We start from the raw sequence: 56,692 nt of genomic DNA on the forward strand, positions 1-56,692 counted from the left end.
TGTTAAGATGGATCAGGGTTTCATTTCAGGCTGCTAATCTCATTGGTTCTGCTTTGCTGGCATAGGCCTCATCGGGGGTCAATATGCCGTGCGTCGAATGCGGGCGGTCAGCATTGTAGTAGGTCAGCTGACCTGCCCCCCATTGGTCCCTCGTTTATAATGAGAGTCTGCGGGTTTGATTTTGATAATCATGGGTTTCGGTTTGGGCAAGCGCGCCGTGCGCGGAGCCCTCAAATTGTTCAAGCGCTCGGCGCGCTTGCAGTGGCGTCTTGGACCTGTCGCGGTTTGATGCCGCTCCTTTGATAGCATTTACTGCAACAAAGGAGACGAACTATGGGCACAGGAAGAACGGATGAATTCCGCAAAGACGCGGTGCGAATTGCGCTGACCAGCGGGCTGACACGGCGACAAGTTGCGGATGATCTGGGCGTTGGGCTTTCGACGCTGAACAAGTGGGTGAACGCGCACCGTGGCACGGATGTGGTATCTCCCGAGGATCGCGAGCTTGCGCTGGAGAACGAACGGCTTCGGCGCGAGAACCGCATCCTCAAGGAGGAGAGGGACATCCTAAAAAAAGCCACCCAGTTCTTCGCGAGCCAAAAGCCATGAGGTTCAGGTTCGTCGAAGAACAGCGCGGTGCCTTCCCGATCGACCGGCTTTGTCAGGTCATGAACGTCAGCCCACGCGGATTGCGGGCTTTCCGCAGCCGGCCTGCCAGCCGCAGGCAGCGCACGGATATGGTTGTGCTGGCGCATATCAAGGAACAGTCGCGCTTGAGCCTGGGCAGCTACGGCAGGCCCCGAATGACCGAAGAATTGAAGGAGGTCGGTGTCGATGTCGGGCACCGGCGCGTCGGTCGCCTGATGCGCGAAAACGGAATTACTGTTGAAAGAACGCGCAAGTTCAAGGCGACCACAGACAGTGATCATACATTCAACATCGCCCCGAACCTGCTGGATCGGGACTTCAGTGCAGCCGGGCCGAACCAGAAATGGGCGGGTGACATCAGCTACATCTGGACCCGCGAGGGTTGGCTGTATCTGGCAGTGATCCTCGATCTGCATTCCCGGCGTATCATTGGTTGGGCTGTCAGCAATCGCATGAAGCGTGACCTGGCGATCCGGGCTCTGAAAATGGCCATCGCTTTCCGAGCGCCACCAAAGGGCTGCATCTTCCACAGCGACAGGGGCAGCCAATACTGTTCGCATGACTACCAGAAGATCCTGCGCCAGCATGGCTTCAAAGTCTCCATGAGCGGCAAAGGTAATTGTTATGACAATGCGGCCGTCGAGACATTCTTCAAAACCATCAAGGCCGAGCTGATCTGGCGGCGGTCATGGGCAACCAGGCGGCAAACTGAGATGGCTATCTTCGAATACATCAATGGCTTCTATAATCCGCGCCGACGCCATTCAGCACTGGGCTGGAAAAGCCCCGTCGCTTTTGAGCGGAAGGTGGCTTAAACGAGCACTTGGGGCGGCACGAAACCGTGACAGGTCCACTCCAGTTGGGTTCCTTTGGTTAGAGTGTGACGCATGAAGGGTGCTGCGATAACCGTCAGTTCACAAAGGATCGCATGGTACGCACCAGCATTTGCCTCAGAGCCACCAACCTTGGTTTCCAATGACGCCGCCGCCAAAACCCATTCGGCTGTCAAGCTCAACGCTGCCCAAACAAATACGGTGTCTGCGGCTGTTCTTGGCTCTCAATAATCGCAATTTCCTAAACCAAATCAATTCTGTAGGGGCCTCGCACCTTATGACTGAATATCAGTTGGATGGGCGTATTCACACTTGGCTGCCAAATGATCTGGCCAGATACTTCCCGCTGAAGCAATTCGTTGTTGCGCAAAATCTTTTCCCCGGCTCGCAAGGTCCCAGCTTCCCGACAACATGGGGCCATCAACGCTGAAAAGGAGAAAACCAATGACCAAAACCACCTATATCGCCACCGCACCTGATGGATCGGAACTCACTCGCAAGACCGACCGAACCTACACCCACGCGGTCTTGTTAGAGGGCAAGGAGGGCTGGAAAGCTGAGGGGTTCTGCGGACGTCTCGACCTGGCCCACAAGAAGCAACTTGAGCATCCTGGCAGTATCGTCGTGGAAGTCAAAGCGCTCGGTGACGCACAGACCGACAAGCCTAAGGCCGAAGCTACCGAAGACGCTGAACCGACCAAAGATGAGACGGTTGGACGCCCCGAAGAAGAGCCGAGCGTCGATGAGAAAATCAGGAACGCAAAGGTTACAGGTCCCGAGCGCAAGGGCAAAATCGGAGACCTTGTGCACGAGTTGTTGATGGACGAGACGTTGGATTATGTGACGATCGTGGATCGGGTCATGGCAAAGTTTCCTGATGCCAAAACCACGGCACGTTCAGTCGCATCTGTGGCGGCTGTTCTCCGCAAGAAGGGTGCTGAAGTACCCAAACGCCGGAAATCCAAGGTATGACCTCATGCGGGCAACTTGCCGAAAGGGGGCGTTGTCACTGGTCTAGTGGCGACGTCCTCAATATATTTGGCGTTCCGTTGGTCATTCATACCCGATATGGTGTCTGCAAATATCCTCGCTGAGAACGTAGCGAGAACTAATTCGGATGGGAAAACATGAAGACGATCGATCTATTTTGCGGGGCTGGAGGATTAGGAGAAGGCTTTAGACAGGCAGGATTTTCAGCGCTGTACGCCAATGACCATGAGACCCCTGCGCTTGCAACATACAAGGAAAACCATCCAGACGCAGTATGCTCGACTGATTCCATCGAGACTGTAGACCCCAAGAAAATTCGCGAAGACCTTGGCGTCGCGCCTGGACAGGTTGACGTGGTTATGGGGGGGCCTCCCTGTCAAGGCTTCTCAACCTACGGGCAGCGACGCGACGACGATGCGAGGAACCAACTGTACGTCCCGTATTTCGGTTTCGTTGAAGAGTTCCGACCTAAGGCATTTCTGATCGAGAACGTGGTCGGGTTGCTCTCAATGTCTGGAGGCGCGGTACTTGCAGACATGGTCGCCCGCGCAGAGGCACTCGGTTATGCTGCTGACGTGGTAACCTTGGACGCGTGCGAGTATGGGGTGCCGCAGCATCGTCGCCGTGTCTTCATCTTTGGTGCCGCAGACGGCCAGCGTATTGATCCTCCCCAACCGTCTCACGTTAACGGTAAGCGTAGCGGTGTCGTGCTAAACGATCAGCCTTCGCTGTTCTTCGATGGTCCGTCGATCCAGCCAGCTCTGACTGTTCGCGATGCTATTTCGGACCTGCCTGATGAGGTGCTGGTGCCGCGTGACACTCAAAAACCGATGGAATATCCCGAGCCGCCTAAGACCGAGTATCAGCGGTTGATGCGAGGTAATTCCACGGAGCTAACCCATCACTCGGCAAAAAGAATGTTAGGTATCCGCCGTTTACGGTTGGCGATGCTTCATCCTGGTGACTACGGGACCAAGATCGAAGAACGGCTGGCTGACGGCGGCCTAAATGACGAGCTCATAGACTTGATGATGGGTGGAGCTGGAATGCGCGATGCCGCAGAGTGCCGTACTCAGGACCGAGAAAAAGAGGCTGCCCTTCGGGAGGTGTTGAAGGGAGGCCATACCACACCTGCGAAGGTGATGGAATTCCTGGATAGTCAAGGGTTCGCAAACAAGTACCGTCGGTTACGCTGGGATGCACCATCGCACACGGTCGTCGCGCACATGGCTCGGGATTGTTCAGACTTCGTGCACCCCGGCATTGATCGCTTCGTCTCGGTGCGAGAGGCTGCAAGGTTCCAGTCTTTTCCTGACACCTATCGATTTCCAGGCTCGCAGTTCCGCCAGTTCCGCCAAATTGGAAACGCAGTCCCACCGTTGCTAGGCAGGGCAATGGCTGAAACAATAAAGGTTGCGATCAGTTAGGCCAGTTGGGCGACTAAGTAGTCGGTGAACTCGTCGTCCTGACCAGAGAAGCCGCTCACGTATATGTGGCGTCCGCTGGGCGTTGTTGCGTTGGACGGCGAGGTCCGCAGGTTGTAGCTGAAACAGGCCGAGAAATCCCCGTGTCCCTCAATGTAATTCCTCTTGTCCGAGGGCCGGTCGGGCGTGCCAAGCTCGCCTCGGTTCACCAAATCGCCGTGGGGCGGAGGGAACGACTTGACGTCGAGGGTGGAGAGCACGCTGAGGAGACCCTCGCCCATCATGATCCTGCTGGCGGGTATGTCGTCCGAGACCCTCTCGGCTAGGCTCACCTTGGCGTGGATGCCACCCACGACGCCGAATCCCTCGGCGTCCGGAGAGCGTCCGCCTCCCTGCTTCTCGATCATCACGTCAACCTTGCGAGAGCCGACGCGGTCGGCCACACCCATACGCGTCAGTGCAAGGCCCTTCTGCCCCTTGAATAAGGCGGTCAACCTGATCCCATGTCGGGCCAGCACTGGATTATAACGCTCGACCAGCGCGACCTCAAAGGCCTCGCCCGACGTGCGAACCCAGCTCTGGCTTGGGTCGGTTCCGATCTTCTCGCGTATGTAGATGCGGTACAAGACGTGGTGCCAGAGGTCTGAGGGGTTGGCGTCCGGACAGACTTCCGTCGCCATTACGAAAGCCTGACCGATAGCGTCGCGGCTCTTAAGCTTCGGCTTGTTCACCAGCGGCACGAAGTAGTCGGAGATTTGCTGGTACTGCTCCTCGCTTACGTTATCCAGCATCACATGGGCGACCAGTCCACGCCCGAAGTCCAAGTCCAATCTCAAGTCAAATCCCCCGCCTTCATAATTACACCACATAGTGGGGCAAATCGGTGAGGAACTTCAAGAGGTTGTATGCGGTGTTGCGCCGATTGCCTTTGGCAGCCGGGAACAGTGCATGGCGAGAATACTGTACTTATTCTGTACTCGAAAAGAAAAAGGACTTAGCGGATGAGCGCTAAGTCCTTGAAATTTTTGGCTCCGGCGGTAGGGATCGAACCTACGACCAATTGATTAACAGTCAACTGCTCTACCGCTGAGCTACGCCGGAACATGTCGGGCTGTATAGCTAGGGGATTTTCCCGCGTCCAGAGGATTTTGTCACATTTTTGCGAAAAAATTCTCAGTCCGGCCCGATCCGTGTAAACCGTGCATCCGCAGCAAGTTCGCCCACCGGGGCAACGGCATTTTTCCCTACCAGGTCAATGAGATGGGCTAAAACGTTGCGCGTCGCCGCAGGCAGCAGCGCCGCCGGCGTATCGGTATAAATCCGCCGTGCCAGACCGTCGGCAGTGTTTGCGCCCTCGCTCAGCGCCGACAGGATTTGCGCCTCGCGTCCGCGGCGGTGTTCCAGCAGCCAGTCAAGCCGCGCCCGCGGGTCGGTGACCGCAGCGCCGTGGCCGGGGAACAACACCGCCGCGTCCTGCCGCGCCAACATTTCGCATGACGCCATGAAATCGGTCAGATCGCCGTCGGGGGGCGAAACCAGCGATGTGGCCCAGCCCATCACCAGATCGCCGGTCAACACCGCGTCGCCGAAGCGAAAACACAGATGGTTGCCGTAATGCCCCGGCGTCCACAACGCGGTCAGCTGCCAATCCGCGCCTTCGATCACGTCACCATCGGCGATCAGATGATCGGGCCGAAACGCCAGATCGGGGCTTTCACCGCCGCCAAGCATCCCGGTTGCGGCCAGTTTGCGCATCACCGCGCTGCGCCCGGCATGGGTATCACCATAGCCCCAGATCGGCGCCCCGGTGCGCGCGGCCAAGGCCCGGCTCAGCGGCGAATGGTCCAGATGGGTATGGGTGACAAGGATATGGCTGATCCGCGCACCCGGCCCCACCGCTGCCAAAATCGCCTCCAGATGGGCATCACTTTGCGGACCGGGATCGATCACCGCAATCTCATCGTTGCCGACCAGATAGGTATTGGTGCCGCGATAAGTCATCGGCGACGGGTTTGGTGCCACGATCCGGCGCAGCCCGGGGGCCAGGGTTTCGGCAACGCCAATGGGGGGATCGAAATCGTCGGGCGCTTGCATGGGGCTTCCTTCCTGCCGCCCGCGCCGCTAGGCTCCGGGCATGAATTTCCAGATGAATTTCCGTTGGCTCAAACGCTATGTCCCGCGCGGCCTGTATTCAAGGGCTGCGCTGATCTTGATCCTGCCGGTTGTCACGCTGCAACTGGTGGTCTCGGTGGTGTTCATCCAGCGCCATTTCGAAGGGGTAACTCGGCAGATGACCCGCGCCACCGCGCGTGAAGTGCAACTGTTGATCGATCGGCTGCCCGGCCCCGACGCCGTGCTGCCGCCAGACCTGATCGCGCTGGCCCAGGGGTTGGAAATCGATGTCAGCCGCGTCGCTGCCGCCGATATCCCGGCCAGCAGCCTGAAACGCTGGTACGATCTGACCGGGGCAATCGTCGACGCCTCGCTGCGCGAAAATCTGTCCGATACCCGCCGGGTCGCCCTGCCCGACGATTATAACGTCCATGTCTATGTCTCGACCGCCGCCGGGCTGATCGATTTCCATTTCGACCGCCGCCGGGTTTCGGCCTCCCAACCGCATCAACTGTTCGTCAATATGGTGTTTTTCGGCGTGCTGATGACGGTGATCGCATTTTTCTACCTGCGCAATCAGCTGCGTCCGATCAAGCGGTTGGCCGAAGCCGCCGAAGCCTTCGGCAAGGGCCGCAGCGTGCCCTACCGGCCTTCCGGTGCGCTCGAAGTGCGCGCCGCAGGCAGCGCCTTTCTCGACATGCGGGCGCGGATTGACCGGCAGATCGAACAGCGCACCCTGCTGTTATCCGGGGTCAGCCACGATCTGCGCACGCCGCTGACCCGGCTGAAGCTGGGATTGTCGCTGCTCGACAGCGACGACGCCACCGACATGCTGCACGATGTCGACGATATGCAGCGAATGCTGGACGGGTTCTTGTCCTTCACCCGCGGTGCCGGCGATGTCGCACCCGAAGACACCGATCCTTGCGATCTGGTGGAACGGATCATCCGCGACAGCCAACGCGCCGAAATCCCGGTCACGCTGGGCGATGCAACGGGCTGCGATCAGGGCCGGGTGATGCTGCGCCCGCTGGCGATCCGCCGGGCGGTGACCAACCTGATCGACAACGCGGTCCACTATGGCAACCGCGCCGAAGTGTCGATCCTGCTGACCGAAAAATCGCTGCGGATCAGGATCGAAGACGACGGCCCCGGCATCCCTGCGGACCGACGTGGCGATGCGGTCAAACCCTTCACCCGGCTGGACAGCGCCCGCAATCAGAACCGCGCCAGCGGCGTCGGGCTGGGGCTTGCCATTGCTGCCGATATTGCCCGTGCGCATGGCGGGTCACTGCGGTTGGGGGAAAGCGAAAAACTGGGCGGGTTGCAGGCCGACATCGTCATCAGGCGCTGACCCCGACATCCGGCAACAGAAGCGGGCTGGCCGGATTGGCTCGGACCTAGGACAACCGGGCGCGCATCACTGCCAACGTATCGGTGGTCAGCTTGAGCAACGGTCCCGACAGCGCCCGCCCCTTGGCGGCGTCCTGAGCATCGGCGGCATGTGTCATGTCTTGCAACACCGAATGCACTTCGGCCGCACCGATCACCGCAGCCCCCCCGGCACAGCGATGCGCCTCGGCGCGGGCAGTGGCGAAATCATTGGCATCAAGCGCCGCCAGATAGGCCGGCAAAACGGCTTCGGCGTCTCTTTCGAACTGATCCAGATAACTGCCCAGGGATTCAGCGTCGAGCATATCGAGCAAACCATTGAAAACGTCCTGATCAATCATCTTCGCTACATCCACCTGTGACTGCATGTCGTCGTGTTCCTCTTGTTCCGGGCCGTTGTCCGTTCTGGAAGGTATTGCCCCCAGATCTTGGAACAACTGATCCAAAGTGCTCATCCGCAACGGTTTGGTCAGCACCCGATCCATGCCAGAATCGAGAAACTCTTTCAAATGTTCGGGCTGCGAATGCGCCGTCACGGCGACGATCGGCACGTTCCGGCTTTTGCCCGCTTGGCGCAGCATCCGGGTCGCCCCGACACCGTCCAGTTTCGGCATACTGATATCCATCAAGATCAGATCATAGGCCGTGTCGCGCCCCATCGACACGCCTTCCAGACCGTCCACCGCTTCGGCAACACTGTGCCCCTTGGCCCGCAGCATATCGACCAGCATACGGCGGTTAATTTCATTATCTTCGACGACTAATATGTCCATCAGGGCTGATTTCTCTTGGTCTTTGACGTTTCGGCGCTTCAGTGTTGCAAGATTGTCGGCGGTACCCTCTACTTTAGGCCATTCGACTTCAAGCGCAAATTCACTGCCTTTGCCCGGTGTGCTGTCCACCGAAATCCTTGCGTTCATCAATTCGGCAGAATGCTGCACAATGCTCAATCCAAGCCCGGTCCCCGAATTGAATGTGGAATAAGATTCCCGGATGGTTTCGAAATTTCCGAAAATCCGCTCCAGATCCTCGGACGCGATACCGATCCCGGTATCGATCACGCTGGCGCGGATCGCCAGATTGCCATCCCCCACGTCTTCGGCGCTCAGCGTCACCTTGATTTTCCCGCCGCTGGTGAACTTGATCGCATTGGACAACAAGTTTTGCATGATCTGCCGAAACAGAACCTCTGCGCCCTCGACCAGCAACGTGTTCGGCACGTTAGATTCGAACTTTAGAACATTGCGACCCAACCGCGCTCGCGATTCGGCCCGCACGACCAGCTTGTTCAGCAACGCAGCAGGGGCAAACGGTGCCAATTCCACCGGCGTGTTGGCCATGGCGTCCAGCCGGGTCAGTTCCAGCACGTTTTGAACCTGCTCCAACGCATCGTCGCCGCAGCGTTCGATGATCCCGGCCAATTCCAACTGCCGGGCGTTCAACAGCGTCGTTTCGCGCATCAGGTCAAGACTGGCCAGAACCCCGTTCAGCGGCGTGCGCATTTCATGGCTCATTGACGACAGGAACCGCGATTTGGCACGTTCGGCCTGCAAAGCTTCATTGCGCGCCTGCATCAGCGTCTTTTCCCGTTCTGCCTGTGCGGTCAGGTCACGAATCGACGCGATCAGCATATCTTCGTTATCGGCCCCTTTCAGGATGCCGAATCCGACCTCGATCGGAAACGGTCCGCCATCGGGCTTCTTGCCTTCCATATCCAGCCGCCCGCCGTCCTTGAACCATTTCGGCGGCGCCTTCACCCAGTCGGAAAAGCGGTTCAAAGTTTCTTTTTCAGGCAATGCGCTGATCATGAAATCGGTGAATGGACGGCCTTTAGCCTTGTTTTGATCCACGCCGAACAACTTTTCAGCCGCCGAACTGAACGACACCACGACGCCCTCTGCGTTCAGCACCACCGACGCATCGCGCGACGTTTCGACAGCGGCACGCAGATTGTTGATGGCGCGGGTGATGACACCGTTCTTTTGCCGCAGCTTCAACAACAGCGTCCCATCCAAAACAATCACCACGACCAGGAAAACCATGATCGCCGCCGTACTGACAGCAAATTGCTTCAACGCCCCGAACAACGCGTGATTATTGTCTTCCATCAGGCTTTGAACAACGATCAGATAATCGGTAACCGCGACCCCTCTGGCCCGGCCCAACCGGTCGATCGCCACGATCATGGCCCCCAGTTGGTGCGCGATTTCTGCATCCGGCAATTCCATGACAGGCTGAAATTGTGCCAAAAAATCAACCTGCGCCTTGATCAGTCGTTCAAGAGGTGTCTCGCCCGGTTCTGTCCAGCCATTGCGTTTTTCCTGCGCGTCTTCGATCCGGCTGCGGACGTCGGCGAATTCCAGGCGCAGACGCTCAAAAGCGCCATCACCCGGCGCAGACATCAAGGCCAGTTCGGACAAGTCGTGAAGCCGGGTCAGATCTATTTCAATCTCGGAAACCACCGCGCTCTGATAGCGGGTCTGGTTGTGTCGCTGCTCCAGGATATCGGCAATGCGCCACAACGTATTCGTCAGGAAAACCACAGCAATCAGCAGGGAACAGGCCAACCCAACCCAGGCGGCCCATACCCACTTCTTGCCTTGTTGCTCAAGGGTACGGGAATCCCCGAACATTCAGTTCCTCTTTTCTACAGCGGCACCGGCAATGTGAACCGTATCGATCACATCAAGATCCAAAAAATTCGCCGCTCAGTTGCGAAACAAGTCGCCTCAGATTTGTTCCTGTCAACATTCTGCCGCTGCATTACCGGCATGGACCGATGACGCATCCCTGTCCCCATGCGCGAAAGCGCACACCAAATCCCGGCCTTCCGTTTTCGGAACTTAAACGGTCCGGTTTCGCGATCCCCCCAAAACACTGTTTACCACCATGACGAGACGCTGCCACAATTCAACACTGAATTCCGCCCGAAATGTGGACTTCAGCTGATACCGGCTTCATCTCCTGTCAGACCTCCAACGTCCCAAGGCCCGGACGCACGGGCGGTTTCACCGATCAAAACCACGACCGTGGCAAGCACAAGAACCATACGCAGAAACACGGGGTACAAAGGTTAATTTCCTATTAATATTTGTTAAATTGGTACCGCTATCAGATGGATAAGACAATCTAGACTTCAGACTACTCATACATACTAAAGTATGGTATTTCTGTTATTCTTGCTTGTTCTTCGCGCTCAGGATGATCTAATCGAAAAAAGAAAACGTAAAATAATCCTACCGGCTAGCCGTTTGTATACTCGAGTAACTAGTTCGTATGGCTAAAGGTAAAAGAGGTACTTATGAACGACACCAGCACTAAAATCCGTGTTCTGATCGCAGACGATCACGGTATGATCCTGGACGTATTGTCGATGTTCCTTTCGACCCAGCCGGACATGGACGTCACCACAACAACCGATCTTGACGGGGCTCTTTCCGCCATTACCGCCAATGGCGGCTATGATGTTGTTCTGTTGGATTACAACATGCCCGGCATGAACGGAACGCAGGGACTGACCCGCGCCATCAAGATGAACAAAAGCCGCCCGGTCGCCATCCTCACCGGCACGCCGACCCGCCGCATTCTCGATGAATCGCTGGCCAAGGGCGCGGCCGGTCTGGTGCCCAAAACCATGCCTGCCAAAAGTCTGGCCATCGCGATCCGCTTCATGCATGTCGGTGAAACCTATGTGCCGCTCGACCTGATGCGAGAAGACACATCGGATTCGGGTGACGGCGTCGGCAAACTCAGCGCGCGCGAAAAAACGGTTCTGGAATGTCTCGGTGAAGGCAAGCAGAACAAGGAAATCGCCAATTCGCTGCAATTGTCCGAAGCAACGATCAAGATGCATGTGAAATCGATCTGCAAAAAGCTGGGGGCAAACAACCGAACCCACGCTGTGATCACCGCACGCGACCAGGGTCTGCTTTGACCCCCGGTCGGTGCGATTTCCCCTGCCTTCTTTGACCGTTCACGTTCAGAATGATCCCTTCATCCGGTCGCGCAAGCGGCCGATTGCCGCTTTCTTGATCTGCGACACCCGTCCGGTGGTCACGCCCAGGATGGCGCCAACTTCGTAGATGTTCATTTCCTCCACGTAATACAGTTGCAGCACCAGCGCCTCGCGCTCGGGCAGTTCCGACACCGCTTTTTTCATGATGGCGCGGATCTGTTGGTGCTGGGTGGCGTCTTCGGGATTGACGCTATTGTCTTCAAACAGCGCCGAATGATCCGAATACACCTCGTCCAGCGATTGGGTCTTGTTGGCCTGAAACCGGGATTCCCAGTTCAGATATTCCTCGATCGGCAATTCCAGTTCGGCCGCCATTTCCTGTGGTGTCGGATCACGGCTCAGCTTCTGCGCCAGCGTCCGTTCGGCGATGCGGGCCTTCTGCTGCATTGAAATCGTCGACCGGCACAGGTTCGAATTGCGCCGCAGCAAATCGACAATCGCGCCGCGCACCCGGATCGCCGCATAGGCAGAAAAACTGACCCCTTCTTGCACCGTATAGCGCCGGCTGGCGTCGATCAGGCCAAGATACCCGGCCTGCAACAGGTCGTCGATTTCGGCAAACTGCCCCACGCGCCCCATGAAATGCCAGGCCAGTTTACGAACCAGCGGCATATGCTCTTTGACCAGAGTGTCCGGGTCGGTTGTTTGTTGGGTATAACCCTTTTGTGCAATCATTACCGTCCTCACTCAAACTTTCGCTGCGGCGCGGTCTGACGACTGTGAAACAGCGGGGCACCCTGCGGTGCGGCGGTTTCATTCGGCGCGGCAATCCAGCCGCGCATCCAGTCGATGACCGTTTCAGCGTTGACCTGGGTCAGATTGTCGAGAATTTCCTCGCCCTCACTGACCCACGCCGTCTGCCAATTGAATTGCAAAAGACATGCCACAAGCTCGGCCGGAACCGGTTCATGTTCCGGGCTGCACAACATCAGCTGCACATCCATCCCGGTCCAGCCTTGCAAAACCGTTTCCAGCGTCCGGCGGCCGTATACCGTCGGCAGAACCAACACGCCCTTGTCGCCGTCATGTTCGAATTTATGCGCGTATTCGCGCGCGTGTTCGGCGTTGTCGGGCAACAGGACAATCTGCGATCCGGGCACGTTATCGGGCAGGTTGCGACCGACGCTTTCATCGACCAACGATACCGTCAGCCCCAGCAATTCCGCCTTGGAAGCCAGAAAAGCCGCATCGGCGCGCGCTTCCGATCCCATCACGTAAAAGGCGGGTTTTTCTTCGCCGGCATCCAGCTTGCGGGTGGCCAGCCGGATCGCGGCCAATGCCTTTTGCCGCATATCGGGCCCGGCCAGCCAAAACCGCCCTGCCCCCAATGCTTCGGTCGGGCGTTCCGGCACTAGGCTCGACACGATCGCCTTGCTCAGCCCGATCAGTTGAAAACTGCGGTCGAAATAATCCAGGTCTTCGTTTACCGCCTCGATCACATGCGGCGCCAGCGCCGGGATCGGAATGTCAAAGGCCCCCAGCCCGATCACCCGCGATTCCGGTATTGGCATTTCCCGCTCTGATCTCGCATCGGGTCGTTTATCCGGCACCGGTTCGTGCTTCTGTTCTGGCTGCGGCTGCGGCATCGGTTCAGCCCCGGGGCGACGATCTTCGGGCGCAGGGCGCAGATCGGTTTCGGGCTCTGGCAGCGGTGGCAGTGGCGGTTCCGAAGGCGTCATGCCTTCCGCCGCTTGTCGCGCCGCCGTGACCAATGCGTCGACCTTGTCTTCTTCCAGCCGCCGTTTCAGCAGCGCCTCGAAAGTCGATGGCGCGGTTTCCAGCAAAGACTTGCTGTCAGAAGCAGACGCGATCACCGCGTCCGCCTCAAGCTGACCGGCCTGCTGTTTGTCGGCCTTTTCGGTTTCGTCTTCCAGCGTGGCTTCGATTTCGACCATGCCATTGCGTCGGGTGGTCGACAGGATCAGGGCATCCGGTCCCAATTGCCGGACCACTTCATCCATGGCCATGCTGCTATCCGCAGCGCGAATGATGATGGTTTTGCTCATTCGATCCTCTCCTATTGATCCATGTTCGGCACGGCGTCATGACCGCCGATGGTGGACACGACTTCGATCCGGCGACCTTCGGGCAATTCGTCCAGCCCCAGCACAACGCAATCCAGCGCATGCATCCGGGTAAAGGCGGCCAGCGGACGGCGTAGGGCGCTGGCCACGATGACGATCGGGTGACGGCCTTCAGCGGCCAGTTGTTCGCTGATCTGCGACAGCCCGCCGACGATTTTCTCGGCCAGCGCATTATCGACCATCAGGGTGGCCCCACCCTGCGGGATCGACCGCAGCAACAGTTGTTCCAATTCCGGGCTCAGCGTGATCAGCGGCAAAGGCTGGTTGACCGGCACGATCTGTTGCAGCATCTGCGGCACCAAAGACGGGCGCAGCCGTTCGGCCATTTCCATCGGGGCCATGCCCATCCCGGAAATATCAGCCAACCCTTCCAGAATGCGGCGCAGATCGCCCACCGGAATACGTTCGGTCAACAAGTGGCGCAAAACCGATGTCAGCGTGTGCAGCGGCACCAGTTTAGGCACCACGGTTTCGATCAATGTCGGCGCCACGCGTTGCAGAATGTCCAGCAAGGTCTGCACATCATCCGGCCCGATCAATTTATCCGCATGGGCGTAAATCATCTGGCTCAGATGGGTTGCAACCACGGATTCGGGCTCCACCACCACGTGATCGTCGGCTTCCGCTTCGGCCTGCTGATGCGGCATGATCCACACCGCATCCATGCCAAAGCTGGGGTCGGTGCATTCGATGCCCTTCAGCTTGCGCTTGGACATGCCGCCGGGCAGCGCCAGCTTGCGATCGGGGTAAACGCTGTCTTCGCCCACGATGGCCTGACCGATTCTCAGACGGTACTGGTTCGATTGCAGATTGAGATCGTCGCGGATGCGCACCCCCGGCACCACGAAGCCCATCGCCTTGGACGCGTCGCGCCGCACCCCGGTGACCGAGGCCACCAGCGGGCTGGTGTCGCCGCCATCGATCAGCGGGATCAGACCATAACCGATCTGGATCGAAATCGGCGCGTAATCGGTGACATCCTTGGCGGTGATCGTAGCCGACGGTTTGTCCGCCTCGACCTGGTCCTTGCGTTCGGCAACCGCTTGTTCCTGTTCGGCGTCCGCGGCCTGCTGCGCGTCGCGCTTCTTGGCGAACCAGGCTGCAGCACCGGCTGCTGCCGCCGCCGTCAGGAACATCATGTTGGGCATGCCCGGCACCATGCCCAGAATGCCCAGAACCGCCGCCACCGGAACCCAGGCGCGCGAAATATTCATCTGTGATCCGATATGGCTGGCCATATCGGCGGTGGACGACACCCGCGTGACGATGATCGCGGTGGCAATCGACAGCAGCAGCGACGGGATCTGCGCCACCAAGCCATCCCCGATCGACAGCAGAACATAATTCTGTGCCGCGTCCGCGATCCCCATCCCGTGCTGGGCGGTGCCGATGATGATGCCACCGATGATATTGGCGGCCAGAATGATAATCCCGGCAACCGCATCGCCCTTGACGAATTTCGACGCCCCGTCCATCGCGCCGTAAAAATCGGCCTCGGTGGCGACATCGGCGCGGCGCACCCGGGCTTCTTCCGACGTCAGGATACCGGCATTCAAATCGGCGTCGATTGCCATCTGCTTGCCCGGCATCGCGTCCAGCGTGAACCGCGCCGACACTTCCGATACCCGGCCCGCGCCCTTGGTGATCACCATCAGGTTGATCACCATAAGAATGACGAAAACCACCAACCCCACGGCAAAGTTGCCGCCGATCACGAAGGCGCCGAAGGCTTCGATCACCTTGCCCGCCGCACCCGACCCGCTGTGACCATCGGTCAAAACGATCCGGGTCGAGGCCACGTTTAGTGCCAGCCGCAACACCGTCGCGATCAGCAACACGCTGGGAAAGCTGGAAAAATCCATCGGCCGGTAGGAATGCAACGACACCATCAGCACCAACAGCGCCAACAGGATATTAAAGACGAAAAACACATCCAGCAGCAACACCGGCAATGGCAGCACCATCATCGCCACCACCGCCAGGATTCCAAACGGCAATGTCATGCCACCGGCCCGGTTCAGCATCTGACGCGATGCGCTTGGTCCCATATTGGCGCTGAACTCAGCCATATATCTGTATGCCTTCACTAGAATGCGGGGCGAACGACCGCGGTTACTGAAAGGAAATGCAAATCCCGTGCCAGACCGGACAAACGAATTTTCTTTTCTTCAAAGCGTCGGAACCGACCTTGGCACGTTGCTTGCAAACCTCAGGCCAAAGCCCTGTTCGCATTCGAGGAGTAAACCCGATGTTCCATAAGAACCCTGCCCTGCCGGTGATCGGTACTGCGCTGACCGTTGCCATGACGCTCGCGGGCTGCGCCGGACCGCGCAGCGCGGTGCAATCGCTGCCCTCGTCAGCGGCGCAATCGACCGAAGCGCTGGCGGTGACAAAGGACAATCTCGACGCGCTGTCGGGCAAACAGGTCGCACCGATGAATGCCATCGGTGACATGTTCAAACCGGCCCCCGCGCCGGTACAGATCACCGGGGTCGGCTATTCCCAGATCAGCGCCCAACCCGGCAAGACACTGAACGAACGCCGCTTGATGGCGATGCGGGCGGCGCGGTTGGACGCGATGCGCGACCTGACCGAACAGATCCACGGGATGCAGCTCAGCTCGAACACCACCATCCGCGATTCCGTCATCCGCAGCGACACCATGCGCGGCGTCGTCGATGGTGAAATCCGCGGCGCCAAGACCCTGCGCATCATTCCCAAGGATTCCGACAGCTTTCAGGTCATTCTGGCGCTCGAACCCGATACCGTCGCCTATATCCTGCGGGCGGCCCGCGGTCGGGTGTAAATCATGAAACGCTGGCCGCTCACCCTGCTTCTGGCGCTGATCTATCTGATCGGCCTACCGCTTGCGGCCTCCGCTCAGGCGGTCTGGGTCGAAGTGATCGGCCACGCCGTCGCGGCCAACGCCAAGGACAAGCCCGCCGCGCGTCGCCGTGCGCTGGCCGATGCACTGATCGCGGCCGGCATGGCCGGCGGCGTCAGCATGAAAGGCCATACCGTGGTTGATCGGGGCCGCGTGGTGCGCGACCTGACCATGATGCGCGCCGCCGGGCGGGTGCTGCGCTATGACAATCTAGGCGAAGCCTGGGGCGGCAATACCATTCAGATCCGCCTGCGCGCGCTGGTCGCGCCGCTCGAAGGGCCCGCTTGCGGGGCCCGCCGTCATCTGGTGCTGGTGGCGCTGCCGCCCGATATCCGGGTATCGCCCAACGCCCCCGCCTGGGCGGCGCAACTGGGGGCCGAACTGTACAACGACGCGCTGGCGCGGCTTGATCGCAAACGCTCGGTCACGCTCGACAAGGTGCTGGCGCGGGGGCAGAAACCGATTTCCAGCACCAAGAACACCTCGATGTCCTATGCCTCCCTGACCCGCGGCGATGTCCGGCTGCAAGGCGGTGATACCCAATTGGCGACCTGGTTCGACATCAATACCGAATATGGCGATGGCAAAGGCCGTCAACTGGTGATACGGGTGCAGATTCAACTGATCGAAGGCACCGGCCAGATCACCGAACGCACCCTGTCCAACGCGGTGAAAATCCCCGGCTCCGGCCCGATCTCCTCGGCTCTGGGTGCAAAGCGCCCCAAGTTGAAATCCCAACTGGCCAAGGGCTATAGCGAAATACTCGAAGGGCTGATCGATCTGGCCACCTGTACCCCGGTCGCGGCCCATGTGGTCCGTTCGGGCGGCAAGCTCAGCGTGCCGGTCGGCAGCCGTCAGGGGCTGACCCGCGGCGCATTGGCCTTCACCGAAAACCCCGCTTCGGATTTCGAGGCGCTAGAAATCATCAAACTGGGCCGCGACAGCGCGGTGCTGCGCCCGCTCGACCCGGCGATGAACACCTCCGTCTTCGATGGCCGCATGGTGCGTTTCGTGGATGCGGGCAAATGAACATTGCACGCGCCCTGACGCTGGCGCTGACGCTGGCCGCCACAACCGCCACGGCCACGCCCGATGGCGGCACGGGTCCGGCCTATCCCGACGGTATCGGCGGCGCTGACCTTACGCATCTGCTCGGCACCGCGCTGCAAAAGCGTGGCCTGTCGGCCGGGGGCAACATGTCGGCCGCCCGCAGCTTCCCGCCGTGTGATCACACCCCCGAAATCAGTCCGTCAAACGGATCCTGGGCGCTGATCCGGCTCAGCTGTAGCGCGCCGCGCCCCTGGATTCGCCACCTGCGCACCGATGCCCGTCCGGGCCCCACCCTGCGCGGCCCCCGCCCCGCCGCACCGGCCAAGACCGGCACGATGATCGCCACCCTCAGCCGCAGCCTGAAACGCGGTTCGGTGATCACCCAAGACGACATCGCCATGGTCCCCGCGGGCTCCGGCGCGGCGCTTGGCACCTTCACCGACCCTGCCGACCTGATTGGCCGCCGTTTGGTGACAAATGTTGCAGGGGGGCGCAAAATTCAGGCGCGGCAACTGGAACAAAATTGGCTGATCACCCGCGACACGCCGGTCGCAATCAGATTCAGCAACAGCGCAATATCGATTAATATGCCGGGAATTGCCTTGGAAAACGGGCAGTTAGGCGAACTAATCAAAATCAGAAACAGCTCCAGTGGTCGCGTTCTCCGCGCCATCGTCGCCGGACCGCAGAAAGTGCAGATAATTGCTAAAACCAACTGAATCCCCGCCGTTAGTATATGCGAGAAATGACACTCATCGGACAGGAGAGAGAGCTATGGTCGATCCGATCAAAATATCGTCCAACGCTTCAGCCACACGGCCTGTAACATCTGGTGCATCAGGGGCGAAAGCTTCGCCTGCTGCGCCTCAGAAAGCTGCGTCGGTTGCGGGGGCAAATACCGACGAAGTTAAACTGAGCGCAACCGCCAGTTCAGTGCCAAGCGAGCTGAAGGCTGGACCGCCGTTTGACACAGAAATGGTCAATCGCATCAAGGGCCAGTTGTCGGAGGGAAATTATCCCGTCGACGTGGAAAAGATCACAGACAGTTTGTTTCAGGGCTATCTGGAACTCGCAGGCTAACTGACTAAGGACGAATTCATGACCACCGTTCAAATGATCCATCTCGGGGCCAGCGTCCTTCTTCTTGCAGCGGCTTTCGTGGTTCTGGGCTATCGCTTCAAGCTGCGCAAAGCCTATGCAACGCGTAACCGTTCAACGGTCGATCTGCTCGACGCGCTCGAAGACCGGCTTGACAGCCAGTTCCGGGCGCAGACCGCACTGATCGGCGATCAGAACAAAAAGATGGCCAAGATCGCCAACCAAGTCACCACCCTTGCGGATGAACGGCTGGTGGAACAGGCGATTTCGATCGCCCGTATGGGCGGCGACCCTGAACATATCAGCACCTCGGTCGGGTTAAGCCTGGACGAAGCGCGTACGCTGCACCGCTACCGGCAGAACTGATTAACCTACAAATCACTGCTGCATGAAGGGCCGGTTTTCCGGCCCTTTTTCGCGTCTGCCCCTGCGGGACGGCACGACCTGAGCCACAGGGACCGGCAGAGGGGCCGCGGGTCAGTGCAATCTTCGCTGCACCGTTTCGGTCAGATCGGTCAACGAAAACGGCTTCGGCAAATAGGTCGAATTGGGGATTTCCCCTTGATCGCTGTCCAGCGCATCCTCGGCATAGCCTGAAATGAACACCACCCGCACTTCGGGCCGGGTTTTCAGCGCCTCGCGCACCCAGGTCGGGCCATCCTTGCCCGGCATGATCACATCGGTCACGAACAGATCGACGCGCAGATTGGGGTCTGCCAGCATCTCCAGCGCTTCTTCACCATTGCCCGCCTCGATCACGCAATAGCCGCGCAACCTGAGCGCACGCGACGCGAAAGCGCGCACCGGCGCTTCGTCTTCGACCAGCAGGACAACCGCGTCGCCATGGATCAACGCCGGGGGCTCGGCGGGGATGGTTTCCGGCTTTGTCTCGGGCTCGGTTTCGTCGCGGAAATAGACCGGGAACATCAACGTAAACGTGGTGCCGCGCCCGACTTCGCTGTCGATAAACACATAGCCGCCGCTTTGCTTGACGATGCCGTAAACCGTCGACAGGCCCAATCCGGTGCCTTCGCCCGGCCGTTTGGTGGTGAAAAACGGTTCGAACACTTTCTTGCGCTTGTCCGCCGCGATACCGCACCCGTCATCGGACACCTCTATCGTCAGATACTCCCCCGCCGGGATCACAGCCCGGTCGCGTTCCATCGGTTCTTCCAACGCCTTATTGCAGGCTTCAATGCGGATTTCCCCCCCCCTCGGCATCGCATCGCGCGCGTTGACCACCAGGTTCATCAACACCTGTTCCAACTGCCGCCGATCCGCCCGGATGGTCCAAGGGGCCGGGTCATGGCGCAGCACCAGGTTGATCTTTTCCCCCACCAAACGGTTCAGCAGATGAGTCAGATCGGCCAGCGCGTTGCGAATGTCGATTTCGACCGGGCGCAGCGTCTGCTTGCGCGAAAACGCCAGCAATTGACCGACCAGCGCCGCCGCGCGGTTGGAATTCTGACTGATCTGAACCAGATCGGCATAATCGGGATCACTGTTTTCATGACGCAACAGTAACAGATCGCAATGGCCCGAAATCGCGGTCAGCAAGTTGTTGAAATCATGCGCGATACCACCCGCCAATTCGCCAATGGCCTGCATCTTCTGGCTTTGCACGAATTGCGCTTCAAGGCTCTTTAGTTCGGTCGCATCATGCAAAACTGCAATCAACGCATTGCCCTTGGGGTCCAGGATCCGGTTCAGCGATATTTGTACGAACACGTCATGATCGGCCCGTTTCACCCGCAGGAATTCGGTGTTGTTCAATCCGTCCCCCGCCGCTGCTGCCGCCAACCAATCCACGATCGGGCGGCCCAACCCCGTGACCAGTTGCGGCAATTTCAGATCGTCGTCATCGTCCATGCATAACAGATCCCGCGCCAACCGGTTCGACCGCAGGATGGTGCCATCGCTGCCCAACCGCAGCACCGCCACCGGCAAGCCGTCAAAGGCGGCCTTGCCCGCATCAATGACCTGTTCTTCGTGGATCATCGGCAGGAAATAAACTTCCCGCTGGGCCCCGTGATGTTCCACTTCGTGGATCAGGCAATTGCGCGGCCCATCGGCCGATAGCGCCATGTTAAACCCGCCATCGCGCAGCGGCATATTGGGGAAAACGCTGCTCAGCGCCCGGGCCCGTTCGCCAACGAAATTTCGCGCGGCGTCGTTCATGAACAGGATCGTGTTGCCGCGCCCCACCGTCAGCATCGGCAATCCCGATCCGCTATGCGCCCGCGCCGGACCTATTCCGATATCTTCGATCCGCCACAGATAGCCGCCCGCCTCCATCCGGTGCACATTCAGCCGGATATGCCCTTTGCGGGTCACGATATCGTCGCTGGCGGTCTTCGCGACCTTGGCCTTTTGCTGCAACTGCGACAGGATCGCCGCCGGATGGGCAAAGACATCCTGCAACAGCGCTTCAATCGTGTCCGCCTTCGGCACGTCATACTGACGCCGCGCCGCCGGATTCAGATACAGCAGACGGCCCAGTTCGTCGGCAACGAAACTGGCTGCGATATCATGTTCGACGAAATCGGTAATATGGGTCAACATCCGGCGCCGGGACCGGGCCCGGATCCACTGCGCCAGCCCGATCATCAGCAGCGCCCACAGGATCGATGCCCCCGCAGCCGCCAGCACCGCGCCATAGATCGACCCGTTCATCGCCACCGCCACCGCAAGACACCCCAGCGCCAGCCCCAGCAACGCAATGCCGGTGCCCCGGTATCGAGCGATCCCGCGGACCGAACCGCCGGTCATGGATAGCGATTGCAACACGTCAGCTCTCGTTCTGATTCTTCTCCCGCATTAGGCGCTGAGAGAAATTAATCGACGATTAACCCGAAATATTGCTACCTTTGATTGCATCAAAGCCCGGACCAGTCAAGCAAGACAAGAAAAACCCGTCGCCTTCCGCCCCCGGCAGCCATTGGCGGCGCAGGGTCTCGGTCCAGCCGGGATGCCGTTTCAAAAAATCCGTGACCTGATCGCCGTTTTCGCATTCAAGCAGCGAACAGGTGGCATAGGCCAATACCCCGTTTGCCGCCACCAGCCCCGCCGCCTGATCAAGAATATCGCGCTGCATCTCGGTCAGTTGCTGCAACTGCGCGGCGCTCAGCCGCCATTTGCCATCCGGGGCCCGGCGCCAACTGCCGCTGCCCGAACAGGGCGCATCGCACAGCACCAGATCGAAATCACCCTGCACATCTCCGGCAGGCAGCAGCGCAACTTCGACCCCGGCCCGCACCGCCCGATCGGGCAAATCGCGCAACCGGCCCTCATTGATGTCATGGGCGCTGAACCGCGCGTCAACCCGACCCGCCATCGCCAATGTCTTGCCGCCACCCCCGGCGCAATAATCCAGCACCCGCAGACCATCGGTCAGCGGCAAAGCATCGACCACCGCTTGGCTGGCCCCATCCTGCAATTCCACCAAACCGGTCTGAAACGCCTGCGACAGCGCCACTTTGCGCGCACCGGTTTCCACCAACAGCGCGGTATCGGACATCTCGACCGGGTGGGTTTCGATCCCTTCAGCGCTCAGCGCCGCGCGGGCTTGCGCGATGTCGCTTTTGCGCAGGTTCACCCGCAACATCACCGGCGCGCGCGTCTGCTGCGCCAGCGCTGCCGCCTCGGCCTGCGCGCCCAGACTGTCGCGCCAGATCGGTTCCAACCAGTCAGGTAAATCCAGCGCCGCCGCACCTTGCGCCGCATCACCGGAAACCAACTCAGCCTCGCTCAGCGGGTCGGGCGCATGGCCCTGACCGGAAAACAGATCCGCGATTTCAAGCTGCTGCGCCCGTGCCATGCCGATCATCAAGCCGCGCCCGGTCAATGCCCCGCCCAGCGCGGCATAGGACCGTTTGCACCGGATCGCATCGAACACGTGATCGCGGATCGCGGCGCGGTCCTTGGACCCGGCAAACCGCGACCGCCGCGCCCAGCCGGTCAAAGCCTTTTCCGCTGCCTCGCCATCAAGCCAGAGTTCAAGGATTTCCGCAGCGGCCTGTATCCGCGCCCCCGGTGTCATGGCGCGCTCGTTTCAAAACCCGGCCGCAAACGGTGCAACCGGACGCCCCGAAAGGGTTTCATCCCATGCGCCGCCATATGGTCATGCTTTGCCATCATCCGATCCGGTAATTCGGGCTTTCGCGGGTGATACGCACGTCATGCACGTGACTTTCCTTCAACCCCGACCCGGTGATGCGGACAAATTCGCAATTTTTGCGCATCTCCGCCACGGTGGCACAGCCGGTGTATCCCATCGCCGCGCGCAAACCGCCGACCAATTGGTGAACCACTGCCCCGGCCGATCCCTTATAGGGCACCTGACCTTCGATCCCTTCCGGCACCAGCTTGTCGCTGGCCGCGTCTTTCTGGAAATACCGATCAGCCGAGCCGCGCGCCATCGCGCCGAGGCTGCCCATGCCGCGATAGGATTTGAACGACCGGCCCTGATACAGGATCACTTCGCCCGGGCTTTCGTCGGTGCCCGCGATCATGCTGCCAACCATGGCACAGGACGCGCCCGCTGCAATCGCCTTGGCGAAATCGCCGGAAAACTTGATCCCGCCATCGGCGATGACCGGCACGTCACCCGCCGCACGGGAGCAATCCATGATTGCGGTCAATTGCGGCACGCCAACACCGGCGACCATGCGGGTGGTACAGATCGACCCCGGCCCGATCCCGACCTTGATCGCATCGGCCCCGGCATCGATCAGCGCCCGGGTGGCATCGCCGGTGGCAACGTTGCCAGCGATCACCTGCACCGCATTCGATTGCGACTTGATCCGCCTGACCGCCTCAAGAACACCTGCCGAATGACCATGGGCGGTATCGACCACCACCACATCAACCCCGGCATCGATCAACGCTTCGGAGCGGGCAAATCCCGCATCCCCCACCGAAGACGCCGCCGCGACCCGCAACCGGCCCAGATGGTCCTTGCAGGCGGTGGGGTTCAACACCGCCTGTTCGGTATCGCGCAGCGTCAGCAGCCCGGTCAAACGCCCCTGCCCGTCATGCACCAGCAGCTTTTCGATCCGCCGTTCCTTCATCAGGTTCTTGGCCTGTTCCAGATCCGCCGGTTCCGCCAGCATCGCAAGGTTGTCCGCCGTCATCATCGCCTGAACCGGCGTATCGTCAGAAGACGCAAAGCGCATGTCGCGGTTGGTCAGGATACCCAACACCTTGCCCGCCTTGTCCACCACCGGGAAACCGGTGAAATTATACCGCTCGATCATCGCCTTGGCATCGGCCAGCGTCTGATCTGCGCGCAGTGTGACCGGATTATAGACGATACCGGATTCGAACCGTTTGACCCGGCGCACTTCCTTGGATTGCTCATCCACCGTCAGGTTCTTGTGGATCACCCCCATGCCACCGGCCTGCGCCATGGCAATCGCCATCCGCGCTTCGGTCACAGTATCCATCGCCGAACTCAGCAGCGGGATATTAAGGTCAATCGTATTGGTCACCCGGGTCCGTGTATCGGCCGTAGACGGCAGAACGCTGGACGCAGCGGGAACAAGCAGGACATCATCGAAGGTCAGGGCCTCACGAATCTCCATTTGGCATCTCCATGGACAGATCGTTTGGCGCTCCCCTATTGCATGGATAAGACCCAAGGGAAAGCCCTATTCAACCTTGCCGCCGCGTCCCATCGCCCCCAATCTGTCGGAAACCGCAAAAGGAAAACCAGATGACCAAACACGGCTATGAAAGCGGGCGGCTCGACCTGCCCTTCGTCGGCATCGCCACTTTCGGCAAACGCCCCTATCAGCCCGATTGGGACGCGCTCGATACCGATGTCGCCATCATCGGGGCCCCGTTCGACGCGGGCACCCAATGGCGTTCGGGTGCGCGGTTCGGTCCGCGTGCGGTGCGCGAAGCCTCGACGCTCTTTAGCTTCGGTCATGCTGGCGCCTATGATCACGAAGACGATGCCACCTACCTGCCCGGTTCGGTACGGATCACCGATATGGGCGACGCCGATATCGTCCATACCGACACCACCGGCAGCCATGCCAATATCGAAACCGCCGTCCGCGCGGCGCTGAAGGCCGACGCCCTGCCGGTGGTGATCGGGGGCGATCATTCGATCAACATTCCCTGCATCAATGCCTTTGACGATCAGGACGATTTCCACATCCTGCAAATCGACGCCCATCTCGATTTCGTCGATGAACGCCACGGCGTCCGGTTCGGACACGGCAACCCGATGCGCCGCGCGGCGGAAAAACCCTATGTGACCGGGCTGACCCAGGTCGGCATCCGCAACGTGTCGTCGACCGCGAAAGAAGGCTATGACGCCGCCCGCGCGATGGGATCGGACATCCTGTCAGTGCGCCAGGCCCGCAAACTGGGGTCACAAGCCGTGGCCACCCGCATCCCCAAAGGCGCACGGGTCTATATCACCATCGATATCGACGGCTTCTGCCCTTCGATCGCACCGGGCACCGGCACGCCCAGCCATGGCGGCTTTCTTTATTACGAAGTGCTGGAAATCCTGCAACAGGTGGCGCGTGATCACGACGTGATCGGCCTCGATCTGGTTGAAGTGGCCCCCGATTACGACCCCACCGGATCAACCGCGATCCTTGCCGCGCAATTGCTGCTCAACACGCTGGGATTCATTTTCCACGAACGCGGTTTTCGTTGAACCAACACAGCATAGCATAGCGCCCGCCCGTTGGGGCGGGTGTCCTGCTCGCCGCAGAAGCCACCCCGAAAATGACGCGCCCCGACCCTGAATTGCCGTTCCGCGCCTCCCGCCCGGCATGGCACGCCCTATGCTGGTCCCACGCGAACCAGGCATGACCTCGATATGAACAGCAATCCCGCCGATCCCCTCGTCATCTTCACCCCCTCGGGCAAGCGTGGCCGCTTTGCCAAAGGCACCCCGGTGCTGACCGCGGCGCGCCAACTCGGGGTTGATCTCGATTCCGTCTGTGGTGGTCGTGGCATCTGTTCCAGATGCCAGATCACCCCGGCCTTCGGCGATTTCCCAAAGCACGGGGTCACGGTCAAACCTGACGCGCTGTCGGACTGGAACGCGGTCGAACAGCGCTACAAGGACAAGCGCGGACTGATCCAGGGCCGTCGTCTGGGCTGTCAGGCCACCATTCAGGGCGATGTGGTCATTGATGTCCCCCCCGAAAGCCAAGTCCACAAACAAGTGGTGCGCAAAGAAGCCACCGTCCGCGCCATCGTGATGGACCCAGCCACCCGGCAGTATCTCGTCGACGTGGCCGAACCCGACATGCACGATCCCACCGGCGATCTGGAACGGCTGAAACGGGCGCTCTGCGACCAATGGCAGATCGACGACCTGTGCGCCGATCTGGCGGTGCTGGCCAAATTGCAACCGGCCCTGCGCAAGGGAAACTGGCAAGTCACCGTCACGCTGTTTCAGGACCATCGCGGCGGCCCGGCGCAATTGCTCGACATCTGGCCGGGGTTTCACGACGCCGGATTATACGGCCTCGCCATCGATCTCGGCTCGACCACCATCGCGGCGCATCTGTGCGATCTGACCGACGGTCAGGTGCTGGCCTCGTCGGGGGTGATGAACCCGCAGATCCGCTTTGGCGAAGACCTGATGAGCCGGGTATCCTACGCGATGATGAATCCCGGCGGCGCGGCCGACATGACCACCGCCGTGCGGATGGCCCTGAACGGTCTGGTGCAGGGGCTGACCACCGAAACCGGCATCGATCCGGCGCTGATCTACGAAGCGGTCCTTGTCTGCAACCCGGTGATGCATCACTTGGCTCTGGGTCTCGACCCGGTCGAACTGGGCCAGGCCCCTTTCGCGCTGGCCACGTCCGATTCCATCGCCCTGCCCGCAACCCAGCTTGATCTGACCACGCTCAACGACAGCGCGCGGGTCTATATCCTGCCCTGCATCGCTGGTCATGTCGGGGCCGATGCCGCCGCCGTGGCGCTGGCCGAAGAACCGCAAAAATCCGAAGACCTCGTTCTGATCGTCGATGTCGGCACCAATGCCGAATTGCTGCTGGGCAACAAAACCCGCGTTCTGGCCTGTTCCTCGCCCACCGGCCCCGCCTTCGAAGGCGCTCAGATCAGTTCCGGCCAACGCGCCGCCCCCGGTGCGATCGAACGGGTGGAAATCGACCCGGTGACGAAAACCCCGCGATTCCGCATCATCGGGATCGACATCTGGTCAGACGATCCCGGCTTCGCCGAAGCCGCCGCCGCGACCGGCATCACCGGCATCTGCGGTTCGGGCATCATCGAAGCGGTCGCCGAAATGCGCATGGCCGGCATTCTCGATGGCTCCGGCCTGATCGGATCGGCGGACCAGACCGGCACGCCGCGCTGCATCGCCCAAGGCCGCACCCACGCCTATACGCTTTGGGATGGCAGCCCGGATGGCGGCCCGCTGATCACCGTGACCCAAGGCGACATCCGCGCCATCCAGCTGGCCAAATCGGCGCTTTATGCCGGGGCGCGGCTGTTGATGGATGAAATGGGCGTCGACAAGGTGGACCGCGTGGTGCTGGCCGGGGCCTTTGGGGCCCATATTTCGCCCAAACACGCGATGGTGCTGGGGATGATCCCCGATGTGCCGCTGGACAAGGTGCAAAGCGCGGGCAACGCCGCCGGCACCGGCGCGCGCATCGCCTTGTGCAACACCGCGGCGCGGGCTGAAATCGAACGGGTGGTGCATCAGATCACCAAGGTCGAAACCGCGATCGAACCGCGCTTTCAGGACCATTTCGTCGCGGCCAGCGCGATCCCCCACGCCATTGATCCATTCCCCGAACTGGCGCAGGTCGTCACCCTGCCCGATATCAGCTTCAACACCGGCAGCGACGGCGCGGGTGGCGGTCGACGCCGCAGACGCCGGGGCTGACGCCCCCCCCGACCAAGCCTCAAGCGCGCGCCCTTTTTCGCGTTTGCCATCTTGACGCCACGCGGCCCATTGGCTACCTCATCCGGCACAGGCGGGTGTAGCTCAATGGTAGAGCAGTAGCTTCCCAAGCTGATGACGAGGGTTCGATTCCCTTCACCCGCTCCAAAATGCCGCGCGAAGATATCGTTTATACAAAACAAACGAAAATTCAGGCCCCCCTCCCGATCTGCCCCCGTTTTTTGCGTCGCTGAACCGATACAGCCATACGCCCATTGGCGCATGGCCCGGCGTCAGGCTTTTGACCATTGTAGCTCTGCAAGATACGCGGCCCTACAACATCATAAGAAACGATTGAACGACCTATCAGTGACCGCTTAAAAAATAATTGCCTTCGCCTAATGTCGCATCTATAAATATTATTGTCCGACATTAATGGGAAGAGCATCCATGACACATGCCTTTGAAATCTCATCCCGCCCAAACCTGCCAGGGCTGGATTGGGACCGCTTGGACACCTACCTGAATAACCAAGGTCGTTCTCTGGATGCCAACGTCGCGCCTCACAGGTTTTCAGCCGGTTACGGAAACATGAATTTCCTCCTTCGCATTGACGGCGAAAATGTTGTGCTGAGGCGTCCTCCATTAGGTCCAGTGCCTCCGGGCGCAAACGATATGGCGCGCGAATTTCGGATACTCTCGCATTTGCACAGCGCATTGCCGCTGGTTCCGAATGCCAAGCTGTTTTGCGCGGATCCCGCCATCATCGGCGCACCGTTTTTCGTGATGGAATACCGGCCCGGCCTCGTCATCAGCGATGAAATTACGTCCGACACTATTGAAAAATGGGCTGATCCCGGCCCGATCGGGCGGCATCTGGGGGACAGGATCGTCGGTGTTCTGGCGGACCTGCACGCAGTGGATGTGGATGCTTGCGGACTTGGCGATCTTGGTCGGCCTGACGGCTTCATCGCGCGCACTCTGCGCGGCTGGGCCAAACGCGCGCACCTGAGTTGGGTCGACACGACCCCGCCGGACCTCATTGCTTTGCTGGACTGGCTGGACAAACATCAAACGACGCAAACGAACCGGTCAACCTTGATCCACAACGATTTCAAGCTCGATAATATCATTCTAGATCCCGACACGCTGGCCCCCCGCACCCTGATCGACTGGGATATGGGAACGCTGGGCGATCCGCTCTACGATCTCGCCGTGCTGCTCAGCTATTGGACCGAACCAACAGACCCCGAAGCCATGCACCAGTTGCGGCAGATGCCCACGGCGGGCCACGGTTTTCCCACACGCGAACAGGTGGCGGATCAATATGCCAAGATCAGCGGCCGGGATTTGCAGGGTTTCACCTTCTACCGCGTATTGGCCGCTCTGCGGCTCGCCGTAGTCTTTCAACAGCTTTACCGCCGGTACGAAACCGGCGGGACCGATGACCCTAAATACGCCAATTTTGACACCCTCGCCCTTGGCCTTCTGCGCTTTGGCATGGATGTCGCCAATGGCCACCACTTCTGACAAGGACTGCTCATGATTGCCTTTGACCCAACCCCCGAACAGGACGCGCTGCGCGCCCGCATCGAAACCTTTGTCATGGACAAGATCGCGCCGTATGAAAAAGACCCGCGCAATACAGCCCACGGCCCGACCGAGGAATTGCGCATCGAACTCAACGGCTTGGCGCGCGACGCCGGACTGTTTACACCGCATGTGCCCGAACGCTGGGGCGGTATGGGACTTGATCATGTCAGCATGGCGATTGCGTTTGAAGCCTGCGGCCTGTCGCCCCTTGGCCCCATCGCGATGCACTGCGCCGCCCCGGATGAGGGCAACATGAACCTGCTCGACAAAGTGGCGACCGAAGCACAGAAAGAACGCTGGCTGAAGCCCTTTGCCGCCGGTGACTTCCGCTCCTGTTTCTCGATGACCGAACCTTGGGGGGCCGGTGCCGATCCGTCGGCGATGAAAACCAAGGCACGCTATGACGGCGACGACTTCGTGGTAAACGGCATCAAATGGCTGATCACCGGCGCCAAGGGCGCGGGATTTACCATCATCTTCTGCGATGTCGAAGCTGACGGCGACAAACCCGGCGGGCCGACGATGCTGATCTCGGACATGGATGCGCCGGGGATCGAACTGTCGCGCGAATTGGACACGCTCGACAGTTCTTTCACCAATGGCCACTGGGAAGTGACATTCAACGATCTGCGCATCCCGGCTCAAAACGTGCTGGGCGAGGTCGGCGAAGGTTTTCGCTATGTCCAGGTGCGGCTGGCCCCGGCCCGGCTGACCCATTGCATGCGCTGGCTGGGCGGCACGGTCCGGGCGCAGCGGATTGCGCTCGATTATGCCCGCAAGCGCGAGGCCTTTGGCAAACCGATCGGACGGCACGGCGAAATCGGCGCGATGCTGGCCGAAAACGAAATGGAATTGCAGCAATGCCGGTTGATGGTCTGGTGGGCCTGCGCGCTGCTCGACAAGGGTGAACACGGTCGGCACGAAAGCTCGATGGTCAAGACCTCGGTGTCCGAAGCGCTGTTCCGCGTCGCGGATCGCTGCGTGCAGGTGCTCGGCGGCATGGGGGTGACGGGCGATACGGTGGTCGAGCAAATCTTCCGCGAAACCCGTGCCTTCCGCATCTATGATGGCCCGTCCGAGGTCCATAAATGGGCAATCTCGCGTCGGATCATGAAGAACGGCTAAGCGGCTTTCTGGGGAGGAAAACAAGATGAAACGTGTCGAGATGACAAGCTATGAAACCACCAGCAAAAGCTTCGAATGGAAGCTGCCCGCTCAGTTCAACTATGGCGGCGACGTGGTGGATGCCTGGGCTATTGGAACGATCCGGAAAAGACGCAAGACACCTATCTGACGGTGGAGGACACCACATGGTTCTTGACCGGCGATATCACCAGCAAAGACGAGGACGGCTATCTGTTCTTTGGCGGGCGGGATGACGATGTGATCAATTCCTCGGGCTATCGCATCGGGCCGATGGAAGTGGAAAACGCGCTAATGGAACATCAGGCCGTGCAGGAATGCGCCGCCGTGGCCAGCCCGGACGGGACACGCGGCGAAGTGGTGAAAGCCTTCATCATCCTCAAGCCAGGCCATGCGCCGAGTGACGCGCTGGCCAAGGAATTGCAGACATTCACCAAGGCGCTGACGGCCCCCTACAAATATCCCCGCCGCATCGCCTTTGTCGATGGATTGCCCAAGACGGCGACCGGCAAGATCCAGCGCCGTCTGTTGAAGCAGCAGGAGTTCGAAGGGCAAGACGCCTGAACCGACCCGCGCCCGGGGCGATCACCTCGCACCGGGCGGTACGGGCTTTCCTGCCTGCTCCGGTGCCGCAGTTCTGGGTATCGCGGCCGCAAGGTCGCCAGAGCCCCTGCGTACCGTCTAAACCGGTTCAGTCGAAGGTTTCGCCATTGTGTTCCCCCACCCGAGTCGCTGGCCGCAGCGGGGCGTTGTCAAAGGCAGAAAACTTGATCGGTTGGCGTATAACGCGCTGCTGCGTGCCGTCCTGGCGGACGACTTCGGCGAAGATTTTGCGCGTCTGTAACTGCGGATCATCCGCCAATTCCCCGCGTTTCAAAGCCGGTCCCCACATCTGCCCCGACGCTTCGAACAGCGTCTGCCAATGCGCGAAAGGCTTGCGCCGAATCCGCTCGGCTATTTTGCCGACCAATTCCGCACGGCGCGCGACCCGATCGGGTCGGGTCAGGCCAATCCCGTCCTCGACCCCCACATCGCGGCAAAGCTGATCCCAATAGGCATCTTCATGCGCAACCGAGGTGGTAAGCCAGCGGCCATCGGCGGTCTGGTACAGATCGTACCCCGGATCGCGCTGCGGCAAAGCAGCATCTTCTGCTGCATCGGCAGCGATCATGGACGTCTGAAGCGCCAAGACAGCATCGTTCATCGCGAGATCGATATAGGTGCCCTGCCCCGTCCGATTGCGCGCTACCAGCGCCGACAGGATCCCGATCGTCGTATAAAGCGCTGACATCGTATCACCAAGCAGAGCTGCGGGCGGAAGACCCTCCACATCGCCGGATATGCGCTCGCCAACTGCGCCACCCAAACCTTGGAACGTCAGATCATGTGCGGGGCGCATTATATAAGGGCCGGTCTGACCGTATCCCGAAACAGAGGCGTAGATCAGCCGCGGGTTGATGTCCTTCAGATCAGCATATCCAAGCCCAAGCTTGGCAAGTTTGCCCGGCCGGAACCCCTCGATAAACACATCCGCCTTGGCAATCAGTTTAAGCAGTTCCGCCTTCTGATCCGACTCTCTCGCATCCAAAGCCACCGACCGCTTATTGCGATTCAGGGCTTCATAGAAGGACGGTAAAAACCGCGAAGGATCACCGCCTGGCCGTTCGACCTGGATCACATCCGCCCCCATGTCGGAAAGCGTCATAGTGCAGAATGGGCCGGGATATTGCTCGGCCATCGAAACGATGCGGATGCCGTCAAGAGCACCGGGTTTCAACGCCATCAGATTGCCCAGCTTTGTGCGTCGTCCACCGTCAGCGCTTCGCCGTTGACGAATTGACTACGCGGATCGACAAGGAACAAAAGGGCGCTTTCGAGGTCCTTTGGTTCTCCCACGCGGGGACGTGGCAACTTGGCGAGTTCGGCTTTGCCCTGCTCGGTTTCCCAGAACGCATCGTTGATCGAGGTGCGAATGTAACCGGGACAAAGCGCATTCACGCGGATGCCGTATTTGGCCCATTCCAGCGCATGACCAGCCGTCAGGTGCCGGATCGCCGCTTTCGACATGGTGTAAAGCGACACGCCCTTGGCGACGCGCGTCGAAAGCATCGAGGAAATATTGACAATGCAACCTCCTGTCCCCGCATCGATCCAACGCGCGGCACAAAGCTGCGACAGCCGCCAAGGTGCGCGGACATTGACGGCCATGGTCTGTTCGAAATCATCAAGCGTCGCCTTGTGGGCGCGCGCCGGCAGGCTGATCCCGGCATTGTTGATCAAGATGTCGGGCACGCCCATGCGCTCTGCAACCGCCGCAATCAACGCGTCGGGCGCGGCAGGGTCGGCAGCGTCAAAGGCGAAAGCCATGGCCTTGCCGCCCCGGCTTTCGATTTCGGCCACCAGCTTGGCCAGCTTGTCAGTACTGCGCGCGGCAACCGCCACCGCAGCCCCCTGCGCGGCCAGGGTCAGGGCAAATTGATACCCCAGACCGGAAGACGCCCCGGTGACCAGTGCGATCTTGTTTTCAAGCATATCCCAATCCTTTTATGCCGACATTAATCGTACGGAAAATCCTAACATCCCATTTACTGACGGACAATAATGAAATTCAGATTTCAGGCCGCCTTGGGTCCGTTGAGCCAGATCGTCGCCTCGGGAACAAGGCGACCACTAGCCCCCTCATCTTGCTGCGCCATCGGTAAGGAGAGGGAAGGTTGCAAAAAATGACATTTGGGGTCCAATCAGTGATCGAAAGCGCCATATTCTAAACATGATTGATCTCACCGCATCGGTCCCGTCCCCCTTTGCCTATCGCACTTTGCTGATCGTCCTGCTTGGGCCGATTTGCTAGCTGACACTCCGGCGCAGGACTGGCCTGATTTCAGTTATCTGGTGGCCCGGCTGAACATGTCGCCCAGCACCTTGCGTCGATAGCTCAAGGATCAAGGCACCCGTTTTCGCGACCTGAAAGCAGAACTGCGCCAGTCCAAAGCAAAACAACTGTTGACCCAAAGCGATATGTCCGTGGCGCAAGTGGCCGACCTGTTGGGCTACGCCGAACCAAGTGCCTTTTTTCGGGCCTTTCACGCCTGGACAGGCACATCCCCGGCGCTGTATCGGGAAAATTGGACGGCGCGATAGTTATGCCCGACACAAATACAAGGAAAGTGGATTATTTCTCGTAATGCGTCGGTCAATATGTATAATAAAGACTTAGGCTCCTGCAGTAGAGAACACCGATGAAATTGAACCTCGATTCCGAAGACGAACTTCCGGTTTTCCGTCAGTTGGCAAAGGCGCTACAGCAGAAAATCCTCTCTGGCGAATTGCAGCCCGGTGCGCGTATGCCCGCAGAAACTGTGCTTGCAAGCGAGAATGGAATTCACCGCTCGACCGTCCGCGAGGCGATCCGCGCACTTGAACAACAGGGCCTGTTGCATCGCGAAGAAGGCAAGCGCAAACTTTTTGTGTCGCGCCCCAATACCGAAGAAATGTCCCGCCGGTTGGTCACGCCGATGGTAATGAACGGCGTGACCTTCGAAGAAATCTGGGAAGCCATTCGAGCCCTGGATCCCGTTGCCGCCGAAGCGGCCGCGCACAGGCGCGATATAGATAACCTGAAGGCACTGGACGATAATATTGCCCGCACCAAGGCGGCAATGGATGACCCGGACGAACTGGTCAAACTCGACATCGAATTCCACGAACTTATTGCCGTGGCTGCCAACAACCGTGTCATCCAATCGCTGCGGCTGCCGATCAGTGATCTGTTCTACCCGTCATTCCAGACCGTCATGACCAGCCTGAATGCCAGCGAACGCTTGCTGACCGCGCATGAAAAGATCGTTCAGGCGATCAAGTGGGGTGATGCGGCCGAAGCCAAGGAATGGATGATCAAGCACCTGAACGATTTCCGCAAAGGGTACGAGTTGGCAAGCCTCGACATCACCGGTCCCGCCGAATTCCCCGCCAAAGCCGGTGAATGACCGCGATCAGGCGGCAAGATCAAGAATTTGCAGGACATCCTTGGCGCTTGTAATCCGACGCGGGTTCTTTGGCACCCAAGGCGTTTGCAGGGACGCCTCTGCAATCGTGGCAAAATCATCGCGCGAAATGCCCGCCGTCATCAACCCGCGCGGCAAACCCAGTTCGGTAATGAGCTGCGCCAGAAGATCTGCAGCGGGCGCCGCCCTGCGCTCGCTCCTTGCGTCCAAGGTTGTGGCGACAATGATCAGTTGAAAATTTGCTTGGTGATCTCTTCGTCCAACGGCTGGCCAAATCGGATCACTGGCACCGTGCAGGACAAAGCCCATTTCCCGGCGCTTGCCGTGAAAGGCGCACCGAAACAGCCATCCGCCACCCGTTGCACCAGACGCAAAGCGAATCCCGCTGCGGGCAGCAAATCAATTACAATACTCAATGTTGAAAGGGATTTAGGATCATACCCCTTACAGCGCCGCATCCTTCTGCGCCACCAGACAAAAGCTCATCGGAACCTGTGCCGCACGGCCTTCGTAGATGTCATATTCCGGTTCCCGGATAGTGTGCGGAAATTCTGTCAGCTCCACCACCCGCAGACCGGCCCGGATGCAGGCGGTGACAATATCGCCCAGCGGATGAATGAACCAATATCCGGTTTCCCCCGCGCCGTGATCCTGACCATCATAGGCGATCGCCTCGTTGACCTCTTGCGGCTGCGTTTCGAAATAGCTGAAGGCGGGCTCATGCGGCCGGGCGCTGGCCGGGTCGAACAGTTCAAGAAACGGGTGCGTTTCGTAGATGACCAATCTGCCGCCGCCCGAAAGCAGCCCCGCAACGACCCGAAAGAACGCCTCAAGATCCGGCATCCAGTTCAAAACCCCGATGGTGATCAGCGCCAGATCGAACGATCCCAATCCGGTGGGCAAATCATAGATATCCGCCTCGACCAGCCGCAATTGCACCCCGGCCGCATTTGCAAGCTGCCGCCCCTGCGCCAAGAAAGCGGATGACTGATCAATGCCCATTTCGGGACGGATCCCCAAAGCCGCCAGTGACAGCAACTCACGGGCATTGTTGCACCCGATCTGCACGGCGGTTTTCCCGCTCAGGTCAAGCTGGCGCAGGGTGGCGGTCAAATGCGCATCAAGCACCGAAAACCCCGATCGCGCCGCATCCGCAAGAAGCTGCTCCCAATGCGCCCCCGTACCGTGAAGCGGGGCCGAAGCGTCCCACGCCGCCCGGTTCGCCATCGTGAACGTGCGGATCCTGTCTTTGGTCATACCGTCACATGGTCCCCGGCCCATTCGCGCCCCCCCATCGGGTCGCCGTCAAGCGTTCAGCCCCCAAGCCATTGCACAAGCCAGAATGGCGACCCACCCGAAATCTGCAATCGCCGCCCGGGATATTCCGCAACTGATGCCGCCCAGCACCACCTGCCCCCGAACCCCGCATCGCCGTCGAAGCGCGGTGCCTTGCCCCCGCTGATTAGCTCTGTCATATAACTATCGCCACCCTAACCAATCCGACAGCATGACCCTAAAGCTCGCCTTGCAGACGCTGATCCTGACCGCCCTTTGCGGGGTTGGTGGCTTTGCGGCATCCTTTCTGCATCTGCCGCTGCCCTTCATGATGGGCCCGCTGATCATCTCGGGGCTGATCGCAACGGTCTTTGCCGACAAACTGCCCGACGATTATCGATTCCCGATGAAATTCCGCATCGTCTTCATGTCGCTGATCGGGGTGATGATCGGATCGCGGGTTCATGCCGACCTGCTGCCTGAAATCCCGTCGCTACTGGCTTCGCTCGCGGTGCTCAGCGGCTTCGTCTTTGCCGCCCACGGGTTGAATTACGTCATCTTCCGCCATTTGGGCGGCTATGACCGCCCCACCGCGTTCTATTCCGGCACCCCCGGCGGGCTGATGGAATCGCTGGCCATGGGCGAAGAAGCCGGGGCCAATCTTGCCGTGCTGACCATGCAGCAGTTTTTCCGCATCATCACCGTCATTTCCATCGTCCCGATCGGTCTGTCGCTCTGGCATGGTGCGCCGGTGGGCAGCGCCGGTGGCCTGTCCCTCGGCTCTGCCGAAACCAGCCTCAGCGCCTTGCCCGTCGCCCTTGCCGTCGGCCTGACCGGGCTGTTCATCGGCACCACGATCAAGCTGCCCGCCGCGCAACTGACCGGCCCGCTGATCGCCGCCGCCATTGTCACCGTTCTGGGGTTGGCCGATCTGGCGCTGCCGCAATGGGTGATCAACCTGAGCCAAGTGGTGATCGGCACCTCCTTGGGCATGCGTTTCACCGGGCTGAAGGGCCGCATGATGGTGGTCGCGGCGGGGTTGTCGCTGATCTCGGTCACGGTGATGCTGGCGCTCGGGGCGCTCTGCGCGGTGCTGCTGCACCGGTTCACCGGCGCGGCCTTCGATGTCTTGATGATCTCCTTCGCCCCCGGCGGCGTCACCGAAATGGGCCTGATCGCGCTGTCGCTGCAGGCCAATCCGGCGCTGGTCACGCTGCATCATGTTTACCGCATCATCCTGACGGTTATCGAAATGGCCGTCATCGCCCGCATCCGCCCCAAGGACCGGCTTTGACAGACCGCCTGCGAGGCATTACTGAACAACTGTTCATTTAGACGAGAGAGGACGTCCAAAATGCAAATGAAAGAAACCTGCGCCGTGATCACCGGAGGGGCTTCGGGCCTGGGGGAAGCCACCGCGCGCCTGTTCGCCGAAGCCGGTGCCAAAGTCACCCTGCTCGACCGCAACGCCGAACAAGGCGAAAAAGTTGCCGCAGAACTGGGCGGCACCTTCGTCGAAACGGACGTCACCAGCGAAGCCTCGGTGCAAAACGCCATGCAGGCGGCGGTTGCCGCGATGGGCAAGATCAACACCGCCGTGAACTGTGCCGGTATCGGCACGGCGGAAAAGACGCTGAATAAAAACGGCGCCCACAGCCTGGAACATTACCAGCGCATCATCAACATCAACCTGATCGGCACCTTCAACGTCGCCCGTCTGGCCGCCGTCGAAATGGCCAAGAACGATCCCACCGACGACAATCAGCGCGGCGTGATCATCAACACCGCCTCGGTCGCCGCCTTTGACGGCCAGAAGGGTCAGGCCGGCTATGCCGCCTCCAAGGGCGGTATCGTCGCCACCTCGCTGCCGATGGCGCGCGATCTGGCCCGCGAAGGCATCCGGGTGATGGCAATCGCACCGGGCATCTTCCTGACCCCGATGCTGATGGGCCTGCCGCAAGAAGTGCAGGATCAACTGGCCGCTGACGTCACCAATCCGCGGCGTCTGGGCGATCCGCGCGAATATGCCTCGCTGGCGCGGTTCATCTGCGAATGCGGCTATCTGAACGGCGAAGTCATCCGCATCGATGGTGCCCTGCGGATGCAGTGACGGGCGGCAGGAACAAACCGTAGGCCGGGCTTCAGCCCGGCCATTCCAACGCCCCATTCAAGAAAACGGTGCCGGGCGAAATCCCGGCCCACCGCCTTCAGATTCTCGGTATGAACGAAGAATTACCGGCGCAGTCCGGCCATTTGTAGCGTTTGGCGCTACAAATTCCGCAAATATCCTGAAACTTTTGTAAACTCAGTCGCCTGATTTTTCTTCCAGCAGCAGCCATTCTTCTTCCGCCGCCGCCAGCGCTTGCTGCCGCTCGACCAAAGCTTCCGTGGCTTTCTGAAATTTCACCGGTTGCTTGGAAAACAGCTCCGGATCCATCAGGAATTCTTCCAGCTTGGCGATCTCGGCTCCCAGCCGTTCGAGGATCGCAGGCAATGCCTCCAGTCGGTGTTTTTCGGTGAAACTCAACCCCTCGGCCTTCGCCTCTGGGTCCGCTTTCGTTTTCACTTTTGAGGCGGAAGATTTTGTTTTTTCTTCATTTTTATCCGGGGTCGCTTCGGCCTTCTGGGCCTGATAATCGCTCCAGCCACCGGCATAAACCGTGGCGCGCCCGTTGCCTTCCATCGCGATCGTCGTGGTCGCCACCCGGTCGAGAAAGTCGCGGTCGTGGCTGACCAGCATCACCGTGCCATCGTAATCATCCAGCAGTTCCTGCAACAGGTCCAGCGTTTCGATATCCAGATCGTTGGTCGGTTCGTCCAGCACCAGAAGGTTGCTTTCCTTGGCCATCAACTTGGCCAATAGCAATCGCGCTTTTTCCCCACCTGACAAGGACTTAACAGCCGCTCTTGCCTGCCGTTCGTCGAACAGGAATTCCTTCAGATAGCCGACCACATGCTTCGGTTGCCCGCGGACCAGAACCTGATCCGCCTTGCCCGACACCCGCATATCGGGGTCGCCGGTCAGGCTGTCCCATAGGCTCATTTCAGGATCCAACTGCGCCCGTGCCTGATCGAAAACCGCCGGCAACAGGTTGGTGCCCAAAGACACCGATCCCTGATCCGGTATTTCCTGCCCCAGCAACATTTTCAATACCGTGGTCTTGCCCACGCCATTCGGCCCGACAAACGCGACCCGGTCGCCGCGCTGGATCTTGATCGAAAAATCTTGAACGATGATCTTCTCGCCATAAGCCTTTGATATTTCTTTGGCTTCTACAACTTTGCGACCCGATTTCGGCCCCGCTGAAAGCTCCATCGCCGCGGCACCCTGGCGCTTGATCTGCGATGACCGTTCAGCCCGCAGCGCCTTCAACGCCCGCAACCGTCCCTGGTTGCGCGTCCGCCGCGCCGAAATGCCTTCGACCGCCCAGCGGGCTTCGGATTTGATCTTGCGGTTCAATTTGTGGCGTTGCTGGTCTTCGTCTTCCCAAACCTTGTCGCGCCAAGCTTCGAAATCTTCGAATCCCTTTTCTTGCCGTCGCACCATTCCCCTGTCAATCCAAAGAGTTGCGCGGGTAAGCGCACGTAAAAAGGCGCGGTCGTGGCTGATCAGAACATAGCCTTTTCGGGTCTCGCGCAGCTCGTTTTCCAGCCAGGCAATCGCCTCGATATCCAGATGGTTGGTCGGTTCGTCCAGCAGCATCAGCTCGGGGGCCTCGGCCATCAGCTTGGCCAACGCCGCCCGACGCCGCTCGCCGCCCGACGCGGTTTCCACCGGCCGGTTCGGATCAAATTTCAATCCTTCGCCCGCCATCTCGACCCGGTAGGTTTCGGCCGGGTCCAAACCGCTGGCGGCATAATCGCCCAACGTGGCAAATCCGGCCATATCGGGATCTTGTTCCATATAGCCGACGCTGACCCCCGGCGGCACCACTCGCCCCCCGTGATCGGGTTCAACAAGACCCGCCATCACCTTCATAAGAGTAGATTTTCCCGATCCGTTGCGGCCAACCAAGGCAACCCTGTCGCCGGGCTGTACCACCAGTGACAGATCGTGAAAAACCGGGTCCCCGCCGAATGTCAGCGAAATATCGTTCAATTGGAGTAAGGGTGCGCGTGCCATGCGTCGCAGCTAACGACGCCCCCGAACAACGTCAAGAACCCATGTTTTCATCTTGGCAAAATACTCCGGGGGGAGACGTTGAAAATCCTGGGATTTTCAACGTGGGGGCAGTGCCCCATCGATTACCCCGCCACCCCACGCAACAATCGCTTGCGGGCCGGAGGAATTGCATTGATTTCAAGGCCTGTAAACACGTGCAACGTGTTCATATGCGGGTCCACCACAGCATGATCCGACACCCAGCCCCCCATCAGCAGATAGGTGCGCAGCAAAGGCGGCATCCGCATCATCGCCTTCTTCGCATCCGGTTTGCGCCGCAATTTTTGGCCAAAGCGAAACACCTGCGGCGCCTTGACCCGCGGCAGCCAGCGTTTCGGTGCCAGATGGCGTTCTTTCAACATCGCGAATGCGTCCAGATATTCCTGTTCATCAGTGCCATGAAACGACGAACAGCCAAACAACATTTCGACATTGTTTTCATCCACATAGCGCGTCATAGCACCCCATGCGACACGCAGAATATCGGCATCCTTGACCGCTGGATGAATGCAGAACCGACCCATTTCAACCATCGGTCCCGCAAAATCCTGCAAGCCCGACAATTCGTAATATTGCGCCGAATAACTGCGCTCGATTTCTTTCCCGCCGGTCAACGGCAGAATTCGGAAACAACAGACCAGCCGCCCAGTCTTGACCTCTTCGACTAAGATATGGCTGCAGATCGGGTCGAACCGGTCTGAATCAATCCCGCCCGTCCCGTGAAAGCTCAGATGGCGCAACCGCTGGGCGGCGTCGACATCTTCAACAGTTTCCGCCAAGCGCGTGATATAGCGCCCTTTTTTCAATGACAGCATCAGACCACTCCGGCTGCTTTGCCCTTGGCAAAGCTCGTTTCGCCGAATCTAGCATACAAGATGTATCACGGATGTGACGAAAAAACGTCGCGACTCAGCCTGCGAAGTCCGACGCCCGCACCCGTCCAATATTGCCCAATAGCTGACGCAGGAAGCCCTTGTTGGTAACGTTCGAACTGGTCACCCGGCGGGTCAGCGGCACGACCCTGCCATCTTCGAGAGTGAACCGTTCCACATTACTGACCACCCCGCGCTTGTCGAAACTGATCGCGACGACCTCGCGGTCGGTCACTTCCGGGCGGCGATAAGCGAAATGGCGCATACGGCTTTGTACGTAGTAATACCCGCTATCATTCAACACCCCGGCAGCCCCCGGAGTGCCGATGGATTCGGCAACACTATCGCGGGTGTCGACACCAACGGTGATCGCCGACAGATCGTCTTCCGGCGGGACATACCCGTGATTACGATAGAGCGACGTACATCCCGTCACCGCCAGGATCACAATTCCGGCCGCAACGGTTTTCAAAGTCTTTCCTATGCGCGACATCGCTGTCCTCTTGCCTTGGCCGTTTCCGCCTTCTATCCCGCTTACAGAAGGAATGACTTCGGTTCAAGCAAAGGAACCATCCCAATCATGACCAAACTGCCCAGCGAAAAATTACGAGTCGCCGATCTGTCTACTACGCGTCCAACCCGGTTCAAACTGATTCCGAACGACGCGGAACTGCGTGCAATCGCGGATGAGCTCGGATTGCTCGACCTGCGCAAGCTGAGATTTGAGGGCGAAATCCGGGCCGAAGGTCGCCGTGACTGGCGATTCAAAGCGGATTTGGGCGCGACGGTTGTGCAGGCTTGTGTGGTCAGTCTTGCCCCGGTCAGCACCCGGATCGACGAAAAAGTGAACCGATTGTTTATTGCCGAACTGCCCGAAGACAGCGTTGAAGACGAAGAAATTGAAATGCCCGAGGACGATTCGATCGAGGCACTGGATAAAGTGATCGATCCGGCCACGGTGATGATCGAGGCACTTTCGCTGGCCTTACCGCTTTATCCCCGTGCCAAAGGCGCGGAACTGGACGAAACCCGGTTCACGGAACCTGGCAAGACCGCGATGACGGATGAGGAAACCAAACCCTTCGCCGGGCTTGCCGCATTGCGCGACAAGCTGGACAAAAAGGACTAGATTCGTTTGCCCTTTGCCTCCGAATTTCGGTTGATTGCGAATACACGACCTCATACCTGCCCGATCAGACCTAGCCCCACATCGACCCACGAACCGGCCCGTACATTCCCAGAAATCCGACACAATAGGCCAGAGACAGAAAAAACCACTTGCGCCTTTCGTAATTCGCAGTATTTTCCGGCGCTCATCCGATTTTTGGGTTGGACATGTCGGCACGGACCGAATATGAGCCACGAACCCACGTGAAACCGGGCCTTGTGCCCATAGAAATTGAGGTTGTGACATGGCTGTCCAGCAGAACAAAGTATCCAAGTCGCGCCGCAACAACCGCCGCGCACATGACGCGCTGGTCGCGGCAAACCCGAACGAATGCCCCAACTGTGGCGAGCTGAAGCGCCCGCACCATGTTTGCGCATCTTGCGGCCACTACGCCGATCGTGAAGTCGTCGCTCTGGTTGACGAAATCGATCTGGACGAAGACGCGGCATAACGCAACTTTCAGGGACCGGCGTCCGCAATGACCGCTTTGCAGGATCAATCCACGGCGGGTGCAGGACGCACCATCATCTCTGTTGACGCCATGGGTGGCGACCGAGGACCGGCGGCAGTAGTCGCCGGTATTTCTCGTTCTGCGAAAAAAAACCCAGATATCGGCTTCATTCTGCACGGCCCCAAGGCCGAGTTGGACAAGCTGGTCGCGCGCAAAAAGCCGTTGGCCGGACGGGTCGAGATTCGCGATGCTCAGGGTGTCGTCACGATGGAGGATAAACCGTCCCACGTGATGCGCCATGGCAAAGACACCTCGATGTGGTCAGCGCTGGATGCGGTGCGGTCAGGTGATGCGGATGTCTGCGTTTCGTGCGGCAACACCGGCGCCCTGATGGCGTTGAGCATGGTGCGGCTGCGCAAGCTGCCAGGTGTTAATCGTCCGGCAATCGCAGTACTGTGGCCGTCGCGCAATCCACAAGGCTTCAACGTCATGCTGGATGTTGGTGCCGATGTGCGTGCCGATGAACACGATCTGCTGCAATATGCGTTGATGGGGGCCTCTTACGCCCGCAACGGAATGGATTTACCGCGGCCGCGGATCGGCCTGCTGAATGTCGGCACTGAAGAACATAAAGGCCGGGCCGAACTGAAGCTGGCCCATGATCTGATCAAGTCTAATGCTGACCGGGCCGGGTTGGATTTCGTCGGCTTTGTCGAAGGTAGCGATATCCCGGGCGATGCCTGCGATGTGATCGTCACCGACGGGTTCACCGGCAATGTTGCACTGAAGACCGGCGAAGGAACGGCCAGCCTGATCGGCGATCTGCTGAAAGAAGCGTTCCAGTTTTCGCCGCTGTCGCGACTGGCCTCGCTGCTCGCTTTCACTTCGATGCAGCGATTGAAGAAACGGATTGACCCGCGCCGGGTCAATGGCGGCGTTTTCCTAGGGCTCAACGGCACCGTGGTCAAATCGCATGGATCGGCCGATGCCACAGGCATCGCCGCAGCGGTAAAGCTGGCACATCTGCTGTCGCAATCGGGATTTTCGCATAAACTGGCTGCGCGGGTTGCATCCGCCTCGGAGCAGGTTCAAGATACTGCAACCGAGCAGTCCGAAGACGGTGGAAAAGAATGACAATACGCGCTGTTGTAAAAGGCGTTGGCCACTATCTGCCGGAACGTGTTGTTCCCAATAGCGAATTTGAAAAAAGCTTGGATACCTCGGACGAATGGATTCGCACCCGGTCCGGTATCGAGCGGCGGCATTTCGCGGCAGAAGGCGAAACCACTTCCGATCTCGCCGTGAACGCAGCACGTGCGGCGTTGAAAAACGCTGGTCTGCAGCCTGACGATATCGACGCGATCATCGTGGCGACCTCTACCCCGGACCTGACTTTCCCCTCTGTCGCGACCATGGTGCAGGAAAAGCTGGGCATGACTCGTGGCTATGGCTTTGACGTACAAGCGGTATGCGCCGGTTTCATCTATGCATTGACCAATGCCAATGCGTTGATCGTGTCGGGACAGGCCAACCGCGTGCTGATCATTGGCGCAGAAACCTTCAGCCGGATCATGGATTGGACAGATCGCGCCACTTGCGTTCTGTTCGGCGATGGTGCCGGAGCCCTGGTGCTGGAGGCCGGAACCGGCGATGGAACCAGCGACGATCGTGGCATCCTGTCGTCGGACCTGAATTCCGACGGACGCTATCGCGAGATGCTTTACGTCGATGGCGGCGTTTCAAGCACCGGCACCGCAGGGAAATTGCGCATGCAGGGTAACGCTCTGTTCCGTCAAGCCGTGGAAAAGCTAAGTTCAACTGCGGACACCGCGCTGACAAAGGCCGGTCTGAGCCATGACGACATTGATTGGATCGTCCCGCATCAGGCTAATATCCGCATCATTCTGGGCACCGCGAAGAAGCTGGGCGTATCGATGGATAACGTCATCGTCACCGTTCAGGATCACGGAAATACCTCGGCGGCATCGATTCCATTGGCCATGTCGGTCGGGGTCGATGAAGGCAAAATCAAGCAAGGCGACCTGCTGGTGGCCGAAGCGATTGGCGGCGGGTTGGCTTGGGGGGCGGTCGTACTGCGCTGGTAGGCCAAAATCGGCCGTTTCAAGGCCTCCTTACAAGTCATTGATATTGACTCGGAAATTGCCTTCCCTCATGTTTGACCAAACAATGGGGGGTCTCAGTGATGAGCGAAAAAACTCTAACCCGGATGGACTTGAGCGAAGCAATCTTCCGCGAAGTCGGGCTGTCGCGCAATGACTCGGCCCAATTGGTCGAAAGCGTGCTGAACCATATGTCCGATGCGCTGGTGCAAGGTGAGCAGGTCAAGATTTCCTCGTTCGGCACCTTCTCGGTCCGCGACAAGGCCGCCCGCGTCGGTCGCAACCCGAAGACCGGGGAAGAAGTGCCGATCAATCCGCGCCGTGTCCTGACCTTCCGCCCATCGCATCTGATGAAAGAACGGGTCGCCGCCGGAAACTCCTCAACCAAGGGGTAAAGAGGCATGGCGAAATCGCCCGACGCTTTTCGGACCATCAGCGAAGTGGCCGACTGGCTGGATCGCCCGGCCCATGTGCTGCGATTCTGGGAAAGCAAGTTCAGCCAGGTCAAACCGGTAAAACGCGCCGGAGGCCGGCGGTATTACCGGCCGCAGGACATGTTGCTGCTGGGCGGTATCAAGAAGCTGCTGCATGACGATGGCATGACCATCAAGGGCGTGCAGAAAACGCTGCGCGAACAAGGCGTGCATCACGTCGCCGAATTGTCGCAGCCATTGGATGGTGGAACGGACACGATTGTGGAAGCCGTGGCAGATCCGGCCGAGACATTGCCCGACGCCACGTTGCTGGATGCCCCGACCGTGGCAGATACGGTAACAGCCATCCCCCAGCCCATTGCGGACTCTCAGCCCATTCCCGAACCAGCCTCCGCCCCTGTCGCGGCTGAAATGCTACCCAATCCGCAGCAAGCAACGCTATTTGATGTCGAACCAGAGCCTGAGGCGGAGCCCGTAGAAGCATCTATAACGCCACAACAGGTCGGTTTGCAGACCACTCCGTCTGTACCGGCCCCACTGGCTGCCTTGCTGGCACGGCGGGATCGATGGACCGGTGTCGAGGCTGAAAAGGCCCGCGCTTTGTTGCTGCGGGCAAGGTCCCATGTCGCGGCCATGAAAGGCGCTTCGAAACAGGGATGACAACGGGGTAAAGAAAATGGCGATTGCCCCTTGCCCCCGCCCCGAAAATCGCTATGAAAGCCAAACCGTCGGGCTATAGCGCAGCCTGGTAGCGCGTCCGTCTGGGGGACGGAAGGTCGCAGGTTCGAGTCCTGCTAGCCCGACCAATTTTCCCCTATCTTCCCTATCCGAAATCGCCTGCCAGATCCTGCCGCCTCCGGCCGCGCAGGGCGTTTGGCGAAGGAGACGCTACGTTTTGCAACAAATCCGTCCGCACGGTCGATTTTTCTGCTCCAAGCGCTTGACTTGACCGCCACGGCGCGGATGGTCTGAACTCAGAATAGCCGGGCCAACAGCCCAGACCGGAGGAGAAAAACATGAAAAAGACCATCGAAGATTTTGCCTTGGAGAATCTGGCGCTCAGCATGGATGACGACGGGATCGCCACGCTCACGTTGAACCGTCCGGCCAAGCGCAATGCATTGAACGCAGACACCGTCGAGGAACTGATCGAAGTTTTCTCTGCCCTGCCCCGCATGGGCACCCGGGCTGTCGTGTTGCGTGCCGAAGGAACGCATTTCTGTGCTGGGCTGGACCTTGTCGAACATCACGAAGAAGATCGCAGACCTGAAGATTTCATGCATCTCTGCCTGCGCTGGCACGAAGCCTTCAACAAGATGGAATATGGCGGCGTACCGATCATCGCCGCGCTGAAAGGGGCGGTTGTCGGTGGTGGTCTAGAATTGGCGTCTTCCGCCCATATCCGGGTCGCGGATGCGTCAACCTACTTCGCCCTGCCCGAAGGCCAGCGCGGGTTGTTCACTGGCGGCGGCGCGACGATCCGGGTGGCCGACTTGGTCGGCAAGGCACGGATGATCGACATGATGCTGACCGGGCGCATTTATGCGCAGGACGAAGCGATCCAGGTCGGACTGGCGCAATATCTGGTAGAAGACAGCGAAGCCAAAGCCTATGAAATCGCCCGCGCGGCGGCAGAAAATCCGCCATTGTCGAACTTCGCAATCTGTAGCGCAATCAGCCATATGCAGAACATGTCGGCGCTGGACGCGGCCTATGCCGAATCCGTGGTGGCGGGCATCGTGAATACGCAACCCGCTTCGCGCGGGCGGCTCGAAGCCTTCGCCAACAAGACTGCGGCGCGGGTGAAGCCGGGGCAAAGCTGATGGCAACGGGCGAAATCTTTACCGGATTTCGCCCTACTTTTCAGTTTGAAACTCAGATCAACCAAGATGGTTCAGCCCGGGCCGCAAGGTATTCATAGCATTTTCAACCCTGAAAACGCCGATCACGCAAGAAAATCTGCTTTCCCTATTCCGTCCCCGCCCCGGCCTTTGCTAAGACAGGTCAATTGCAAAGGGGATAACTATGACCGGTGTGTTAGCCAGCCAGGAACTGCAACGGTTGATCGCGGCGGGCCAGATTTCGGCGCAACCCGAAATCACCCCCGAACAGATCCAACCCGCCAGTCTCGATTTGCGGCTCGGCACCCGGGCTTGGCGCGTGCGTGCGTCATTCCTTGCGGGTCACGGCCGCACGGTTCAGGATCGGCTGGAAGAATTCGAAATGCACCAGATCGACCTTACCCAAGGAGCGGTGCTGGAAAAGGGCTGTGTCTATGTGGTTCCGTTGATGGAACATCTGGATTTGCCCGAACATATTCAGGCGGTGGCCAATGCCAAAAGTTCCACTGGACGGCTGGACCTGCTGACCCGTACCATCACCGATGGCGGTGAAGAATTTGACCGGATTCAGCCCGGGTACAAAGGCCCCCTCTATGCCGAGATTTGTCCGCGATCATTCTCGGTTTTGGTCCGCCCAGGCATGCGCCTCAATCAGATCCGGTTCCGTACCGGACAGGCGGTGCTGAGCGATGACGCGCTGCGGGCACTGCATGCGCAAAGCCCCCTGGTCGATGGCGAAGCAGTGATCAGCGAAGGCTTGGGGTTCTCGGTCGATCTGAAACCGGCATCGGGCACCTTGGTCGGCTATCGCGCCAAACCGCATACCGGCGTGATCGATTTGGACCGGATCGGCGAATACGATTCGGCGGAATATTGGGAAGAAGTGCGTACGAATAACGGTCAGATCATCCTTGATCCCGGTGCTTTCTACATTCTGGTCAGCCGCGAAGCGGTGCATATTCCACCCGAATATGCCGCCGAGATGGCCCCTTATCTGGCGATGGTGGGGGAATTCCGGGTGCATTATGCCGGTTTCTTCGATCCCGGTTTCGGACATGCAGCAGCAGGCGGTGCGGGATCGCGCGGGGTGCTCGAAGTGCGCTGTCACGAAGCGCCTTTCGTGTTGGAACACGGTCAGGTCGTGGGCCGTCTGGTTTACGAAAAGATGGCTGAAGTCCCCAACCAGATTTACGGCTCAGACATTTCATCGAATTATCAGGGTCAGGGTTTGAAATTGTCGAAACATTTCCGCACCCCCTGACCGGAACCGGAGCAGCCATGCAGAAACCCGCGCTGACACTCCTTTGCATTTGCGGTCTGATCGTGACCGGCTGTTCCGCACCTGATGGCACATCGGCCCCCTACAGCCCTGCCACCCAACACATCACGGTAGAAATGCCCGTCAACGCCCCGGCCATCGGGCAACAGTTCCGGGTGGTCCCCGATACTGCAGACCGGGGCGGACTGGGCGGCGATCATCTGGGACTTGATGTGCTGTCACCACGAGATGCCCCGGTTCTGGCCGCCGCCGATGGCGTGGTCGTCGCTTCGTTTTATGAACCAGCCTATGGCAACCGGGTGGAAATCGCCCATGGGCCGGACGACGAAGGCCGTATTGTCACCACAAGGTCGGTACATCTGAACACTCGGTTGGTGACAATGGGCGAACACGTCTTGCGTGGTCAAAAGATTGGCACAGTCGGATCGACCGGGGCGCTGGCCGGGACACTCAACCATCTGCATTTCGAAACCCGTCTGAATGGGACGGGCGTAGTCGATCCACACCTGCTATGGGCCGATGGTGTGGGCAAGGTCACCTGCTTCGACCTTGATCGCCCGCTGCCCGAAAGCCCGGTCCGGTTGACCTATCCGGTCCAATGTCGCTGAGCATGCCGCAGCGTCATAAGGCCCCGGCCAGATTTGGGCTTTTTCAAAACCGGGCGAAGGCGGTATCGCGAGTGTAAGATGCTGACCAAACCTGTTCCCCTTCTGACTGCCACGATAGGCGTTGTCGGTGCCAATTCCTTGGTGCTGCCACCAATTGCGACCATCGTGGCACAAGATCTGAACGTATTGCCCGGCGACATCATACAGGCGATGGGCGCTTATGGCGCGGGCACCGCGGTGTCGGCTTTGGTTCTGGCACCGCGCGCCGATAAAATCGGCGCGGACCGGGCTTTGCGCCAGGCTTGCGCGATGCTGATCCTGGCGTTGGGGATTTCGGCACTGGCGCCAAGCCTGCTGATATTGCTGATCGGTCATGCGATTGCTGGGCTTGGGGCCGGAATGGCGCTACCGGCAATTTATTCACTGGCGGCACAGGTGGGTCCCAAGGGGCGTGAAAAACAAACGATCGGCACGGTGCTGACCGGCTGGACGCTAAGCCTGGTGGGCGGTGTGGTTCTCGCTTCGGCGCTGGCCGACGTCGCGGGCTGGCGCAGCGTGTACGGGCTGATGATGGGGCTGACCGTCGCAATCTGGTTCTTGCTGGGCCGCTGCGATATGCAGGTCCAGGTGATTGCCACCGCCCCCACATCGCCACTGACCGGATTACAGGTGCCCGGTATCAGCCGCGGGTTGCTGTCCAACGCTTTGCTGATGCTGGGGTTCTTCGGTGCCTATAGCTTCATGGGGCCGCATGTGGTCGGGGAATTGGGGCTGACGGTATCGGCTGCCGGTCTGGTCACGTTTGCCTATGGCAGCGGGTTCGGGCTGGCGGTGTTTCTGGATCGGTTCGTCGATCGGTTACCCCCTCGGCGCGCCTCTGCTCTGGCTTTTGCCGGCTTGCTGATTGGATATGGTTTGATGGCCCTATCGGCGCAGGTTTTCACCCTGCTGCTAGCGGCGGCTTTTGTCTGGGGCGTGTTCCAGCATTTCGCATTGAATGCGGTGGTGGCACGTCTAACCGCGCTTGACCCGGGTCAACGCGGTGCGATCATGGGGTTGAATTCAGCCAGCACCTATCTGTGTGTGCTGGGTGGCGCGATGCTGTTCCGGCTGCCGTTCGAAGCGGCAGGATGGCCGACTTGCCTGATGATTTCGGCGTTTTGCGCAGCTTGCGCCTGTGCCGAGGCGCTGTGGCCGCGTCGCGCTACTTGCTCAGCCGACGGCTGATCTTGGCGGCCTGACGGACGCTCTTGGCGGTCTGGCGGTTCTGTTTCGCCTGGCCATCGTTTTTGGACAGCGTGTTGATCCCGGCATTCACCCCCTTGTTGACGAATGTGCGGATCACTTGCCGGACAATCATGTTAATCAGTTGGTTCGCGTTCATTCTGCTCTCCTACGCTTGTTACATCGGCATATAGGCCGGAATTGCGCCATTTTGAGGGCATGATCCGAAGTTGAAGCTATTCCTCGAACATCTCACCTTGATCGTCTTCATCGAGAACGTCGTCTTCGTCCCCCTCGACAAGGGTCGGCATGGCGCCCGGCGGTGGTCGGTTGTCCAGCAACCCGGCCGAACGCAATTCCTTCAACCCGGGCAGGTCACGGGCGTTTTCCAGCCCGAAATGATCCAGAAATTCCTGCGTCACCACAAAGGTGACCGGTCGTCCCGGTGTCATCCGGCGCCGACCGAAGCGAATCCATTCCATTTCCAACAGCTGATCCACCGTGCCGCGGCTGACGCTGACACCACGAATTTCTTCAATTTCGGCACGGGTGACGGGTTGGTGATAGGCAATGATCGCCAAGGTTTCGACGGCTGCGCGGCTGAGCTTGCGCATCTCGACCGTTTCTTTTTGCATCAGAAACCCCAGATCGGGTGCTGTGCGAATGGCCCAGGAATCGCCCACCCGCACCACCTGAACACCGCGCCCTTCATAGCGTTTGCGCAGGTGCACCAAGGCTTCGGCAGCGTCGCAGCCATGCGGCATACGGGCTTCCAGATCGCGTCCCGATAACGGTTCGGCCGAAGCGAACAGCATCGCTTCGATCATGCGTTCCTGTTCCCCTATTGGCGGCGCTTCAAACAGGCTTTCTTCCTGCGGCCCGGCCTGCGCAGTTGGATCTTGCGCCATTTCTTCAGCCATCGCGACCTTCCCTTCTGCGCAGTTCAATCGGTTCGAACAAGCCACCCTGACGCAGTTCTACCTTGCCTTCCTTGGCCAGTTCCAGCGAAGCAGCAAAGGTCGCGGCCGTGGCCGAACGGCGCTTGACCGGATCGGTTTCCCAACCGGCGGGGAAATAGCTGTTGATATCGGTCCAACTGCCGGCAAAGCCGATCATGCCGCGCATCCGTTCCAGAGCCTGTTCCATCGTATAGACCGAATCCCGGTCCATCACGAAGGGGCGAAATTCATCCTTGGTCCTGAGTCGGGCATAGCCCTGCATCAGATCGAGAAGCGTCGCCGAATAGGTCACCCGCTTGATCCGTTCAACCCCTTCGGGCAGACCCCGGACAAAAAAATCCCGACCCTTCTGGTCACGCGCCATAAGCTTGGCAGCCGCATCGCGCATCGCTTGCAGACGTTCCAGCTGAAACGCCAAATGCGCGGCCAGTTCTTCGCCCGAGGGGCCTTCTTCACTGGGATCGGGCGGCAATAGCAGCCGTGATTTGAGGAAGGCCAGCCAAGCCGCCATCACCAGATAATCGGCAGCAAGTTCAATCCGCAGCGCCTTGGCCTGTTCGACAAAGGCCAGATATTGTTCGGCCAATTGCAGGATCGAGATTTTGCGCAGATCGACTTTCTGGGTGCGCGACAGCATCAACAGCAGATCAAGCGGGCCTTCGAACCCGTCGACATCGACAATCAGCGATTCCGCCGCCAGTCGTTCGGCGACGCTTTGACCTTCTGTCCTGTCTTCTTCGAAATCGTCCTCAGCCATGCCCGCGCCCGTTCAACAGCGCGTCCAGCTTGGCCCTGAGGGCAGAAATGTCAACCTCGTCGGGGTCGTGCCGGGCATCAATCGCCCGCTGCGCCCGCACCTGCCCGGCGTCTGAAAGCCGCCCGGCAGCCTCAACCACCGTGCGTTTTTCATCCAACGTTCCATTGCAATGCAGGATCACGTCGCAGCCCGCCGCGATGGCGGCACGGCTGAGGTCGGACAAATCCCCCTTGAGCGCCTGCATTGAAATGTCGTCGGTCATGATCAGCCCATCAAAGCCGATTTCGTCCCGGATCAGTCGCATCATCACCGGAGACAAGGTCGCAGGACGCGGGTCGATCTGATCATAGACCAGATGCGCGGTCATTCCCAACGGCAGATCGTTAAGCGCCCGGAACGGCGCGAAATCGGTCCGGTCCAATGTTGCGCGATCAGCGGACACCGATGGCAAGTCAAGATGGCTGTCCACCACCGCGCGGCCATGGCCGGGAATGTGTTTCAGCACCGGAAGCACACCACCGTCCAACAAGCCATCTGCCACCGCACGGCCCAGATTCGCCACAGTTTCGGCGTCGAACCCGTAGCAGCGGTTTTGCAAAAATGGGTGTGTGTCGGATGTTGCCACGTCAACCAGAGGGGCACAATTGCTGTCCACCCCCACCGTGCACAATTCATGCGCGATGATGCGATACCGCAGATACATCGCGTCTTGCGCTGCTGACCCGGCAGCCCCGGCATGGTCCAGCGGCGCAAGCCAGTCGGTCGCCAAAGGCGGACGCAGGCGTTGAACCCGGCCGCCTTCCTGATCGATGGTGATCGGGGCGGCGCGCCCGACCGCATCGCGCAGATCATTGCACAATGCGCGGATCTGATCGGCGCTGTCGATGTTACGCGCAAACAGAATGAACCCGAACGGATCGGCTTCGCGGAAGAATGTTTTTTCTTCCGGGCTTAACCGCAGCCCGAGCGGATCAAGGATCGTCGCGCCGAACCGGTTCACTTGGTTGTCACCGGAATACATTCGGCCTTTTCGGCCACCAGTGCCGAACAGAAACGGCGTGCTTCGCTGATATCGGCGAAGCCGTGGGCACGCAGACGATAAAACACCCGCCCACCGCTTTCAGCCTTTTGAATCACCCGTTTCTTGTCTTCCAGAAAATCGGTGAAGCGGGACGCCATGCGATCCCATTCCTTGCGCGCCACCTCGGCGCTTTCATAGGCGCCAAGCTGTGCCAGCCTTGTCCCCGGAGGGAGTGTCGCGGGATCGATATCGATGCCCAGTGCCTCGGCAGTTAAGGCCGGATCGACCGAAGCAACCTGACGCCCGCCCGCAGGTCGTTGACGTGGTCGAAGCGAAATACGCAGACCGGCTTTGGGAAGCTGGTCTGCCACGGATTCAGGTGCCATTTCTGCAACCGGTTCGGGTTGGGTCGCGTTCTGAGGATCTGCTTTCGCGTCAACGGGTGCAGTGTCTGCGGTCAATTCATCAGCCAGCACCTCAACCGACGGATTGGCACTGGGCGTTTTGTCCTGAACGTCGCTACCTGGGGTCAACTTGATCAAATTCAGCTTGGCGGTTGGGCTGTCCTCTGCCGTCAATCCGACCGGACGCGGGGCCAAGATCAGCCGGTCGGCGGGTTTTTCCGCCACGCCTTCGGCAGCCACCTTGTTCACCGCCAGACCTTGATTTTGCGCCGGCGCTCCGCCGGGATTTTCAGGCATCACCCGCATCGGACCTGTCGCGGCCCGCACCACTGGTACGCCGCTAACATCGCGTATAACAAGCTTGTACCCCCAGACCCCCACACCAAACAGAAGCGCCAGCGACACCGCAGCCCCGGCCCAGTTGACAATCGTTCCAATGGATTTGCCTGTCGCGGGTGCAGAAATGCGCCCGTCCGCCTGATACTCCGCCATAGTCGCCTCTCGTGCTGACAGGGCGTCCCCTGTCATCTGCTGCTCAACACGTTCCGGCGGCGGTGCGTTAGCGCATCTCTTCCACCGGTGTTACGCCCAGAATACCAAGACCTGCGGAAATAACAACGGAAACGGCCCGTGCCATGGCAATTTTCGCCTGACTGGTGACCGCATCCCCATCTTGCAAGAAACGCAGCGACATATCTTCGTTGCCCCGGTTCCACAATGAATGGAACGCACTGGCCAGATCATAAAGGTAAAATGCCACCCGGTGCGGTTCGTTGTGACGCGCGGCAATTTCTACCAATCGCGGCCATTCGGCCAATTTGCGGGCAACATCAAGTTCCGCTTCGTGGCCCAGCAACGACAGATCGGCCCCGGCCAGGGTCGTATCATCCACGATCAGACCGGCCTCGACCGCCTTGCGCAGCACCGAACAGACCCGGGCATTGGCATATTGCACATAGAAAACCGGATTGTCCTTGGATTGTTCCAGCACCTTGTCGAAATCGAAATCCAGCGGTGCGTCGTTCTTGCGCGTCAACATATGGAACCGGGTCACGTCCGCCCCCACCTGTTCGACCACATCGCGCAGCGTCACGAAAGTACCCGCCCGCTTCGACATCTTGAACGGCTCGCCGTTCTTGTACAGCTTGACCAGTTGGATCAACTTAATGTCGAGCGGAACACGCCCCTCGGACAGCGCCGCGACGGCAGCCTTCATCCGTTTGACATAACCGCCATGATCGGCGCCAAACACGTCAATCAGCATGTCGAAACCGCGTTCCACCTTGGTCCAATGATAGGCGATATCGGGGGCGAAATAAGTCCACGCCCCATCGGATTTCTGTACCGGACGGTCAACATCATCGCCATAGTCGGTCGATTTGAACAGAGTTTGTTCGCGGGCTTCCCAGTCTTCGGGCAGCTTGCCCTTGGGCGGTTCCAGCGTGCCGCGATAAATCAGGTCCAGCCCTTTCAACCGCTCCAGCGCCGCCTCGATCTGGCCGGTGCCGTAAAGCGATTTTTCCGAATAATAGACATCCATCGCTACGCCGAGGCTGGCCAGATCCTGACGGATCATTTCCATCATCGCAGCAGTGGCGAAATCGCGAATATCGATCAGCCAGTCGGATTCGGGCTTGTCGAGCAGGGTCGCCCCATATTTTTCCTTCAGCGCCTCGCCCACCGGGATCAGGTAGTCACCGGGGTAAAGCCCTTCGACAATTTCGGGTTCCTTTCCGTTGGCTTCGCGGTAGCGTTCGTAGGCCGAACGCGCCAGCACATCGACCTGTGACCCGCCATCATTGATGTAATATTCGCGGGTAACGTTGAAGCCCGCGTAGTCCAGCAGGCTTGCCAGTGCATCGCCAAATACCGCGCCGCGGGTATGGCCGACATGCATCGGGCCGGTCGGATTGGCCGACACGAATTCGACATTGACCTTTTTACCCTGCCCCAGGTCCGAGCGGCCGTAGGCCACGCCATCGCTGAGCGCGGTTTTCACAATTCGTTGCCACTCCGACGGCGCAAGCCGCAGATTCAGGAAACCGGGACCGGCGACTTCGGCGCTGACGATGCGCGGATCGGTGGCCAGTTTCAGCGCCAATTTATCGGCGATGTCGCGCGGTTTCATCCGGGCCGGTTTGGCCAGGACCATCGCGGCGTTCGTCGCCATGTCACCATGCGCGGCATCGCGCGGCGGTTCGACCGCAACATTGGCGAAATCCAGCCCTTCGGGCAGGTCGCCTTCGGCGCTCATTTGCGCCAGCATATCCACCACGAGCACGCGCAGGTCGGAAAACAGGTTCATCGGTCAAACTTCCTTCTAGCTTGGCCGGGGTTTAGCACGCGAAGGCAAAAGGTCAACCGGCACCCGGTGCGCGGATGGGTTTGACCGGGCAAAGCCCGCTTCGGGTCTTTGCATCAGGCAAAAGCCGAGATCAGGCTTGGCCTTGTGGTTTCGGTTTGGGCGCGGAGAAGTAAAGCAGTTGAACGCCCTCACCGCCTTTCAAGCTGCTGTCTTCGCGTGGGAAGCGCAATTCGCCCTTGGGATATATCGCCGTGACCAGCAGGGCATCGGGACGTTCGGCGCGCCATTTCTCGAAATCGTATTCGGCGCTGAGCGTGGTGGTACGGAACTCCCAGCCTGCCCGGGTCAGCGCCTGCAATTCATCAAAGCTGCGCCCTTGGGCAAAGACCCGTCCGCCCAGTGTTGCAGGCAGCGCATGGCGTGCTTGTCCTTCCTTGGCGCGGGCCAGTTGGAAGACATTGTCGCGGCCATATTCCGGCGCAAGGTCGGTGGTGACCAATGTGTTATAGGCGTCGTTATCGGTCAGCGCGACCAACCGTACATATTGCGCCAGTTCAAGATTGTGTTCAGCTGCTTCGGACAGGACATCGCCGAAAAAGGTCGGCAACCCCAATTGCCGCGCATTGCGCAGCCGACCCCGGTTTGAATCTGTCAGCATCACCAGCACCCCCGCCTTCTGCAATGCTTCTGCCAATGCCGTGCTCCAGCCCGTGGCCCCGACCAGCAGCACGCCAGGCGCGTCTGATCCGGCCAGTCCCAGCAGTTGCGCCACCGGTTTCAGGGTAAAGCCGTGCAACACCACGGTTACTGCGACCAGAGCAAAGGCCAGCGGTGCCACCAAGGCACCGTCCTCGATCCCCACCGCAGCGAGCCGTTCACCGAACAGCCCCGCCACCGCGACCAGAACCACCCCGCGTGGTCCGGTCAGAGCGATCAGCAACTTTTCCCGCCACGGCAACCCGGTCCCGATCAGAGAAATCACTACAGTCAGCGGCCGGGCCACGCCGATCACCAACCCGATGAACAGCGCCGCCCGCCAGTTCAACCGTTCCAGCATGGCAAAATCCAGCGATGCGGCCAGCAGAATGAACACCCCCGAAACCAACAGCACAGTGGCGTGTTCCTTGAACCGTCTGATTTCAACATAGGAAGGCAGTTCAGCATTGGCGATCACTACCCCCATGATCGTCACCGCCAACAGCCCGCTTTCATGCAAGCCCGCGTCGGACAGCGCGAACACCCCGACCAAAACGACGAAAAGCACCGGCACCTTCATGTATTCCGGCACCAAGCCGCGTTTGAATGCCATCGCCACCCCATACCCCGCCGCCAAGCCCAGCACAGTTGCAAGGACGATCCCCAAGATCAGTTCTTGCGCAGCGTCACCTGCGGTGGTGGCGGTATGTCTGACGATAACAACCTCGAACGCCAGAACTGCCGCCAATGCGCCGATCGGGTCGTTCACGATCGCTTCCCATTGCAACAGCGCTGCGGGCCGCCGGGCCAGCCGGGCCTGCCGCAGCAGTGGCGCGATCACGGTGGGGCCGGTCACGATCATGATACCGCCAAACACCGCAGAGGTCGCCCAGCCCAGACCGGCACCGTAATGCAGTGCCAGCGCGGAACTGAGCCAGCCCAGCGGAGCCCCGATGAAG

The 56,692-nt window shown here is 59.7% G+C and carries 53 protein-coding genes, 3 tRNA genes and 2 pseudogenes (1 of these 58 cut by a window edge); 32 read left to right on the forward strand and 26 right to left on the reverse strand.

Annotated features, from left to right (window positions below; translation table 11 throughout):
• Nucleotides 1-154: 154 nt before the first annotated feature.
• A pseudogene (locus TG4357_RS19805) lies at nt 155-274 on the reverse strand (IS3 family transposase); the annotation flags it as partial.
• A 59-nt stretch (nt 275-333) separates the two neighbouring features.
• On the opposite strand from TG4357_RS19805, the gene TG4357_RS12275 reads away from it, so the two are divergent.
• The 3 genes from TG4357_RS12275 (at nt 334) to TG4357_RS12285 (ending at nt 3,898) form a co-directional block, all read left to right on the forward strand.
• Nucleotides 334-1,463, forward strand: a protein-coding gene (locus TG4357_RS12275; RefSeq protein WP_139193705.1) for an IS3 family transposase whose coding sequence is annotated in 2 segments (ribosomal slippage) — nt 334-568 and nt 568-1,463 — 1,131 coding nt in all. Because the reading frame shifts where the segments join, the coding sequence is not laid out codon by codon here.
• Between the two features lie 462 nt (nt 1,464-1,925).
• A complete protein-coding gene (locus TG4357_RS12280; protein ID WP_058263200.1) occupies nt 1,926-2,453 on the forward strand; it encodes a hypothetical protein in 528 nt (175 codons plus the stop codon).
• Nucleotides 2,454-2,608: 155 nt separating this feature from the next.
• A complete protein-coding gene (locus TG4357_RS12285) occupies nt 2,609-3,898 on the forward strand; it encodes a DNA cytosine methyltransferase (RefSeq protein WP_058263201.1) in 1,290 nt (429 codons plus the stop codon).
• Here the strand turns inward: TG4357_RS12285 and TG4357_RS12290 are convergent.
• The 3 genes from TG4357_RS12290 to TG4357_RS12300 form a co-directional block, all read right to left on the reverse strand.
• On the reverse strand, nt 3,895-4,731 hold the full coding sequence (locus TG4357_RS12290; protein ID WP_058263487.1) for a BsaWI family type II restriction enzyme: 837 nt from the start codon (nt 4,729-4,731) through the stop codon (nt 3,895-3,897). The genes TG4357_RS12285 and TG4357_RS12290 overlap by 4 nt on opposite strands.
• Nucleotides 4,732-4,921: 190 nt before the next feature.
• Nucleotides 4,922-4,996, reverse strand: a tRNA-Asn gene (locus TG4357_RS12295).
• A 72-nt stretch (nt 4,997-5,068) separates the two neighbouring features.
• The gene (locus TG4357_RS12300) at nt 5,069-5,989 is read right to left on the reverse strand and encodes an MBL fold metallo-hydrolase (RefSeq protein ID WP_058263202.1); all 921 of its coding nucleotides are present in this window, start codon (nt 5,987-5,989) and stop codon (nt 5,069-5,071) included.
• A 52-nt stretch (nt 5,990-6,041) separates the two neighbouring features.
• Between TG4357_RS12300 and TG4357_RS12305 the strand changes: the two genes are divergently transcribed.
• Complete coding sequence (locus tag TG4357_RS12305; RefSeq protein WP_058263203.1) at nt 6,042-7,361, forward strand: ATP-binding protein; 1,320 nt, start codon at nt 6,042-6,044, stop codon at nt 7,359-7,361.
• Between the two features lie 46 nt (nt 7,362-7,407).
• On the opposite strand, the gene TG4357_RS12310 is transcribed toward TG4357_RS12305, so the two are convergent.
• A complete protein-coding gene (locus tag TG4357_RS12310; protein ID WP_058263204.1) occupies nt 7,408-10,032 on the reverse strand; it encodes a hybrid sensor histidine kinase/response regulator in 2,625 nt (874 codons plus the stop codon).
• Between the two features lie 668 nt (nt 10,033-10,700).
• On the opposite strand from TG4357_RS12310, the gene TG4357_RS12315 reads away from it, so the two are divergent.
• Nucleotides 10,701-11,333, forward strand: a complete 633-nt coding sequence (locus TG4357_RS12315; protein ID WP_058263205.1) for a response regulator transcription factor — start codon at nt 10,701-10,703, stop codon at nt 11,331-11,333.
• Between the two features lie 45 nt (nt 11,334-11,378).
• Here the strand turns inward: TG4357_RS12315 and TG4357_RS12320 are convergent, their stop codons facing one another.
• The 3 genes from TG4357_RS12320 to flhA are packed head-to-tail and all read right to left on the reverse strand — an operon-like array spanning nt 11,379 to nt 15,567.
• Complete coding sequence (locus TG4357_RS12320) at nt 11,379-12,089, reverse strand: sigma-70 family RNA polymerase sigma factor (RefSeq protein WP_058263206.1); 711 nt, start codon at nt 12,087-12,089, stop codon at nt 11,379-11,381.
• 8 nt (nt 12,090-12,097) lie between these two features.
• Nucleotides 12,098-13,420, reverse strand: coding sequence for a hypothetical protein (locus TG4357_RS12325; protein ID WP_058263207.1), 1,323 nt, complete (start codon nt 13,418-13,420; stop codon nt 12,098-12,100).
• Between the two features lie 11 nt (nt 13,421-13,431).
• A complete protein-coding gene (flhA, locus tag TG4357_RS12330) occupies nt 13,432-15,567 on the reverse strand; it encodes a flagellar biosynthesis protein FlhA (protein ID WP_233487492.1) in 2,136 nt (711 codons plus the stop codon).
• Nucleotides 15,568-15,746: 179 nt separating this feature from the next.
• On the opposite strand from flhA, the gene TG4357_RS12335 reads away from it, so the two are divergent.
• The 5 genes from TG4357_RS12335 to TG4357_RS12355 are packed head-to-tail and all read left to right on the forward strand — an operon-like array spanning nt 15,747 to nt 18,896.
• The gene (locus tag TG4357_RS12335) at nt 15,747-16,304 is read left to right on the forward strand and encodes an LPP20 family lipoprotein (RefSeq protein WP_058263208.1); all 558 of its coding nucleotides are present in this window, start codon (nt 15,747-15,749) and stop codon (nt 16,302-16,304) included.
• A gap of 3 nt (nt 16,305-16,307) precedes the next feature.
• The gene (locus tag TG4357_RS12340) at nt 16,308-17,411 is read left to right on the forward strand and encodes a hypothetical protein (protein WP_058263209.1); all 1,104 of its coding nucleotides are present in this window, start codon (nt 16,308-16,310) and stop codon (nt 17,409-17,411) included.
• Nucleotides 17,408-18,151 (forward strand): flagellar basal body P-ring formation chaperone FlgA, encoded by a 744-nt coding sequence (gene flgA / locus TG4357_RS12345; RefSeq protein ID WP_058263210.1) that lies wholly within the window; start codon nt 17,408-17,410, stop codon nt 18,149-18,151. Before TG4357_RS12340 ends, flgA begins: the two co-directional genes overlap by 4 nt.
• A gap of 55 nt (nt 18,152-18,206) precedes the next feature.
• Nucleotides 18,207-18,512 (forward strand): flagellar biosynthesis anti-sigma factor FlgM, encoded by a 306-nt coding sequence (gene flgM, locus TG4357_RS12350; RefSeq protein ID WP_058263211.1) that lies wholly within the window; start codon nt 18,207-18,209, stop codon nt 18,510-18,512.
• A gap of 18 nt (nt 18,513-18,530) precedes the next feature.
• A complete protein-coding gene (locus TG4357_RS12355) occupies nt 18,531-18,896 on the forward strand; it encodes a hypothetical protein (RefSeq protein ID WP_058263212.1) in 366 nt (121 codons plus the stop codon).
• A gap of 111 nt (nt 18,897-19,007) precedes the next feature.
• On the opposite strand, the gene TG4357_RS12360 is transcribed toward TG4357_RS12355, so the two are convergent.
• The 3 genes from TG4357_RS12360 to guaB all read right to left on the reverse strand — a co-directional run bounded on the left by TG4357_RS12360 (nt 19,008) and on the right by guaB (nt 24,112).
• Nucleotides 19,008-21,299, reverse strand: a complete 2,292-nt coding sequence (locus tag TG4357_RS12360) for a hybrid sensor histidine kinase/response regulator (protein WP_058263213.1) — start codon at nt 21,297-21,299, stop codon at nt 19,008-19,010.
• 76 nt (nt 21,300-21,375) lie between these two features.
• Nucleotides 21,376-22,569 carry an RsmB/NOP family class I SAM-dependent RNA methyltransferase gene (locus tag TG4357_RS12365; protein ID WP_058263214.1) on the reverse strand — a complete coding sequence of 398 codons (1,194 nt, stop codon included), beginning with the start codon at nt 22,567-22,569 and terminating at the stop codon, nt 21,376-21,378.
• Nucleotides 22,570-22,663: 94 nt separating this feature from the next.
• On the reverse strand, nt 22,664-24,112 hold the full coding sequence (gene guaB, locus TG4357_RS12370; RefSeq protein ID WP_058263215.1) for an IMP dehydrogenase: 1,449 nt from the start codon (nt 24,110-24,112) through the stop codon (nt 22,664-22,666).
• Between the two features lie 131 nt (nt 24,113-24,243).
• Here guaB and speB point away from each other — a divergent pair, with 131 nt between their 5' ends.
• From speB to TG4357_RS12400, 7 genes are all read left to right on the forward strand, one after another.
• A complete protein-coding gene (gene speB, locus TG4357_RS12375; protein ID WP_058263216.1) occupies nt 24,244-25,203 on the forward strand; it encodes an agmatinase in 960 nt (319 codons plus the stop codon).
• A 165-nt stretch (nt 25,204-25,368) separates the two neighbouring features.
• Nucleotides 25,369-27,420: an ASKHA domain-containing protein gene (locus TG4357_RS12380; RefSeq protein ID WP_058263217.1), complete on the forward strand. Its 2,052-nt coding sequence runs from the start codon at nt 25,369-25,371 to the stop codon at nt 27,418-27,420.
• A 91-nt stretch (nt 27,421-27,511) separates the two neighbouring features.
• Nucleotides 27,512-27,585 (forward strand) — tRNA-Gly (locus TG4357_RS12385).
• Between the two features lie 282 nt (nt 27,586-27,867).
• Nucleotides 27,868-28,947, forward strand: a complete 1,080-nt coding sequence (locus TG4357_RS12390) for a phosphotransferase family protein (RefSeq protein ID WP_074646873.1) — start codon at nt 27,868-27,870, stop codon at nt 28,945-28,947.
• Nucleotides 28,948-28,959: 12 nt separating this feature from the next.
• A complete protein-coding gene (locus TG4357_RS12395; RefSeq protein ID WP_058263219.1) occupies nt 28,960-30,135 on the forward strand; it encodes an acyl-CoA dehydrogenase family protein in 1,176 nt (391 codons plus the stop codon).
• A 25-nt stretch (nt 30,136-30,160) separates the two neighbouring features.
• Nucleotides 30,161-30,304 (forward strand): hypothetical protein, encoded by a 144-nt coding sequence (locus TG4357_RS19810; protein WP_233487494.1) that lies wholly within the window; start codon nt 30,161-30,163, stop codon nt 30,302-30,304.
• A gap of 2 nt (nt 30,305-30,306) precedes the next feature.
• Nucleotides 30,307-30,717 (forward strand): AMP-binding enzyme, encoded by a 411-nt coding sequence (locus TG4357_RS12400; RefSeq protein WP_058263220.1) that lies wholly within the window; start codon nt 30,307-30,309, stop codon nt 30,715-30,717.
• A 127-nt stretch (nt 30,718-30,844) separates the two neighbouring features.
• On the opposite strand, the gene TG4357_RS12405 is transcribed toward TG4357_RS12400, so the two are convergent.
• Nucleotides 30,845-31,936, reverse strand: coding sequence for a CaiB/BaiF CoA transferase family protein (locus TG4357_RS12405; RefSeq protein WP_058263221.1), 1,092 nt, complete (start codon nt 31,934-31,936; stop codon nt 30,845-30,847).
• Entirely contained in the window at nt 31,936-32,685 is a 750-nt protein-coding gene (locus TG4357_RS12410; RefSeq protein WP_058263222.1) for a glucose 1-dehydrogenase, read from the reverse strand. The genes TG4357_RS12405 and TG4357_RS12410 overlap by 1 nt, the downstream gene beginning before the upstream one ends.
• 423 nt (nt 32,686-33,108) lie before the next feature.
• Between TG4357_RS12410 and TG4357_RS20070 the strand changes: the two are divergent.
• Nucleotides 33,109-33,294 (forward strand): annotated as a pseudogene (locus TG4357_RS20070) (helix-turn-helix domain-containing protein); the annotation flags it as partial.
• A 98-nt stretch (nt 33,295-33,392) separates the two neighbouring features.
• On the forward strand, nt 33,393-34,139 hold the full coding sequence (locus TG4357_RS12415; protein WP_058263223.1) for a FadR/GntR family transcriptional regulator: 747 nt from the start codon (nt 33,393-33,395) through the stop codon (nt 34,137-34,139).
• Nucleotides 34,140-34,145: 6 nt separating this feature from the next.
• Here the strand turns inward: TG4357_RS12415 and TG4357_RS12420 are convergent, their stop codons facing one another.
• The 3 genes from TG4357_RS12420 to TG4357_RS12425 are packed head-to-tail and all read right to left on the reverse strand — an operon-like array spanning nt 34,146 to nt 35,414.
• Entirely contained in the window at nt 34,146-34,466 is a 321-nt protein-coding gene (locus TG4357_RS12420) for a dehydroquinate synthase/iron-containing alcohol dehydrogenase family protein (protein WP_074646877.1), read from the reverse strand.
• Nucleotides 34,385-34,573 carry a hypothetical protein gene (locus TG4357_RS19525; RefSeq protein WP_158509074.1) on the reverse strand — a complete coding sequence of 63 codons (189 nt, stop codon included), beginning with the start codon at nt 34,571-34,573 and terminating at the stop codon, nt 34,385-34,387. Before TG4357_RS19525 ends, TG4357_RS12420 begins: the two co-directional genes overlap by 82 nt.
• A 28-nt stretch (nt 34,574-34,601) precedes the next feature.
• Nucleotides 34,602-35,414 (reverse strand): class I SAM-dependent methyltransferase, encoded by an 813-nt coding sequence (locus tag TG4357_RS12425; protein ID WP_058263225.1) that lies wholly within the window; start codon nt 35,412-35,414, stop codon nt 34,602-34,604.
• A 250-nt stretch (nt 35,415-35,664) separates the two neighbouring features.
• On the opposite strand from TG4357_RS12425, the gene TG4357_RS12430 reads away from it, so the two are divergent.
• Together TG4357_RS12430 and TG4357_RS12435 are read left to right on the forward strand one after the other, a co-directional pair.
• Entirely contained in the window at nt 35,665-36,726 is a 1,062-nt protein-coding gene (locus tag TG4357_RS12430; protein WP_058263226.1) for an AbrB family transcriptional regulator, read from the forward strand.
• Between the two features lie 60 nt (nt 36,727-36,786).
• Nucleotides 36,787-37,542: a 3-hydroxyacyl-CoA dehydrogenase gene (locus tag TG4357_RS12435; protein WP_058263227.1), complete on the forward strand. Its 756-nt coding sequence runs from the start codon at nt 36,787-36,789 to the stop codon at nt 37,540-37,542.
• 195 nt (nt 37,543-37,737) lie between these two features.
• On the opposite strand, the gene TG4357_RS12440 is transcribed toward TG4357_RS12435, so the two are convergent.
• The 3 genes from TG4357_RS12440 to TG4357_RS12450 all read right to left on the reverse strand — a co-directional run bounded on the left by TG4357_RS12440 (nt 37,738) and on the right by TG4357_RS12450 (nt 40,959).
• The gene (locus tag TG4357_RS12440; protein ID WP_058263228.1) at nt 37,738-39,555 is read right to left on the reverse strand and encodes an ABC-F family ATP-binding cassette domain-containing protein; all 1,818 of its coding nucleotides are present in this window, start codon (nt 39,553-39,555) and stop codon (nt 37,738-37,740) included.
• Nucleotides 39,556-39,677: 122 nt separating this feature from the next.
• On the reverse strand, nt 39,678-40,409 hold the full coding sequence (locus TG4357_RS12445) for a GNAT family N-acetyltransferase (protein WP_058263229.1): 732 nt from the start codon (nt 40,407-40,409) through the stop codon (nt 39,678-39,680).
• Between the two features lie 94 nt (nt 40,410-40,503).
• On the reverse strand, nt 40,504-40,959 hold the full coding sequence (locus tag TG4357_RS12450) for an outer membrane protein assembly factor BamE (RefSeq protein ID WP_058263230.1): 456 nt from the start codon (nt 40,957-40,959) through the stop codon (nt 40,504-40,506).
• 87 nt (nt 40,960-41,046) lie between these two features.
• On the opposite strand from TG4357_RS12450, the gene TG4357_RS12455 reads away from it, so the two are divergent.
• The 11 genes from TG4357_RS12455 to TG4357_RS12505 all read left to right on the forward strand — a co-directional run bounded on the left by TG4357_RS12455 (nt 41,047) and on the right by TG4357_RS12505 (nt 49,594).
• Nucleotides 41,047-41,595, forward strand: a complete 549-nt coding sequence (locus tag TG4357_RS12455; protein ID WP_058263231.1) for a YceD family protein — start codon at nt 41,047-41,049, stop codon at nt 41,593-41,595.
• 283 nt (nt 41,596-41,878) lie between these two features.
• The gene (rpmF, locus tag TG4357_RS12460; RefSeq protein ID WP_058263232.1) at nt 41,879-42,085 is read left to right on the forward strand and encodes a 50S ribosomal protein L32; all 207 of its coding nucleotides are present in this window, start codon (nt 41,879-41,881) and stop codon (nt 42,083-42,085) included.
• 27 nt (nt 42,086-42,112) lie between these two features.
• Nucleotides 42,113-43,219, forward strand: coding sequence for a phosphate acyltransferase PlsX (gene plsX, locus TG4357_RS12465; protein ID WP_058263233.1), 1,107 nt, complete (start codon nt 42,113-42,115; stop codon nt 43,217-43,219).
• The gene (locus TG4357_RS12470; protein WP_058263234.1) at nt 43,216-44,190 is read left to right on the forward strand and encodes a beta-ketoacyl-ACP synthase III; all 975 of its coding nucleotides are present in this window, start codon (nt 43,216-43,218) and stop codon (nt 44,188-44,190) included. Before plsX ends, TG4357_RS12470 begins: the two co-directional genes overlap by 4 nt.
• A gap of 98 nt (nt 44,191-44,288) precedes the next feature.
• Nucleotides 44,289-44,600, forward strand: a complete 312-nt coding sequence (gene ihfA, locus TG4357_RS12475) for an integration host factor subunit alpha (RefSeq protein WP_058263235.1) — start codon at nt 44,289-44,291, stop codon at nt 44,598-44,600.
• Between the two features lie 6 nt (nt 44,601-44,606).
• A complete protein-coding gene (locus TG4357_RS19815; protein ID WP_233487496.1) occupies nt 44,607-45,299 on the forward strand; it encodes a MerR family transcriptional regulator in 693 nt (230 codons plus the stop codon).
• A 69-nt stretch (nt 45,300-45,368) separates the two neighbouring features.
• Nucleotides 45,369-45,445, forward strand: a tRNA-Pro gene (locus TG4357_RS12485).
• Between the two features lie 210 nt (nt 45,446-45,655).
• A complete protein-coding gene (locus TG4357_RS12490) occupies nt 45,656-46,462 on the forward strand; it encodes a crotonase/enoyl-CoA hydratase family protein (protein ID WP_058263236.1) in 807 nt (268 codons plus the stop codon).
• A gap of 202 nt (nt 46,463-46,664) precedes the next feature.
• Nucleotides 46,665-47,741, forward strand: a complete 1,077-nt coding sequence (locus tag TG4357_RS12495) for a 2'-deoxycytidine 5'-triphosphate deaminase (protein WP_058263237.1) — start codon at nt 46,665-46,667, stop codon at nt 47,739-47,741.
• A gap of 17 nt (nt 47,742-47,758) precedes the next feature.
• Nucleotides 47,759-48,367: a M23 family metallopeptidase gene (locus TG4357_RS12500; protein WP_058263238.1), complete on the forward strand. Its 609-nt coding sequence runs from the start codon at nt 47,759-47,761 to the stop codon at nt 48,365-48,367.
• A gap of 78 nt (nt 48,368-48,445) precedes the next feature.
• A complete protein-coding gene (locus TG4357_RS12505; protein WP_058263239.1) occupies nt 48,446-49,594 on the forward strand; it encodes an MFS transporter in 1,149 nt (382 codons plus the stop codon).
• Here the strand turns inward: TG4357_RS12505 and TG4357_RS12510 are convergent.
• The 7 genes from TG4357_RS12510 to TG4357_RS12540 form a co-directional block, all read right to left on the reverse strand.
• Nucleotides 49,572-49,751, reverse strand: coding sequence for a hypothetical protein (locus TG4357_RS12510; RefSeq protein ID WP_058263240.1), 180 nt, complete (start codon nt 49,749-49,751; stop codon nt 49,572-49,574). The genes TG4357_RS12505 and TG4357_RS12510 overlap by 23 nt on opposite strands.
• Nucleotides 49,752-49,827: 76 nt before the next feature.
• Nucleotides 49,828-50,511, reverse strand: a complete 684-nt coding sequence (gene scpB / locus TG4357_RS12515; protein WP_168370961.1) for an SMC-Scp complex subunit ScpB — start codon at nt 50,509-50,511, stop codon at nt 49,828-49,830.
• Nucleotides 50,504-51,307, reverse strand: coding sequence for a segregation and condensation protein A (locus TG4357_RS12520; protein WP_058263241.1), 804 nt, complete (start codon nt 51,305-51,307; stop codon nt 50,504-50,506). The genes scpB and TG4357_RS12520 overlap by 8 nt, the downstream gene beginning before the upstream one ends.
• Nucleotides 51,300-52,328, reverse strand: coding sequence for a beta-N-acetylhexosaminidase (gene nagZ / locus TG4357_RS12525; protein ID WP_058263242.1), 1,029 nt, complete (start codon nt 52,326-52,328; stop codon nt 51,300-51,302). Before nagZ ends, TG4357_RS12520 begins: the two co-directional genes overlap by 8 nt.
• Nucleotides 52,304-53,260, reverse strand: a complete 957-nt coding sequence (locus TG4357_RS12530; protein ID WP_233487497.1) for an SPOR domain-containing protein — start codon at nt 53,258-53,260, stop codon at nt 52,304-52,306. Before TG4357_RS12530 ends, nagZ begins: the two co-directional genes overlap by 25 nt.
• A gap of 31 nt (nt 53,261-53,291) precedes the next feature.
• Nucleotides 53,292-55,037, reverse strand: a complete 1,746-nt coding sequence (gene argS / locus TG4357_RS12535) for an arginine--tRNA ligase (RefSeq protein WP_058263244.1) — start codon at nt 55,035-55,037, stop codon at nt 53,292-53,294.
• A gap of 130 nt (nt 55,038-55,167) precedes the next feature.
• Nucleotides 55,168-56,692: the 3' portion of a cation:proton antiporter gene (locus TG4357_RS12540; RefSeq protein ID WP_058263245.1), read on the reverse strand. It continues 299 nt past the right edge of the window; 1,525 of the gene's 1,824 nt are visible here — the last part of the coding sequence; the start codon falls outside the window, past its right edge; the stop codon is at nt 55,168-55,170.

It is taken from the genome of Thalassovita gelatinovora (assembly GCF_001458355.1).
Classification (GTDB): domain Bacteria; phylum Pseudomonadota; class Alphaproteobacteria; order Rhodobacterales; family Rhodobacteraceae; genus Thalassobius; species Thalassobius gelatinovorus.

Coding starts and splice junctions, on each gene's coding strand:
- TG4357_RS12280 (WP_058263200.1), top strand. CDS start 1,926: ATGACCAAAACCACCTATATCGCCACCGCACCTGATGGATCGGAACTC.
- TG4357_RS12285 (WP_058263201.1), top strand. CDS start 2,609: ATGAAGACGATCGATCTATTTTGCGGGGCTGGAGGATTAGGAGAAGGC.
- TG4357_RS12300 (WP_058263202.1), bottom strand. CDS start 5,989: ATGCAAGCGCCCGACGATTTCGATCCCCCCATTGGCGTTGCCGAAACC.
- TG4357_RS12305 (WP_058263203.1), top strand. CDS start 6,042: ATGAATTTCCGTTGGCTCAAACGCTATGTCCCGCGCGGCCTGTATTCA.
- TG4357_RS12310 (WP_058263204.1), bottom strand. CDS start 10,032: ATGTTCGGGGATTCCCGTACCCTTGAGCAACAAGGCAAGAAGTGGGTA.
- TG4357_RS12315 (WP_058263205.1), top strand. CDS start 10,701: ATGAACGACACCAGCACTAAAATCCGTGTTCTGATCGCAGACGATCAC.
- TG4357_RS12320 (WP_058263206.1), bottom strand. CDS start 12,089: ATGATTGCACAAAAGGGTTATACCCAACAAACAACCGACCCGGACACT.
- TG4357_RS12325 (WP_058263207.1), bottom strand. CDS start 13,420: ATGAGCAAAACCATCATCATTCGCGCTGCGGATAGCAGCATGGCCATG.
- flhA (WP_233487492.1), bottom strand. CDS start 15,567: ATGGCTGAGTTCAGCGCCAATATGGGACCAAGCGCATCGCGTCAGATG.
- TG4357_RS12335 (WP_058263208.1), top strand. CDS start 15,747: ATGTTCCATAAGAACCCTGCCCTGCCGGTGATCGGTACTGCGCTGACC.
- TG4357_RS12340 (WP_058263209.1), top strand. CDS start 16,308: ATGAAACGCTGGCCGCTCACCCTGCTTCTGGCGCTGATCTATCTGATC.
- flgA (WP_058263210.1), top strand. CDS start 17,408: ATGAACATTGCACGCGCCCTGACGCTGGCGCTGACGCTGGCCGCCACA.
- flgM (WP_058263211.1), top strand. CDS start 18,207: ATGGTCGATCCGATCAAAATATCGTCCAACGCTTCAGCCACACGGCCT.
- TG4357_RS12355 (WP_058263212.1), top strand. CDS start 18,531: ATGACCACCGTTCAAATGATCCATCTCGGGGCCAGCGTCCTTCTTCTT.
- TG4357_RS12360 (WP_058263213.1), bottom strand. CDS start 21,299: ATGACCGGCGGTTCGGTCCGCGGGATCGCTCGATACCGGGGCACCGGC.
- TG4357_RS12365 (WP_058263214.1), bottom strand. CDS start 22,569: ATGACACCGGGGGCGCGGATACAGGCCGCTGCGGAAATCCTTGAACTC.
- guaB (WP_058263215.1), bottom strand. CDS start 24,112: ATGGAGATTCGTGAGGCCCTGACCTTCGATGATGTCCTGCTTGTTCCC.
- speB (WP_058263216.1), top strand. CDS start 24,244: ATGACCAAACACGGCTATGAAAGCGGGCGGCTCGACCTGCCCTTCGTC.
- TG4357_RS12380 (WP_058263217.1), top strand. CDS start 25,369: ATGAACAGCAATCCCGCCGATCCCCTCGTCATCTTCACCCCCTCGGGC.
- TG4357_RS12390 (WP_074646873.1), top strand. CDS start 27,868: ATGACACATGCCTTTGAAATCTCATCCCGCCCAAACCTGCCAGGGCTG.
- TG4357_RS12395 (WP_058263219.1), top strand. CDS start 28,960: ATGATTGCCTTTGACCCAACCCCCGAACAGGACGCGCTGCGCGCCCGC.
- TG4357_RS19810 (WP_233487494.1), top strand. CDS start 30,161: ATGAAACGTGTCGAGATGACAAGCTATGAAACCACCAGCAAAAGCTTC.
- TG4357_RS12405 (WP_058263221.1), bottom strand. CDS start 31,936: ATGGCGTTGAAACCCGGTGCTCTTGACGGCATCCGCATCGTTTCGATG.
- TG4357_RS12410 (WP_058263222.1), bottom strand. CDS start 32,685: ATGCTTGAAAACAAGATCGCACTGGTCACCGGGGCGTCTTCCGGTCTG.
- TG4357_RS12415 (WP_058263223.1), top strand. CDS start 33,393: ATGAAATTGAACCTCGATTCCGAAGACGAACTTCCGGTTTTCCGTCAG.
- TG4357_RS12420 (WP_074646877.1), bottom strand. CDS start 34,466: ATGGGCTTTGTCCTGCACGGTGCCAGTGATCCGATTTGGCCAGCCGTT.
- TG4357_RS12425 (WP_058263225.1), bottom strand. CDS start 35,414: ATGACCAAAGACAGGATCCGCACGTTCACGATGGCGAACCGGGCGGCG.
- TG4357_RS12430 (WP_058263226.1), top strand. CDS start 35,665: ATGACCCTAAAGCTCGCCTTGCAGACGCTGATCCTGACCGCCCTTTGC.
- TG4357_RS12435 (WP_058263227.1), top strand. CDS start 36,787: ATGCAAATGAAAGAAACCTGCGCCGTGATCACCGGAGGGGCTTCGGGC.
- TG4357_RS12440 (WP_058263228.1), bottom strand. CDS start 39,555: ATGGCACGCGCACCCTTACTCCAATTGAACGATATTTCGCTGACATTC.
- TG4357_RS12445 (WP_058263229.1), bottom strand. CDS start 40,409: ATGCTGTCATTGAAAAAAGGGCGCTATATCACGCGCTTGGCGGAAACT.
- TG4357_RS12450 (WP_058263230.1), bottom strand. CDS start 40,959: ATGTCGCGCATAGGAAAGACTTTGAAAACCGTTGCGGCCGGAATTGTG.
- TG4357_RS12455 (WP_058263231.1), top strand. CDS start 41,047: ATGACCAAACTGCCCAGCGAAAAATTACGAGTCGCCGATCTGTCTACT.
- rpmF (WP_058263232.1), top strand. CDS start 41,879: ATGGCTGTCCAGCAGAACAAAGTATCCAAGTCGCGCCGCAACAACCGC.
- plsX (WP_058263233.1), top strand. CDS start 42,113: ATGACCGCTTTGCAGGATCAATCCACGGCGGGTGCAGGACGCACCATC.
- TG4357_RS12470 (WP_058263234.1), top strand. CDS start 43,216: ATGACAATACGCGCTGTTGTAAAAGGCGTTGGCCACTATCTGCCGGAA.
- ihfA (WP_058263235.1), top strand. CDS start 44,289: ATGAGCGAAAAAACTCTAACCCGGATGGACTTGAGCGAAGCAATCTTC.
- TG4357_RS19815 (WP_233487496.1), top strand. CDS start 44,607: ATGGCGAAATCGCCCGACGCTTTTCGGACCATCAGCGAAGTGGCCGAC.
- TG4357_RS12490 (WP_058263236.1), top strand. CDS start 45,656: ATGAAAAAGACCATCGAAGATTTTGCCTTGGAGAATCTGGCGCTCAGC.
- TG4357_RS12495 (WP_058263237.1), top strand. CDS start 46,665: ATGACCGGTGTGTTAGCCAGCCAGGAACTGCAACGGTTGATCGCGGCG.
- TG4357_RS12500 (WP_058263238.1), top strand. CDS start 47,759: ATGCAGAAACCCGCGCTGACACTCCTTTGCATTTGCGGTCTGATCGTG.
- TG4357_RS12505 (WP_058263239.1), top strand. CDS start 48,446: ATGCTGACCAAACCTGTTCCCCTTCTGACTGCCACGATAGGCGTTGTC.
- TG4357_RS12510 (WP_058263240.1), bottom strand. CDS start 49,751: ATGAACGCGAACCAACTGATTAACATGATTGTCCGGCAAGTGATCCGC.
- scpB (WP_168370961.1), bottom strand. CDS start 50,511: ATGGCTGAAGAAATGGCGCAAGATCCAACTGCGCAGGCCGGGCCGCAG.
- TG4357_RS12520 (WP_058263241.1), bottom strand. CDS start 51,307: ATGGCTGAGGACGATTTCGAAGAAGACAGGACAGAAGGTCAAAGCGTC.
- nagZ (WP_058263242.1), bottom strand. CDS start 52,328: ATGTATTCCGGTGACAACCAAGTGAACCGGTTCGGCGCGACGATCCTT.
- TG4357_RS12530 (WP_233487497.1), bottom strand. CDS start 53,260: ATGACAGGGGACGCCCTGTCAGCACGAGAGGCGACTATGGCGGAGTAT.
- argS (WP_058263244.1), bottom strand. CDS start 55,037: ATGAACCTGTTTTCCGACCTGCGCGTGCTCGTGGTGGATATGCTGGCG.